The sequence below is a fragment of the Streptomyces sp. NPDC043861 genome, from assembly GCF_056435905.1.
The window spans coordinates 424,618-482,288 of the sequence record NZ_JBWKDP010000003.1 but is presented as its reverse complement, the minus strand read 5'-3'; the positions used below and the strand labels follow the sequence as shown (position 1 = coordinate 482,288).

Annotated in this window: 47 protein-coding genes (1 of these 47 running past the window's edge); 25 read left to right on the top strand and 22 right to left on the bottom strand. The window is 71.0% G+C overall.

Annotated elements, in window-relative coordinates; all coding sequences use genetic code 11:
* The 4 genes from AC068D_RS09795 to AC068D_RS09780 all read left to right on the top strand — a co-directional run.
* Positions 1 to 417, top strand: the 3' portion of a protein-coding gene (locus AC068D_RS09795; RefSeq protein WP_478822430.1) for an LLM class flavin-dependent oxidoreductase. 672 nt of this gene lie to the left of the window's left edge; only the last 417 of its 1,089 coding nucleotides appear in the window; its start codon lies beyond the left edge, outside the window; its stop codon occupies positions 415 to 417.
* A gap of 2 nt (positions 418 to 419) precedes the next feature.
* Positions 420 to 1,100: an FMN reductase gene (locus AC068D_RS09790; RefSeq protein ID WP_478822429.1), complete on the top strand. Its 681-nt coding sequence runs from the start codon at positions 420 to 422 to the stop codon at positions 1,098 to 1,100.
* Positions 1,101 to 1,178: 78 nt separating this feature from the next.
* Positions 1,179 to 1,616: a universal stress protein gene (locus tag AC068D_RS09785; RefSeq protein WP_478822428.1), complete on the top strand. Its 438-nt coding sequence runs from the start codon at positions 1,179 to 1,181 to the stop codon at positions 1,614 to 1,616.
* 139 nt (positions 1,617 to 1,755) lie between these two features.
* Positions 1,756 to 5,031 carry an AAA family ATPase gene (locus tag AC068D_RS09780; protein WP_478822427.1) on the top strand — a complete coding sequence of 1,092 codons (3,276 nt, stop codon included), beginning with the start codon at positions 1,756 to 1,758 and terminating at the stop codon, positions 5,029 to 5,031.
* Between the two features lie 147 nt (positions 5,032 to 5,178).
* Here AC068D_RS09780 and AC068D_RS09775 read toward each other — a convergent pair whose 3' ends face one another.
* From AC068D_RS09775 to AC068D_RS09755, 5 genes are all read right to left on the bottom strand, one after another.
* Positions 5,179 to 6,033, bottom strand: a complete 855-nt coding sequence (locus AC068D_RS09775) for an ABC transporter permease (RefSeq protein WP_478822426.1) — start codon at positions 6,031 to 6,033, stop codon at positions 5,179 to 5,181.
* Positions 6,030 to 7,031: an ATP-binding cassette domain-containing protein gene (locus AC068D_RS09770; protein WP_478822425.1), complete on the bottom strand. Its 1,002-nt coding sequence runs from the start codon at positions 7,029 to 7,031 to the stop codon at positions 6,030 to 6,032. Before AC068D_RS09770 ends, AC068D_RS09775 begins: the two co-directional genes overlap by 4 nt.
* Positions 7,032 to 7,092: 61 nt before the next feature.
* Positions 7,093 to 7,665: an NADPH-dependent FMN reductase gene (locus AC068D_RS09765; RefSeq protein WP_478822424.1), complete on the bottom strand. Its 573-nt coding sequence runs from the start codon at positions 7,663 to 7,665 to the stop codon at positions 7,093 to 7,095.
* A 138-nt stretch (positions 7,666 to 7,803) separates the two neighbouring features.
* Complete coding sequence (locus AC068D_RS09760) at positions 7,804 to 8,181, bottom strand: hypothetical protein (protein WP_478822423.1); 378 nt, start codon at positions 8,179 to 8,181, stop codon at positions 7,804 to 7,806.
* Positions 8,182 to 8,277: 96 nt separating this feature from the next.
* Positions 8,278 to 9,741 carry an aminotransferase-like domain-containing protein gene (locus AC068D_RS09755; RefSeq protein ID WP_478822422.1) on the bottom strand — a complete coding sequence of 488 codons (1,464 nt, stop codon included), beginning with the start codon at positions 9,739 to 9,741 and terminating at the stop codon, positions 8,278 to 8,280.
* Between the two features lie 82 nt (positions 9,742 to 9,823).
* On the opposite strand from AC068D_RS09755, the gene AC068D_RS09750 reads away from it, so the two are divergent.
* Both AC068D_RS09750 and AC068D_RS09745 read left to right on the top strand, forming a co-directional pair.
* Positions 9,824 to 10,615, top strand: coding sequence for an alpha/beta fold hydrolase (locus AC068D_RS09750; protein WP_478822421.1), 792 nt, complete (start codon positions 9,824 to 9,826; stop codon positions 10,613 to 10,615).
* Between the two features lie 42 nt (positions 10,616 to 10,657).
* A complete protein-coding gene (locus tag AC068D_RS09745; protein ID WP_478822420.1) occupies positions 10,658 to 11,098 on the top strand; it encodes a DUF7144 family membrane protein in 441 nt (146 codons plus the stop codon).
* 238 nt (positions 11,099 to 11,336) lie between these two features.
* Here AC068D_RS09745 and AC068D_RS09740 read toward each other — a convergent pair whose 3' ends face one another.
* Positions 11,337 to 11,885 carry a DUF6234 family protein gene (locus AC068D_RS09740; protein WP_478822419.1) on the bottom strand — a complete coding sequence of 183 codons (549 nt, stop codon included), beginning with the start codon at positions 11,883 to 11,885 and terminating at the stop codon, positions 11,337 to 11,339.
* 197 nt (positions 11,886 to 12,082) lie between these two features.
* On the bottom strand, positions 12,083 to 12,715 hold the full coding sequence (locus AC068D_RS09735) for an isochorismatase family protein (protein ID WP_478822418.1): 633 nt from the start codon (positions 12,713 to 12,715) through the stop codon (positions 12,083 to 12,085).
* Between the two features lie 155 nt (positions 12,716 to 12,870).
* Between AC068D_RS09735 and AC068D_RS09730 the strand changes: the two genes are divergently transcribed.
* Positions 12,871 to 13,848, top strand: a complete 978-nt coding sequence (locus tag AC068D_RS09730; RefSeq protein ID WP_478822417.1) for an ArsR/SmtB family transcription factor — start codon at positions 12,871 to 12,873, stop codon at positions 13,846 to 13,848.
* A 437-nt stretch (positions 13,849 to 14,285) separates the two neighbouring features.
* On the opposite strand, the gene AC068D_RS09725 is transcribed toward AC068D_RS09730, so the two are convergent.
* Positions 14,286 to 15,113, bottom strand: a complete 828-nt coding sequence (locus AC068D_RS09725) for an MBL fold metallo-hydrolase (protein WP_478822416.1) — start codon at positions 15,111 to 15,113, stop codon at positions 14,286 to 14,288.
* A gap of 210 nt (positions 15,114 to 15,323) precedes the next feature.
* Here AC068D_RS09725 and AC068D_RS09720 point away from each other — a divergent pair, with 210 nt between their 5' ends.
* From AC068D_RS09720 to AC068D_RS09705, 4 genes are all read left to right on the top strand, one after another.
* Complete coding sequence (locus AC068D_RS09720; RefSeq protein ID WP_478822415.1) at positions 15,324 to 16,082, top strand: TetR/AcrR family transcriptional regulator C-terminal domain-containing protein; 759 nt, start codon at positions 15,324 to 15,326, stop codon at positions 16,080 to 16,082.
* A gap of 75 nt (positions 16,083 to 16,157) precedes the next feature.
* Positions 16,158 to 16,601 (top strand): FxLYD domain-containing protein, encoded by a 444-nt coding sequence (locus AC068D_RS09715; RefSeq protein ID WP_478822414.1) that lies wholly within the window; start codon positions 16,158 to 16,160, stop codon positions 16,599 to 16,601.
* A gap of 462 nt (positions 16,602 to 17,063) precedes the next feature.
* On the top strand, positions 17,064 to 18,113 hold the full coding sequence (locus tag AC068D_RS09710; RefSeq protein WP_478822618.1) for an endonuclease/exonuclease/phosphatase family protein: 1,050 nt from the start codon (positions 17,064 to 17,066) through the stop codon (positions 18,111 to 18,113).
* A gap of 4 nt (positions 18,114 to 18,117) precedes the next feature.
* Positions 18,118 to 20,046 carry an FUSC family protein gene (locus AC068D_RS09705; RefSeq protein ID WP_478822413.1) on the top strand — a complete coding sequence of 643 codons (1,929 nt, stop codon included), beginning with the start codon at positions 18,118 to 18,120 and terminating at the stop codon, positions 20,044 to 20,046.
* Between the two features lie 343 nt (positions 20,047 to 20,389).
* On the opposite strand, the gene AC068D_RS09700 is transcribed toward AC068D_RS09705, so the two are convergent.
* Complete coding sequence (locus AC068D_RS09700; protein WP_478822412.1) at positions 20,390 to 20,896, bottom strand: RNA-binding S4 domain-containing protein; 507 nt, start codon at positions 20,894 to 20,896, stop codon at positions 20,390 to 20,392.
* A gap of 11 nt (positions 20,897 to 20,907) precedes the next feature.
* Here AC068D_RS09700 and AC068D_RS09695 point away from each other — a divergent pair, with 11 nt between their 5' ends.
* Together AC068D_RS09695 and AC068D_RS09690 are read left to right on the top strand one after the other, a co-directional pair.
* Entirely contained in the window at positions 20,908 to 22,383 is a 1,476-nt protein-coding gene (locus AC068D_RS09695) for an APC family permease (protein WP_478822411.1), read from the top strand.
* Between the two features lie 73 nt (positions 22,384 to 22,456).
* On the top strand, positions 22,457 to 23,434 hold the full coding sequence (locus AC068D_RS09690; RefSeq protein ID WP_478822617.1) for a hypothetical protein: 978 nt from the start codon (positions 22,457 to 22,459) through the stop codon (positions 23,432 to 23,434).
* Between the two features lie 103 nt (positions 23,435 to 23,537).
* Here the strand turns inward: AC068D_RS09690 and AC068D_RS09685 are convergent, their stop codons facing one another.
* Positions 23,538 to 25,583, bottom strand: a complete 2,046-nt coding sequence (locus AC068D_RS09685; protein WP_478822410.1) for a PhoX family protein — start codon at positions 25,581 to 25,583, stop codon at positions 23,538 to 23,540.
* Between the two features lie 270 nt (positions 25,584 to 25,853).
* Between AC068D_RS09685 and AC068D_RS09680 the strand changes: the two genes are divergently transcribed.
* Positions 25,854 to 27,890 (top strand): VWA domain-containing protein, encoded by a 2,037-nt coding sequence (locus AC068D_RS09680; RefSeq protein ID WP_478822409.1) that lies wholly within the window; start codon positions 25,854 to 25,856, stop codon positions 27,888 to 27,890.
* Here AC068D_RS09680 and AC068D_RS09675 read toward each other — a convergent pair.
* Positions 27,887 to 28,975 carry a sensor histidine kinase gene (locus AC068D_RS09675; protein ID WP_478822616.1) on the bottom strand — a complete coding sequence of 363 codons (1,089 nt, stop codon included), beginning with the start codon at positions 28,973 to 28,975 and terminating at the stop codon, positions 27,887 to 27,889. The genes AC068D_RS09680 and AC068D_RS09675 overlap by 4 nt on opposite strands.
* A 44-nt stretch (positions 28,976 to 29,019) precedes the next feature.
* Positions 29,020 to 29,676, bottom strand: coding sequence for a response regulator transcription factor (locus AC068D_RS09670; protein WP_478822408.1), 657 nt, complete (start codon positions 29,674 to 29,676; stop codon positions 29,020 to 29,022).
* A gap of 144 nt (positions 29,677 to 29,820) precedes the next feature.
* Here AC068D_RS09670 and metG point away from each other — a divergent pair, with 144 nt between their 5' ends.
* Positions 29,821 to 31,449 carry a methionine--tRNA ligase gene (metG, locus tag AC068D_RS09665; RefSeq protein ID WP_478822407.1) on the top strand — a complete coding sequence of 543 codons (1,629 nt, stop codon included), beginning with the start codon at positions 29,821 to 29,823 and terminating at the stop codon, positions 31,447 to 31,449.
* Between the two features lie 240 nt (positions 31,450 to 31,689).
* Here the strand turns inward: metG and AC068D_RS09660 are convergent, their stop codons facing one another.
* Positions 31,690 to 32,448 (bottom strand): L,D-transpeptidase family protein, encoded by a 759-nt coding sequence (locus AC068D_RS09660; protein WP_478822406.1) that lies wholly within the window; start codon positions 32,446 to 32,448, stop codon positions 31,690 to 31,692.
* 237 nt (positions 32,449 to 32,685) lie between these two features.
* Positions 32,686 to 34,458: an aspartate--tRNA ligase gene (aspS, locus tag AC068D_RS09655; protein WP_478822405.1), complete on the bottom strand. Its 1,773-nt coding sequence runs from the start codon at positions 34,456 to 34,458 to the stop codon at positions 32,686 to 32,688.
* Between the two features lie 181 nt (positions 34,459 to 34,639).
* Between aspS and AC068D_RS09650 the strand changes: the two genes are divergently transcribed.
* Positions 34,640 to 36,814, top strand: coding sequence for an ATP-binding SpoIIE family protein phosphatase (locus AC068D_RS09650; RefSeq protein WP_478822404.1), 2,175 nt, complete (start codon positions 34,640 to 34,642; stop codon positions 36,812 to 36,814).
* Here the strand turns inward: AC068D_RS09650 and AC068D_RS09645 are convergent.
* The 4 genes from AC068D_RS09645 to AC068D_RS09630 form a co-directional block, all read right to left on the bottom strand.
* Positions 36,727 to 37,854 carry an AI-2E family transporter gene (locus AC068D_RS09645; protein WP_478822403.1) on the bottom strand — a complete coding sequence of 376 codons (1,128 nt, stop codon included), beginning with the start codon at positions 37,852 to 37,854 and terminating at the stop codon, positions 36,727 to 36,729. The two genes, AC068D_RS09650 and AC068D_RS09645, sit on opposite strands and share 88 nt — an antisense overlap.
* Positions 37,855 to 38,232: 378 nt before the next feature.
* Positions 38,233 to 39,192: a pirin family protein gene (locus tag AC068D_RS09640; protein WP_478822402.1), complete on the bottom strand. Its 960-nt coding sequence runs from the start codon at positions 39,190 to 39,192 to the stop codon at positions 38,233 to 38,235.
* Between the two features lie 119 nt (positions 39,193 to 39,311).
* Complete coding sequence (locus AC068D_RS09635) at positions 39,312 to 39,815, bottom strand: SseB family protein (RefSeq protein WP_478822401.1); 504 nt, start codon at positions 39,813 to 39,815, stop codon at positions 39,312 to 39,314.
* Positions 39,816 to 40,127: 312 nt separating this feature from the next.
* Positions 40,128 to 41,075, bottom strand: a complete 948-nt coding sequence (locus tag AC068D_RS09630) for a helix-turn-helix domain-containing protein (RefSeq protein WP_478822400.1) — start codon at positions 41,073 to 41,075, stop codon at positions 40,128 to 40,130.
* Positions 41,076 to 41,481: 406 nt separating this feature from the next.
* On the opposite strand from AC068D_RS09630, the gene AC068D_RS09625 reads away from it, so the two are divergent.
* The 6 genes from AC068D_RS09625 to AC068D_RS09600 all read left to right on the top strand — a co-directional run bounded on the left by AC068D_RS09625 (position 41,482) and on the right by AC068D_RS09600 (position 49,081).
* A complete protein-coding gene (locus tag AC068D_RS09625) occupies positions 41,482 to 43,308 on the top strand; it encodes an acyl-CoA dehydrogenase (protein WP_478822615.1) in 1,827 nt (608 codons plus the stop codon).
* A 288-nt stretch (positions 43,309 to 43,596) separates the two neighbouring features.
* Positions 43,597 to 44,898 (top strand): M18 family aminopeptidase, encoded by a 1,302-nt coding sequence (locus tag AC068D_RS09620; RefSeq protein ID WP_478822399.1) that lies wholly within the window; start codon positions 43,597 to 43,599, stop codon positions 44,896 to 44,898.
* Positions 44,899 to 45,017: 119 nt separating this feature from the next.
* A complete protein-coding gene (locus AC068D_RS09615) occupies positions 45,018 to 46,604 on the top strand; it encodes a hypothetical protein (RefSeq protein WP_478822398.1) in 1,587 nt (528 codons plus the stop codon).
* Positions 46,605 to 46,743: 139 nt separating this feature from the next.
* Positions 46,744 to 48,366, top strand: a complete 1,623-nt coding sequence (locus AC068D_RS09610; RefSeq protein WP_478822397.1) for a hypothetical protein — start codon at positions 46,744 to 46,746, stop codon at positions 48,364 to 48,366.
* A 91-nt stretch (positions 48,367 to 48,457) separates the two neighbouring features.
* Complete coding sequence (locus tag AC068D_RS09605; protein WP_478822396.1) at positions 48,458 to 48,676, top strand: DUF6458 family protein; 219 nt, start codon at positions 48,458 to 48,460, stop codon at positions 48,674 to 48,676.
* Between the two features lie 36 nt (positions 48,677 to 48,712).
* A complete protein-coding gene (locus AC068D_RS09600) occupies positions 48,713 to 49,081 on the top strand; it encodes a hypothetical protein (protein WP_478822395.1) in 369 nt (122 codons plus the stop codon).
* A 428-nt stretch (positions 49,082 to 49,509) separates the two neighbouring features.
* Here AC068D_RS09600 and AC068D_RS09595 read toward each other — a convergent pair whose 3' ends face one another.
* Positions 49,510 to 51,312, bottom strand: a complete 1,803-nt coding sequence (locus AC068D_RS09595; RefSeq protein WP_478822394.1) for an NHL domain-containing thioredoxin family protein — start codon at positions 51,310 to 51,312, stop codon at positions 49,510 to 49,512.
* Positions 51,313 to 51,614: 302 nt separating this feature from the next.
* Here AC068D_RS09595 and AC068D_RS09590 point away from each other — a divergent pair, with 302 nt between their 5' ends.
* Positions 51,615 to 52,103 carry a hypothetical protein gene (locus tag AC068D_RS09590; protein ID WP_478822393.1) on the top strand — a complete coding sequence of 163 codons (489 nt, stop codon included), beginning with the start codon at positions 51,615 to 51,617 and terminating at the stop codon, positions 52,101 to 52,103.
* 466 nt (positions 52,104 to 52,569) lie between these two features.
* A complete protein-coding gene (locus tag AC068D_RS09585) occupies positions 52,570 to 53,484 on the top strand; it encodes a CAP domain-containing protein (RefSeq protein WP_478822392.1) in 915 nt (304 codons plus the stop codon).
* A gap of 149 nt (positions 53,485 to 53,633) precedes the next feature.
* Here the strand turns inward: AC068D_RS09585 and AC068D_RS09580 are convergent, their stop codons facing one another.
* Positions 53,634 to 54,449: a carbon-nitrogen family hydrolase gene (locus tag AC068D_RS09580; protein WP_478822391.1), complete on the bottom strand. Its 816-nt coding sequence runs from the start codon at positions 54,447 to 54,449 to the stop codon at positions 53,634 to 53,636.
* 166 nt (positions 54,450 to 54,615) lie between these two features.
* Between AC068D_RS09580 and AC068D_RS09575 the strand changes: the two genes are divergently transcribed.
* Complete coding sequence (locus AC068D_RS09575; protein ID WP_478822390.1) at positions 54,616 to 55,440, top strand: maleylpyruvate isomerase family mycothiol-dependent enzyme; 825 nt, start codon at positions 54,616 to 54,618, stop codon at positions 55,438 to 55,440.
* 265 nt (positions 55,441 to 55,705) lie between these two features.
* Here AC068D_RS09575 and AC068D_RS09570 read toward each other — a convergent pair whose 3' ends face one another.
* Entirely contained in the window at positions 55,706 to 57,007 is a 1,302-nt protein-coding gene (locus tag AC068D_RS09570; protein WP_478822389.1) for an MFS transporter, read from the bottom strand.
* Entirely contained in the window at positions 57,004 to 57,642 is a 639-nt protein-coding gene (locus AC068D_RS09565) for a GntR family transcriptional regulator (RefSeq protein WP_478822388.1), read from the bottom strand. Before AC068D_RS09565 ends, AC068D_RS09570 begins: the two co-directional genes overlap by 4 nt.
* Positions 57,643 to 57,671: the final 29 nt, after the last annotated feature.

Here is a 57,671-nt window from a genome sequence, read left to right as displayed (position 1 = left end):
CACGGCACCCCCGAGCAGGCGATCGTCGGCCTCGGCGGACAGGTCTTCATGCGCAGGAACTCGCAGGACGCGGTCGCGGAGTTCCGTCCCTACTTCGACAACGCGCCGGTCTACGGGCACGGGCCTTCCCTGGAGGAGTTCACCGAGCAGACACCGCTGACCGTCGGCTCCCCCCAGCAGGTCATCGACCGGACCCTGTCGTTCCGCGAGTCCGTCGGCGACTACCAGCGCCAGCTGTTCCTGATGGACCACGCCGGGCTGCCGCTGAGGACGGTGCTGGAGCAGCTCGACATCCTCGGCGAGGAGGTCGTCCCCGTCCTGCGCAAGGAGTTCGCGAACCTGCGGCCCGCAGGCGTCCCGGACGCCCCCCTGCACCCCGCCGTTGCCGCCCGCCGCACCACCGGCAAGGAGACCTGACCATGGAACAGCTGAAGCTCGTCGCCGTGTCGGCGGGGCTGAGCAGCCCCTCGTCCACCCGGCTGCTCGCCGACCGCCTCGCCGAGGCGGTCCAGGGCGGACTCGCCGAGCAGGACCGCAAGGTGGTGGTCGAGGTCGTCGAGCTGCGTGATCTGGCCGTGGCCATCGCCAACAACCTCGTGACCGGCTTTCCGCAGCCCGCGTCGGCCGCCGCGGTCGACGCGGTGACGGATGCGGACGGCGTGATCGCCGTGACACCGGTCTTCGCGGGCTCCTACAGCGGGTTGTTCAAGTCGTTCTTCGATCTGATGGATCCGCGGGCACTGACCGGAAAACCGGTCCTGATCGCCGCGACCGGCGGCACCGCCCGTCACTCGCTGGTGCTCGAGCACGCGCTGCGGCCGCTCTTCGCCCAGCTGCGGGCGCTGGTCGTGCCGACCGCCGTGTACGCGGCCCCGGAGGACTGGGGCTCGGGCGGTGACGAGTACACCGAGAGCCTCCGGACCCGGATCCGCCGGGCAGGCGGCGAGCTGGCCGGGCTGATGGCCGTGCCGCCCGCCCAAGGGGCCGGGACGGCCGGGAGCACCGGCAGCAGCGGGAACGAGCGGGACCGGGAGAACGAGCGGGAGGAGGACGGGATCCTGGCCTTCCAGCGGCAGCTCGCCGGTCTCGGACTCGACTGATCCGGTTTGCGCGGGGTCTGCCGTGGAGCTTCCGTGGAACTACGGATCCCAGGAGCCGGACCGGACCGGGAGGCACGCATGGGCAGGATCGTGGTCGGCGTGGACGGCTCGGACGGCTCGCTGGACGCCCTGGGCTGGGCCGCACGGCAGGCGCAGCTGACCGGTGCCTCTTTGGAGGCAGTGACCACCTGGGAGTATCCGGCGTCCGGCTGGGCCTCGATGGTGCCCGGCATCCCGGTGGAGCTCGACCCGGAGAGGCTGGCCAGGCAGATCCAGGACGAGTCGCTGGCACGTGTCCTGGGCACCGACGCCGCCTCCGCCGTCACCCGTACGGTCCTCGTCGGCAACCCGGCCGAGACCCTCCTGGACCGGGCCGAGGGCGCCTCGCTCCTGGTCGTCGGCGCACGCGGCCACAGCGGCTTCAGGGCGGCGATGCTGGGGTCGGTGGGGCTGCATGTGACCCAGCACTCGCCGTGCCCGGTGGTCGTGGTGCGCGGCACGGCCGGCGGGGAGTGAGCCCGGCCGGTACGCGGGCCGGGCGGCGGCCGTCCGAGGGAGGAGACCCCCCGCCCGCCGGGCGGGGACGACGGCTCCGCGCACCGGCCGTCACAGAACTCCGTACCGATTGTCGGTGCGCCCTCCTATGGTTCTCGGCATGAGCCCTGCACTCATCGGGCGCGAGCACCCCGCAGGCGTCCTCCGGACCGAGATCGGCCGGGCGACGGACAGCCACGGGGGCCTCGTGCTGGTCACCGGTGAGGCGGGCATCGGCAAGACGTCCCTGGTGACCGAGGCCGCGCACGAGGCGCGGCGGCTCGGTGCACTGGTGCTCGGCGGATCGTGCTGGGACTCGGACAGTGCACCCGGCTACTGGCCGTGGGTGCAGGTCGTGCGTGCGCTGCGGCGGGCGGCGGACGAGGAGGAGTGGACGGAAGCCGAGAAGGCGGCGGGCGGCCGGCTCGCCGTGCTGCTCGGCGAGGCGACCGGCGACGACGCCGACAAGGAACCCTTCGCGGTCTACGACGCGGTGACGACCGCGCTGGTCACCGTCTCGCAGCGGCGCCCCGTCATGGTCGTGCTCGACGATCTCCACTGGTCCGACCCGGCATCGCTGAAGCTGCTGGAATTCGCGGCGCAGCACGCCTGGTTCGAGCGGCTGCTGCTGGTCGGGACCTACCGGGACGTCGAGGTGGAGAGCCCGGACCATCCCCTGCAGTCCCTCATCCTGCCCCTCGCGGCCCGGGCGACGGCGACGGTGACGCTGACCGGGCTCGAGCGGGACGAGGTGGGCACGCTGATGGCGCTGACCGCGGGGCGCGAGCCGGAGCCACCGCTCGTGGACGAGGTGCACCGGCGCACCGGCGGCAACCCGTTCTTCGTCGAGCAGACCGCCAGGCTCTGGCACGGTGGCAGCCCGGTGACCGCGGTCGCGCCCGGGGTGCGGGAAGCGGTGCGCCGGCGGCTGGTCCTGCTGCCCCAGCCGGTCGGAGCACTGCTGATCACGGCCGCCGTGCTGGGCCGCGAGTTCCATCGGAAGGTGCTGGCCGTCGTGGCCGGGGAACCGGTGCCCCATGTGGACCGGTTGCTGGAGCGCGCGGTCACGGCACGGCTGGTGACGGTGCGCAAGGCTGGGCGGTTCGCGTTCGCCCACGACCTGGTCCGGGAAACGCTGTACGACGCGCTGGACGAAGCGGACGTCCGGCGGCGGCACGGCGCCGTCGTGCGGGCGCTGGACGACGCCCCGGACATCACGGGCGAGGTCATCCCCGCGGATCTTGCGCGGCACGCCTACCTCGCCGGTGCCGAGCTCCCGCCCGGGCGCCGTGCCGAGCTGCTGGCAGCAGCAGCCCGGGACGCCTCCGGGAGGCTGGCCACCGAGGAAGCCGTCGGGCACTACCGGCGGGCGCTGGAGGTCGCGGAGGCCGGTGCCGCGCCCGGGCGGGGGCCCGTCGCCCGCCACAAGTCACACGTTGACGCCGCGGACAGCGGTGCGGGCAGCGGGGACGGCGACGCGGGCGCGGGCAGCGGGGACGGCGGGGCGGCGGGACGCGCGGCGGCCGGATCGCAACGGCAGGCGGCCCTGATCGCGCTCGACCTCGGCGGCGAGCTGCACCACGCCGGCTCGGACGCCGAATCATGGGCGTCCTTCGACCGCGCCGCCGCTCTCGCGGATTCACTGGGCGACGCCGAACTGCTGGCGCGCGTCGCGATAACGCTGCACGCACACGGCTCCCTGACCGACGGACGGCGGCGGAAGCAGACCGCGGTGCGGCTGCGGGACGCCCACCGCGCACTGATCGGTGGTGGCGCGGACCCGGAGGGGCTCAGTCCCGAGCGGATCGCCCAGGAGCTCGCCGTGCGGTCCACCGCGCTGGCCCGGCAGGACGGGGACGACGAGGCCCTGGCGTTCTCGTTGTGGGCCAGGCACGACTCGATCTGGGGGCTCGGCACCTCGGAGGAACGGCTCAGGCTCACCGACGAGATGGCGGCCGTCGCTCAGCGCACGAAGAACAACGACATGGAATTCCACGCCATGTCGATGCGCTGGGTCACCCTGCTCGAACTGGACGATCCCCGCTACCTCGAGCAACTGCGCATCTCCCAGGCCGTCGGCGAACGGATGAAGCTGCGGCGCTACGAATTGGGCGTGGCTGTCGACAAATGCCTCGTCGCCGGGCTCACCGGCAGCTTCGAGGAAGCCGAGGACCTGTTGAGGGACGCCTGTCTCAGCGGTCATGAGCACACGCCGTTCGGCTTCATGGGCCTGCACATCGAATGGGGGCTGCGGCTGCTCCAGGGTCGCGTCCGTGAAGCGGAGGACGTCCTGGCCCGGCTGGACGCGTCCGGGCATCCGTATCCGGCGCTGCTGGAGGGCATCACGGCGGCCGAGCGCGGCGACCGTGCGCTGACGCTGCGTCTGCTGGCGGGACTGGAGGCCATGCCCGAACCGCTCCCCCGGGTGTTCACCCCGCTGGGGCTCCGGCTGCGGGCGCAGGCGGCGGCGCTCTCCGGCGACGAGGGGCGCATCGCGGCGGCGCGGGCCGCGTTCGAGCCGTACCGGGGACAGTGGGTCGTGTCCCTGTACGGCTGCGACATCAGCGGTCCCGTCGACCTCTGGCTCGGCCTGCTGGATGCGGCGGCGGGCCGCTGGACCGAGGCGGTCGACGAGCTGACGGCCGCCGTGGCATCCGCCGACCGCCTTCGTGCCCGGCCCTGGGCGCTGCGGGCGAGGGCCGCCCTGGGGGATGTGCTGCGCGCCCGCGGGTCCGGCGACGACCGGGTGCGGGCGGACGCACTGGCGCGGGAGGCGGCCCGGGCCTCGGAGGCCCTGGGCACCCGGCCGGCAAGGGAGGGAGTGCGCATCGAGGTGGCTCCTCCCCCGGGTCAGGGCGAGTTCCGGCGCGAAGGAGCCGTCTGGGTCCTGTCCTATCGCGGCCGGACCGTCCATGTTCCGGACGCGAAGGGCCTGCGCGATCTCGCCGTTCTCCTCGCCCGTCCCGGCACCGAGGTTCCCGCCGCACAGCTGCTCGAACCTGCGGCCGGTGAAGCCGCTGTCGCCGCCCGCCGGTTCGGCGGCGACCCCGTCCTCGACGAGGAGGCGAAGGCGCAGTACCGCCGCCGGCTGGAGCGCCTCGACGAAGAGATCGACCGTGCCACCGAATCGGGGGACACCGCCCGCGCCGCGGCGTACGACCACGAACGCGAAGCTCTGCTGCACGAGTTGCGTACCGCCGCCGGGCTCGGCGGCCGCACCCGCCGGCTCGGCGACGAGGCCGAACGTGCCCGCAAGACGGTCACGGCCCGCATCCGCGACACCCTTCGCAGGCTCGGCTCCCTGCATCCCGAACTCGCGGCCCATCTGAGGGAGTCGGTGTCCACGGGCTCCTTCTGCGCCTACCGCCCGGACCCGCCCTCCTCATGGCGCCTGTGACGCCGTGACCCCGGCGGCACCCCCGTCATGTCGTCCAACCGCTCATGGGGAGAGGGTGGTGGCGTCGGACTTCGCTGCCGGCCACGGCGGCCCGGCGGTCTGCGGCTCCCTCGAGGGGGCCGGGGTCCGCCGGGACGCAGCGGTCCGTCACTTGCGGTTGTAGAGACGCATGGTGACCGCACCGAAGACGGTCACCAGGACCGCCGCCCAGCCCAGCGTCCAGGCGATGTCCGCGGCCGGCCAGCCGCCCTCCATCAACTCCCGCACCGCTGTGGCGAGATGAGTGACGGGACTGTTGTTGACGAACGCCTGGAGCCAGCCGGGCATGGTCTTCGGGTCGACGAAGACATTGCTCAGGAAGGTCAGCGGGAAGATCACCATCATGCTGACGCCCATGACCGACTTCTCCGAGCGCAGCAGCAGCCCGAACATGGTCCAGATCCAGGAGAAGGCGAAGGAGAACAGCATCAACAGCGCGATGCCGAGCAGGATCCCGACCACACCGCCGTCCGGCCGGTAGCCGATGATCAGGCCGACGGCCAGCATCACCACCGAGGCGATGAAGTACCGGACGAGATCGCCCAGGAGATAGCCGACCATGGGGGCGGGCCGCCACATCGGCAGGGTGCGGAAGCGGTCGAAGACACCCTTCTCGATGTCGGTGTTGACCGCCACACCCGTGTACATCGTGATCATCACGACGCTCATCACGAGGATGCCCGGCAGCAGGAACTGGATGTATGCGTCGACCGACCCCGCCAGCGCCCCTCCGAAGAGGTAGGTGTACATCAGCACCATCATGACCGGGAAGGCGGTCACGTCGAAGAGCTGCTCCGGTACGTGCTTGATCTTGAGCATGGCCCGCCAGCCGAACGTGAGGGACGCGGAGAGTGCGCTCGGCCGCGGCGGACGTTCCCCGGCCACGAGCAGAGCCGCCAGGTCCTCGGCCTTGGGGGCGACGAATGTGAGGTCGTCGGTCTCCTTGGTGGCGACGGTGCTCATGCCACGGTCTCCTTCGTGTCCGCCACCACGGTGGCCTTCTTGTCCTTGTCGGTGAGGGCGAGGAAGACCTCGTCCAGGCTGGGCTGGCCCAGCGCGAAGTTGTCCACGGTGATGCCTGCCCTGGCCAGCTCGGACAGGGCCCGCGCCGCCTGCTCGGCGGCGCCCAGCTCGGTGCCGTGGCCGTTGACCCTGGCGGTGAGGGCGAGCGGGTCGGGGTCCGGCTGCACGGTCGCGTCGAGCGCGAGCGCGAGGACGCGCTCGGCTTCGGGGCGCTGGTCGGCGTGGCGCAGCCGCAGATGGACGGCACCGGACCCGACGGACGCCTTCAGCTCACCCTTGGTGCCCTCGGCGATGACCCTGCCGTGGTCGATGACGGCGATACGGGACGCCAGCTGGTCGGCCTCGTCCAGATACTGCGTGGTCAGCAGCACGGTCGTGCCCTGCGACACGACGGCTCGCACGATGTCCCAGACCTGGTTGCGGCTGCGCGGGTCGAGGCCGGTCGTCGGCTCGTCCAGGAACAGCAGGTCGGGGGTGTTGAGGATGGAGGCCGCGATGTCGATGCGCCGCCGCATACCGCCCGAGTAGTTCTTCACCTGGCGGTCGGCGGCGTCCGACAGCCCGAAGGCGTCCAGCAGCTGGGCGGCCCGCTCACGGGCGGCCGGCTTGCCGTGCCCGAGCAGCCGGGCGAGCAGGAGCAGATTCTCGGTGCCGGTCAGGTCCTCGTCCACCGAGGCGTACTGCCCGGTGAGACTGACCCTGCTCCGCACCGCGTCGGCGTCCGCCAGCACATCGTTGCCGAAGACCCGCGCCTCTCCGCCGTCCGGCCTGAGCAGGGTGGCCAGCATCTTCACCGTGGTCGTCTTGCCGGCGCCGTTCGGCCCGAGAAGGCCGTAGACGGTGCCTGCGGGCACGCGGAGATCGACGCCGTCGACCGCCCGGTTCTCACCGAACAGTTTCACCAGGCCGGTCGTCTCGATGGCCAGATCTGTACTCATCGTCGGTTCCTTCGGTTCCTTCGCACTGGCAGTAGGGGGGTCGGAGGGCGGGTCGGGTGGTCTAGGAGATGTACGGGCGGGTCGCGCGGGCCTCACGCAGGGCAAGACCCCACCAGCGGAGCTGGTCGAGCATCAGCCCCACCGCCCCGTCCTGGTCACTGTCGAACCGGTCCCGATCGCTGTCGATCCGGTCTTCCAGGAGGTTCAGACCGATCCCGTTGCGCAAACTCACCGCATGGAGCTCGGTGAAAACCGAACGCAGCTGCTCGACCGCATAGAGTCCGCCCGATCCGTGCCCGTAGCTCACGAAGGCGACCGGCTTCGCCCGCCACTCGTCGTAGGCGTAGTCGATGGCCTGCTTCAGCGAAGCCGGAAAGGACCGGTTGTACTCGGGGGTCACGACCACGAACGCGTCGGCCCGGGACACCTCGGCCGTGAACCTCCGGATCTGCGGGGTCGGGCGGTCGGGATACCGGGCGGGGAAGTCGAAGTCGATCAGGTCGACGACGGCCAGCTCCAGGTCCTCCCGTTCGGCCGCCCGCCCGGCGAACCAGCGCCCCACGGAGTCGCCGATGCGCCCTTCGCGCGTACTGCCGATGACGACCGCGACCCGCAGCGGCGGTACGTCCTGCATGAGGCGCCTCCCTTCCGCGGTCTCCGCCCCCCTCACCGGAAGGGCGCGAGACGGCACCGCGCGGCCGCCAGACCCGATCTGGCGGCCGCGCGGATGCCTGCGGAAGAGCGCGAGATCACTCCTCGTGCGTGACGGAGGTCATTCCTCGTGCGTGTAGAAGGCGTAGAAGGTGACGAGGAACGTGGCGACCGCGAGGGCCAGCGCCAGCGCCGTCACGGTGAGGATGCTGCGTCCGCTCAAGCTGTACAGATACCCGATGGAGATGCCCATCAGCACTGCGTACGCCGCCGCCCGCAGTTCGCGCGGCAGCGCCTCCTGGACGCGGCCGAGCAGGAAGCACAGTCCCGCCAGCACGATCCCGGAGACAAAGCCGATCACCAGCTGCCCGCCGACGGACTCCCCGGCCTCACGTGCCATGAAGGACGTGTAGAAGCCGTAGATCACTCCGATGGTGAGGGGCAGCGCCCACCCGAGAGAGCCGTGGTGCCGCGCCGGCACCGCCGCATGTGCAGCCATGGCCGTGCTCCTTCCGCTCCGTCCACTTCTCCATCCACCAGCGGACACCCGCACCATCGGCGTGGCAAGTGGATCAGGCGGATGTGTCGCGGTGGATCAGACGGGATCGGTGCGGTCGCCGGGATCACCGGCCTCGGTGGTGGCGGGCGCGGCAGGGTCGAGGGCCCGGCCGGCGGCGACGGAGACGGCGGAGGAGGAGGCGGAAGCGGAGGAAGTGGGGCGGACTGCCGGATCGTCGCATTCGCCCGACGCCAGGTCCGCCAGCGTCCCGAGCGCCCACGCCAGCTCTGCCGGCGACGGCGACGCCAGCCCGACCCTGACCGCGTCCGGCGCAGTGCCGGCGCCCACCGCGAATGCCCCTCCCGGCGTCACCGCGATCCCCCGCCCGGCCGCCGCCGCGACGAACGTCTCGGCGCGCCACGGAGCGGGCAGCCGCCACCAGATGTAGTACGTACGCGGGTCGGCCCCGAGGTCGAAGTGCCCCAGCCGGTCCCGTACCCGCGCATGGCGCTTCGCCGCGTCCGCACGCTTGGACTCGGCGACCGCTCCCACGACCCCGTCCTGTGACCAGCGCGTGGCCGCTGCGAGGGAGAACCGGGCGGCGGTCCAGGCACCCGACCGCAGCGCCGCCGTCAGCGTCTCCCGATGTCCCCGGGGCGCCACGAGATAGCCGACGGTCAGCCCCGGTGCGAGGCGTTTGGACAGGCTGTCCACCAGAACCGTCCGCTCAGGGGCATGGGCGGCGAGCGGGGCGGGGGCATCCGGCGCGAGAAAGGCCCAGGTCGTGTCCTCGATCGCGGTGAGTCCCAGCTCGTCGAGCACCGCGGCCAGTTCCGCCCGGCGAGCGGGCCCCGCCGTCACCGTCAGCGGGTTGTGCAGGGTCGGCTGTGCGTACACGGCGGACAGCGGCGCCGCACGATAGGCCTCGGCGAGCGCCTGCGGAGCCATGCCCTCCGCGTCGGTCGCGATCGGCACAAGACTCACGCCAAGCCGCTCCGCGATCGTCTTGACCAGCGGATACGTCAGGGACTCAACGCCGAGTCGGCCGCCGCGCGGCACAAGCGAGGAGATCGCGGCGGCGATCGCCTGGCGGCCGTTTCCGGCGAACATGATCCTGTCAGGATCGGGTGACCAGCCGCTCCTGGCGAGCACGCCGACAGCGGCGTGACGTGCCTCCTCCGTGCCGTCCGGGGCCACCGGGCGAGCCGCCTCCGCGAGCACATCGGGACGGGTCAGCGCCGCGAGCCCCGGCGCCAGCAGTTCGGACTGCCCGGGCGCCACCGGATAGTTGAGCTCCAGATTCACCGGCGCATCACCGACGCGCTCGGTCAGCGAGGGCCCGGGCAGCGGGGGCGCCGCCCGTACGAACGTCCCGCGCCCCACCTCGCCCACCACGAGGCCACGCCGCACGAGTTCGCCGTAGACGCGGATCGCCGTGGAGGGCGCGACCCGGCGCCGGCGGGCGTACATCCGCTGGGGCGGCAACCGGTCTCCCGGGCGCAGCCTGCCCTGCGCGATGTCCTTCGCGATGTCGTCGGCGAGCCGCCGGAAGTCCTGCATCCACCCTCCACGTGCCACAGGATTGCACCGAGAGCAAAGATCTTATTGCACCGAGTAGTTGGCCGCGCCTAGCCTCGTGGGCATGCCGTCCGCACTGATCCACAACCTGTCCGTCGGCTATGACGACGAGGGCACGGGACCGGCCCTGGTCCTCGTCCACGGCCATCCCTTCGACCGCTCGATGTGGGCTCCGCAGCTCGCCGCGTTCTCGTCCACGCACCGGGTCATCGCTCCCGACCTGCGCGGTTACGGAGCCTCCGCCGTCGTGCCGGGCATCACGCTCCTCGGCGATTTCGCCCTCGACCTGGCCGGGCTGCTCGATCTGCTCGGCGTGCGCCGATGCGTCCTCGCCGGCCTCTCCATGGGCGGCCAGATCGCCATGGAGTTCTACCGTCTCTTCCCCGAGCGGGTCGGCGGACTCGTCCTCGCCGACACCTTCCCGGCCGCCGAGACCGAGGAGGGCAGGGCGTCCCGCAACGCCATGGCGGACCGGCTTCTCGCAGAGGGTATGAGGGGGTACGCGGACGAAGTACGGGACGCGATGGTGGCGCCGTACAACACGGAGGCGTCGGAAGCGGTCCACCGGATGATGCTCGCCGCCCCGCCGGCGGGTGCGGCGGCCGCGCTGCGCGGCCGGGCGCGGCGCCCGGACTACCGCGAACTGCTCACTCGGGTCGAGGTCCCCGCACTGGTCGTCGTGGGACGCGACGACGCGTTCACACCGGTGGCAGACGCAGAGGCGATGCATGCGGCCCTGCCCGAATCGACACTGTGCGTGGTCGAGGGAGCGGCCCATATGCCGAATCTCGAGCGTCCCGCCGAGTTCAACGCGGCACTGCGGGCCTACCTCGCGGGCGTACCTCGAATGGCCTAACTGAAATGTCCGATATACCGCTGATCGCCGCATGCTGGCGCCATGAGCCAGAACACAGCACCGAACACGTCAACCCGCGGAACCGGACCGAACGGCGGTAGCGGCGGCTGGGCGGCCGGCGGCACCCTCTTCGCCGGTGTCCTGCTGACGGTGGTCGGCATCATCGACATCATCGAGGGCATCGCCGCCATCGCCGAGGACACGGTCTACACCCGCGTCGGCGGCTACATCTACTCCTTCAACCTCACGGGCTGGGGCTGGATCCACCTGATCCTGGGTGTCATCCTCGCCATCACGGGATGGGGGATCCTCAAGGACGCCGAGTGGGCACGGGTCACCGGTATCGCGCTGGCGTCGCTCAACATCATTGCCCAGTTCCTCTTCCTGCCCTACCAGCCGGTCTGGGCGATCTGCTCGATGGCCATCTCGATCTTCGTGATCTGGGCACTGGCGACCGAGAAGTCGCACGCCAGGGCCGTCTGACCGCAGCGGGGCAGCGTCCCCCGCATGCCCCTGGTCCCACCCGTCCTCCTCGCGCCCCCGCCCGGGTCCTGCACGGCCGAACCTCTCGGCCGGGCGGCCGTACGGCGGGGGTTCGAGGTGTCCGGCGCGGCACACGGGGGGCGGCCTCCCCTCCGGGCGCCCCTCGTCGGAACGGCGAGCCGGCAGGAGCCCCGTGTCCACGTGCCTCACGCATCGCCGGCGTCGGTCTCGAGATCGGTCAGCGCCCGCTGTCGGCACACTCATTGCTGTTCCCGCCACTGCGGCATTGGTGTGAGGTGCGGCCCGTCCCGTCCGGGGACGCCGGACTGTCGGGCTCACACAGCGTTCCCGCCACCGTCGGGCACGGCGGCAGCGGCGTCGGATGGGCGCGTTCGTACTCGCTGTGCCCGACCGCGACGGTGACGGCCAGGGAGAGCGCGGCGATGAGCAGTTGAAGCCCTCCTGAGTACGGCCGTGCCGAGCGCAGAAGGATGACGGCGATCACGAGGACGACCATGGTGAACCCGCCGAGCCAGAACACCGGTACCCAGTCCATGGGAGGCGGCGCCGTGGAAGGGGACTTGGAGTTCGCGTGCTCGCTCGAGCGGGCCCAGCCCCGGATCCCCAGGTTCAGGGCCAGCATCAGCGCCCCCAGGGTCTCGAGAAGGGGCAGGCCCAGCACCAGACAGCCGGCGGCGAGTGCGTCGTTGCGCGGCTCGGGGCCGCGTTGACCTTGTGGGCGGTCCTCCGGCGGTTGCGGAGTGGCGGAAAGGGAATCGAAAGGCATGAGCGTACGCTCCTGCCGACTTGGCGGGTCCGAACCGCTTTTCCCAAGCCGGTACCGAGTCGTGGCCACCTCCACACCCTTCCCGCGGCCAGGGGCCGGCCCGCTGGGAAGCGCGTGGTGAGCCCGGTCGAAGCACCGGTGCCGGTGTCCCGCATGCGGGACACCGGACGCGGCGTCCTCGCCCTCCCGGCCGTCGCCTACCGTCCGTAGGCCGCCGTCAGCTGTCCCACCAGGGTGGCGAACGGCATGTCGAGGGCGCCGTACACCGCCGGCGACTGCGGGTGGGCGTTGTCGGCCAGCATCTCGACAGCGAGAGTGGCGTAGTCGCTGACGATGACGCCGGCCTGCTGCAGGCGCAGCAGGCCGGTTTCGCGCTTGGCTGCGGAGAAGGTGCCGGAGGCATCGACGGCGACGTAGGCGGTGCGACCCGCGGCCGTCGCCGCGATGGCCGGGAAGGCTGCGCAGACCTCGAGGGAGACGCCGGCGATCAGGATCCTGTCGCGGCCGGTCTCCTCGATCGCCTCGCGGACGCGGTCGTCGTGCCAGGCATTCACCGTGCTTCGGTCGATCACCTCCAGCTTGTCCGGCAGGACGGCCCGGAGTTCGGGGATGAGCGGGCCCCACATGCTGTCGGCCGCGGTGGTGGTGACGACGACGGGTACGTCGAGGGCGAGGGCCGCCTCGGCGAGGGCGGTGACGTTGTGCTTCAGCTCGCCGACGCTGATGTCGCGGACGCCCGTGAACAGTCCGATCTGGTGGTCCACCAGCAGGAGAACGGCGTTGTCCGCGGTCAGCGGGGAGTGGAATCGGCTCGCGAGTGGGTTCTGCATGGTCATGTCCTTCGCTGTTGTGGTGGGCCGGTTCGGTCGCTGTCCCGTCGAGGCGGGGGACGGGAACGCGGACGGAAGGAGAAGGGGCGGGATGTGAGGACGGCCATGGCGACGATGGTTGACCAGCGGTCCGGCGACTCGTAAATGTTTCAGTCGTGGCTGAATCCTCGTACGCCCAATTCGACTTCACCTCCGTCGACCTCGCCCGGCTGAGGTTCGCGTTCTCCCCGGTGTTCGAGGCGGTGGCAAGCCTGCGAACGCTGCAGGATCCGGCCCGGCACGCGCTGCACCTGCCTTGGGTGCGGGCCGTGCGGCCCCGGCTCGCCGGTCTGGATCTGCGGCTGCTGTTCGCGCTCGTGCCCCTCGGCCCCTACTTCGTCGACTTCCTGACGCCGCCGCCCGCCGGCCCGCTGCCGGACGTCACCGCCGAACTGGAGATCGCCGCCGGGGCGGACCCGGACGAGGCCGCACGCGAGGCCGCGAGGCTCCCGGGGGCCGACTCCCCGCCCGTACGGGAGTTCCTCGCCGACCCGGCCGCCGGCGTGGCCCGAGCGGCGGCCGAGTTGCGCCTGTACTGGGACACGGCGCTGGAACCGTTCTGGCCGCGCGTACGCGGTCTGATCGAATCCGAAGTGCTGCGCCGGGCCAGGCAGCTGACCCGCGAGGGTGCCGGGGCGATGTTCAACGACCTGCACGCGAACATCACCTGGGACGACGGCCTCCTGCGCGTACGGACGGGCGCCTGGCGGCGCAGCGGGCCCCTCGACGGGGACGGCATGATCCTCGTACCGAGCGTCTTCCACTGGCCGGACACCGCCGTGATGGCGGAGCCGTACCAGCCCCTCCTGGTCTACCCCGCCCCCGGCGTGGCCACGGTCTGGTCCCAGGGGACCGTTCCCACCACCGAGGCGCTCAGCGCCCTCATCGGCAGCACCCGCGCCCGGATTCTGGTCACCCTCGCCGAGTCGGCGACCACGAGCATCCTGGCGCGCCGGCTGTCGATGGCACCGGGCGCGGTCAGTCAGCACCTCAAGGTGCTGTGCATGAGCGGCCTGGTGGCCCGCAACCGCAGCGGTCGTGAGGTCTTCTACGCGCGCTCCCCGCTGGGGGACTCGCTGTGCGCGGCGTCATGAGGGGTCGGCCCAGGAGGTCGCGGCCAGGACGCGGTCGGCTCTCGTACGGGAAGCGGGCGTGATCTGCGGTGACGAGGTCGCGGGCCGCTCGTCGGGCCGGGCACGGACGGGGATGCCGGAACGGTCCGGTGAGCTGGTGGGCCGGTCGAGCTTCATGGGCGGTTCGGGCGCCGGATTGCCCGTACCGAGCCGCGTGATCGGCGCGGGCGGGATCCGGGCGGCATCCGGGCGGCATCCGCGGGAGGCTGATCGCTCCGCCGGCGCGGAAGAACGGCGGGACGGTGGACGGGGAAGCCGGTCACGGGTGTCCTGACCGCGCCGGCGACTCGACCGCGTCAACGCGCTGATCGCGTCCTTGCCCGCGGCCGCAAGGGGCCGGGAGAGACCCCATGCACCGGACGCCGCGAGCTTCCCGGTAAACCCATCCGGTCACAGCACTAGTCGCCGTTCGCCAGCAAGTCGAACTCCTGCGCATCGTGGGACGAGAAGATACGGACCAGCCGCGGATGGGACCGGCGCAGCCGCATCAGCCGATCCAACTGGCTGAGCCGCAGCTCGTGGTCGTCGGCGACCATCCGCTGTGTGATCGCGAGCGGGCGCGGGCAACGGGGTCGGCGGAGGTCGACCTCGCCGTGGAAGAAGTAGGCGTCACCAGCGTGCAGCAGCCACCGGTCCGGCTCCTGGACGGCGACCGCGCTGTGGCCCCGGGTGTGGCCCGGCAGTGGCACCAGCAGGATGTCGGGGGACCGCAGCACCCGGGACGCGGGGAAGCCGAGCCAGTCCGAGTCGGCGGTGTCGTGGACGACCCAGTCGACGCCGTGCGCCCACTGGGCGGGGAGATAGCGGCTCGCCTCGAGCCGGGTGTCACGGCGCATGGCCGAGCGGTACTCGTCGGCCATCACATGCACCCGGGCGTGCGGGAATTCGGCGAGCCCGCCCGCGTGATCCAGGTCGAGATGGGTGAGGACGATGTCCTGGACGTCATAGGGGTCGTACCCCAGCGCCCGCACCTGATGGGCCGCCGTACGCGACAGATCGAGCTCGGGCCGCATCGTATGGCGGAACAGCGCGCCGAGCCTCCGGGGATCGGAGACCTCCGCCGCGCCCAGTCCCGTGTCCACGAGGACCAGGCCACTGCCGGTCGCAATCAGCAGACAGTGCGAGACGAGCGGTGCGCTGCCGAGGGGGCGCATGGGGGCGCAGTCAAGATGGTGAACCGTCAGGGAGGAGCGTCGCTGGGGAATGGGGGTGGTACGCACAGACATCTGTGCCTCCTGCTTCCAGGGGGAGACCCGGCTTGGGACCGGGCTGGGAGAGGATGGTGGTCGTGCTGATGTGAAGGGCCGGATCTCGCCTTGCCTCCACCGCAGTTGTGCCGCCACTTACACCGTAAGTACGAGACAGGAGAGAAGCACTTACGCTGTAAGCCGTCAAGCGTTACCGCGCGTAGCCACCCGAAAGAGGAGCCGTCACCCATGGCCCACGGATCGCGCCGCGAACTTCCCCGCCCTCGTGAGCCGTTGACCCGGGAGCGGATCGTCGAAGCCGCACTGCTGATCATCGACGAGGAGGGTGTGGACGGACTGTCCATGCGCCGGATCGCGGCACGACTCGGCGTGCAGGCGATGTCGCTGTACAACCATGTGCAGAGCAAGGCGGACATTCTCGACGGCGTCACCGAGTTCATCACCACGGACATGCGGATGCCCCGCCGGATGAGCGGCGGCTGGGAGGACGGCATCCGCTCCATCGCCCACGCCTTCCGACAGGCGGCACTGCGCCACCCGCGCGCGGGCGAACTGGTCCTGATGCGCCAGTTGTCGACGCCGACAGCGCTGGCTCCGGTGGACACGATGCTGGCGATGATGCTCGACCACGGCTTCGGCGAGGCGACGGCCGTGCACGCGCTGCGTCTCTTCGTCTCGTTCCAAGTCGGCTCGTTGCTGCGCGAGTTCCACACGTCGCCGTCCTCTGCCGACCATGACGGCTCGGCGGTGGAACAGACCAGGACCGCATACTTCGCGGGCTCCGGCTTCCCGGCGGTGGAGAAGGTCGCCCCGATCCTCGCCGTGAACGACCACGAGGCGGAGTTCGCATTCGGCGTCGAGCTCCTGATCGACGCCCTGCGGGGGCTCGCGCCGGTCCACGGGCCCGCGGACGGCTCCGGTCCCGCTGACGGCCGGCAGCCCCGGACATCGCTGCCCGTCCCCGCGCCACGCCACGGCCCCTCGTAGGCCCGGCCCCTCGCAGGCCCCGTCACGCATGCGCCCGAGTGGCCGAACGCGTCACTCGGGCGCAGGCTGGGGCGTATGAGACAGGCTTGTGGCAATCGCTGCGCCCGCAACGCCTTCATTGCCGCCGCGCTCATCGCAGCGGCGCTCACCGGGTGTTCGGACAACGGCGAGACACCGGAGTCGCTGGCGTCGAAGGCGAGCGAGGCCATCGCGTCCGCGACGGCGAAGGTGTCCGACATCAAGGGCGCGATCAACGCCAAGGGGGACGTGAAGGCGGGCCCCACCACGATCAAGGACGGCAAGGCCGTCGCCGAGATCACCGTGACCAACAGCTCCGGCAGCACCGCGGACTACACGATCCAGGTCAGCTACAAGGATGCCGACGGCAACCTCCTCGACGCCACCGTGCTCTCGATCAACGATGTCCCCGCGGGCGGCTCGAAGACGGGCGAGGCACGCAGCAACCGCGATCTGTCAGGCACTCCGAAGGCCGAGATCGGCCAGGCGGTACGGCACTGACCGCCCGCCGTGCCACCCCTCACCTCGCCGGTCGGGGGCGGGCCGGGACCGGGGCCGACACGGCCCGGACCGGTGCACAACGGACCAGTGCCGAACCGACCGGCACCGACCGGCATGAGCGACCGACACGAGGGCGACCGACACGACGGGGAACGCGCCCGCACCACGGCTGGGGCCTTTCGTCCGGATCGGGCTGGATCGGTGAGCGGGGTCCGGTGCGTGCGATCGCAAGGCGGAGGACGGAGCCCGCGCGGAGCGTGGTCGACCGACGACAACGCGGCGGGCGTGCGTGCCGGACCCCGCGAGCCCGGCAAGATCCGAACGAGAGGCCCTGGCACCGCTGAGCCCCGCCCGCGCGCCCGCCCGGTGACGCCCGCCCCGCACCCGACCGCGCAGGGCCCGCCCCCGTCGGCGGCGGGTGACGCAGGCGAACTCTTTGGCGCCTCTGTCCGTTTGACTGGCATGGAGCCCGAGCGCAGCCCCCGCAGCGGGGCACCCCGGTGCGCGGACGCCCCGGGCGCGGCCACCGCCCCTCCTGCCCCCGGACCGCATCGCTCGCCCTGGCGGCGGGGCGCCGCGTGGGCCGCCGGGCTGCTGCTCGGCGGGGCCGCCGTGGTCGTCGGCTGCCGGGCCACCGACACGGACGCGTACACACCCGTGACCCAGCTCCTCGCGTTTCTGCCCTGGCTGCTGGTCCCCGCGGGGCTCGGCCTCCTGCTCGCCCTGTTCGCCCGGCATCGCGTGCTCATCGTCTGCGCCCTCGTCGTCCTGGCAGTGACGGGCTGGTACACGCAGCCGTACGGTTCCGGGTCGACGCACACGCGCGGCCCCGTCGTCGCCCAACTCCGGGTGCTCACGTCAAACGTGGAGTTCGGGCAGGCCACACCGGACCTCATCGACGCCGTGCGGCGCGAGAAGCCGGATCTGGTGTTCGTGCAGGAATGCGACCACGCCTGCGCCGAAGCGCTCCGCGTCCGGATTCCGAGCACGGACTATCCGTACCGTCGCATTGTCGAGGGAGAACTCGCCGCGGGTTCCGCGATCCTTTCGGTGCACCCTCTCACCCGCGGCACCGCCGGCATCCCGGGCGAGCTGGCCATGCCGGGGGCCGACGCGCGCATCGGCGGCCGCTCGGTCCGCCTCCAGCTCGCGCATCCGCTGCCGCCCGTCCCCGGCGGGACCGGGTCATGGCGCGAGGAGCTCGGCCGGGTGCGGGCGTACGCGGCCGCGAGCAGGGGAACGCCCACCATCCTCGCGGGAGACTTCAACGCCAGCCAGGACCACGCCGCCTTCCGGGGCATCCTCGACGCGGGAGCCCTGCACGACAGCGCACGCGTCGCCGGTGCGTCCCGCACGCCGACCTGGCCCGCGGCCGGTCCCGGCCCGCTCGGCGCACAGATCGACCACGTGCTGGTCAGCGGCGACTTCGGCGTCACCGGTGCCCGGTTCCTCGATTTCGCCGGCACCGACCACCGCGCCCTGCTCGTCGGCCTCGAACTGCACAGCGGGTGACGCCATGGCGACGGAACAGCGACGGCTCTCACCACCCACCTGGCTGCTCAGGAGCCTGCGCCCACAGCCCGCCCCCATCCCCTGGCCCGCCGTGGCCCGCTCGTCCATCGCGCTCTCCGCCCCGCTCGCGGTCGGCTTCGCCATCCACCAGCCGGTCTACGGAGCACTGGTGTCAATGGGGGCGCTCTCCGGCGTCATCAGCGACACCGCCGACGCCTACCGGTTGCGGATCGTCAATATCGCGGTCCCGCAGCTCTTCGGGGCCGTCGGCGTCACGTTCGGCACGCTCGTGTACGGCGAAGGCTGGGTCGCCGTCGGGGTGCTCACCCTGGTCGCGCTCGTCTCGGGCATGATCTCGTCGATCGGCGCAGTCGCCTCCGTGTCGGGGCTGCTGCTCCTGCTCAACGCGGTGGTCGGTGCCGGGCTCGAGATGCCCAGCCCCTGGTGGAAGCCGGCGCTGCTGCTCGGCCTCGGCGGCATGTTCGTCCTCTTCCTCGCGCTCCTCGGCTGGCCGCTGCGCGGCGGTGTGCCGGAGCGGTCGGCGGTGGCCCGCACCTACCGCGCCGTCGCCGATCTGCTCGCGGCGGCGAGCAGCGACAGCTACGGCGAACGCCGCCAGGCGGTCACCGCGTCGCTCAACACCTCCTACGACCTGGTCCTCTCCCGCCGCACCCGCGACCACGGCCGTAATCCGTCCCTGGTGCGGCTGGTCGCTCAGCTCAACGTGCTGATCCCCGTCGTGGAGGCGGCCCCCGTCGCCCATCTGCGGGGCCGCCCGCTGCCCGACGCGATCCCCGCCGCGGTGCGGACCCTCGCGGACGCCGTCGAGGAGGGCCGCACCGGCGACCCGGTCCTCGACCTGCCGCCGCCCCGTACCCCGTCCGAACGTGCCGTCGACGACGCCGTGCGTCACGCGGCCGTCGTCGTCCACGAGGCCGACCCCGACCCCTACAACGTCGACGACCGTCTGGGCCGCCCCGCTGCCCTGGGCATCCGGGTGCGCCGCACCGCCCGCGAGATGCTCCTCTCCGAGGCATCCTGGCGCTACGGCCTGCGGCTCGCCCTCTGCATCGGCATCGCCCAGGCCCTCGTCTCACTGGTCGAACTGGACCGCTCGTACTGGGTCGCGCTCACCGTCACCTTCGTCCTCAAACCGGACTTCGGCTCGGTGTTCTCCCGGGCGGTACTGCGCGCGGTGGGGACGGTGGCCGGGCTGGTGCTGGCCGCTGCCGTTCTCGCCGAGGTGCCTCGCGGCTGGTGGGACGTCCCCGTCATGATGGTGCTCGCAGCACTCATCCCCGCCTTCACGGCCAAGGGGTACGCCTTCCAGACCGCGGCGATCACCCCGGTCATCCTGCTGCTCTCCGACCTGCTGAACCGGCTGGGCACCGCCCTGCTCCTGCCACGCTTCGTCGACAGCCTGATCGGATGCGCGATCGCGCTGGTCGCGGGCTATCTCCTCTGGCCGGAGAGCTGGCGCTCCCGCATCGGCGACCGACTCGCGGACGCCGTGGAGGACGCGGCGCACTACGTGGAGCTGTCCTTCGGTGGTGACCAGGGGGTACGGGTGCGGTCGCGTCGCCGCCTGTACCGGGATCTGTCGGCCGTGCGCTCCGAGTTCCAGCGGGCGCTCACCGAGCCGCCCCCGACCGGCGCCCGTGCCGCCGCCTGGTGGCCCCTCGTCGTCGCCGTCGAGCGCATCGCCGACGCGACGACAGCCGCCCGGGTCCGTGTGACGCACGGTGCCGCGCCGCCCGCACCGGACGAGGTCGCCGCCGTGGTCGGCCATCTCCACGGGCTCGCGGACGGCATCCGCTCCAGCGAAGAGCTCGTCGAGGTTCGGGCCGACCTGGCGGGCGACGAGAAGAGCGTCTTCGCGCCCCTGCGCCGGGAAGTGGCAGCGGCCCGCGCGATCGCGTCCCCACGCCGCTGAACGCCGCGGAGGAGAGGGACCGCCCCGTCGGCCGGGGCGGTCCGGTGCCGGGCACGCACACCGCGGTCCGTCCGGGGCGCCCGAGGACCGGCTCCTGCGTCAGCCGTCCCGCGCCCGAGGCCGGACACCGGCCCGACCGGTGCCGGGCACGCACACCGCGGCCGCCGGGCCCGGACTCGGACTCGGACTCGGACTCGGTGCGAAGCCCCCGGTACCCGGCGTCCGGTTCCGCCCGGGGCGCGTCCTCACCGTGCTCCGCCGAAGTCGCCCCGATCGTCCCGTACTGCGGGGTCGCACCGAAGAGGTGCCGGCCGATCCGCGAAGTTGCGTCGGCCGATCCGCCTCAGGAACGCCCGTGCAACCGGTCCAGGTCACGCCGTTCGCGCTTGGTCGGGCGGCCCGCGCCCCGGTCCCGTACTCCTGTCGGCGCCACGAATTCGCGCGGCGGGGGCGGCGGACTGTTGTCCACGTAGCACTGCACCGCCGCCGGAGCGCCGACGCGCTTGCGGATGATGCGCGAGACGACCACGATCCGCTCCCGGCCGGCATGGAACAACCGGATCTCGTCGCCGGTCCTCACCGTGTGCGCGGGCTTGACCCGCTCGCCGTTCACACGGACATGACCGCCGCGGCAGGCCGTCGCCGCCTGGGATCGGGTCTTGGTGAGCCGTACGGACCAGATCCAGCTGTCGACCCGTACGGTCCCGTCCGTCGTCCCTACGGTCCCTTCGTCATCCGCCATACCACCGAGAGTACGGGGGGCGACTACGATGCGCTCCGTCTCCCGTTGCGGAGTAAGTGCTTCAGCTCGGCGGACGACCCTGATCCATCGCCATATGCCCTGCCACACAAGGACATTCGATGAGCAGCAACTCCAGCAGAGGGCTCCAGCCCAATGTCCTCGGTACGTTCGACACGATCGTGATGGCGGTCGCGGGCAGCGCCCCCGCGTACTCCCTCGCCGCCACCACCGCCGTTCTGACCGGGGCCGTCGGCCTGGCGAGTCCCGCCGCGCTGCTCTATTGCGCGATACCCATGCTCGGCATCGTCCTCGCGTTCAGCCGCCTCGGGCGGATCGACGTCAACGCGGGAGCCAGCTACTCGTGGGTGGGCCGCACCCTCCACCCCTTCCTGGGCTTCCTCTCCGGCTGGGCTCTGGTCGTCTCCGCGACGATCTTCATGGTGGCCGGCTCGCTGCCGGCCGGTGCGATGACCCTCGCGCTCTTCGACACGGGCCTCGCCGAAGACACCGCGCTCGCCACGGCGGTCGGCGCCGGATGGTTCCTGATCATGCTGGGGGTCGTCCTCGGCGGCGCCCGGCTGACCGTGCGCGCCCAGCTGCTGATGTCCGGCGTCGAGCTCGCCCTGCTGGTGCTCTTCCTCGTCGCGGCACTGCTGCACAACGGCTCCGCCCACGCCTTCGACTGGTCGTGGCTGGGCTTCGGCCACTTCGACGGGGCGACCGGTTTCGCGTCGGGGGCGCTGATCGCCGCCTTCTACTACTGGGGCTGGGACGTCACCAGCAACCTCAGCGAGGAGACCCGCGACAGCCGCAGGACCGCCGGACTCGCCGCCCTCGTCGGCGTCGGCATCGTCTTCCTGCTCTTCGAAGCGTTCACGATCGCGGTCAACATCATCCTCAGCTCCGGGCAGATCCAGGCCGGAAGCGGCAATGCCCTGGGGGTGCTGGGCGACGAGATCTGGCCCGGCGTCGGCGGAAAGCTCCTGATCATCGCCGTGCTGCTGTCCACCGTCGCCACACTGGAGACCACCCTCATCCAGGTCACGCGCTCACTCTTCGCGATGGGGCGCGACCGTACGATGCCCACCGCGCTCGGCACGGTGCACCCCCGCTGGAACACCCCCTGGGTGGCCATCACCGTCGTGGGCGCGGTCGCTCTCGCGATGTTCGTGGCCGCGACGGCACTCGGCACGGTGGGCGACATCCTCTCGGACGCGGTCAGCGCCATCTCCCTCCAGATCGCGGTGTACTACGGCCTCGCCGGGCTCGCCGCCGTCGTCGCGTACCGCAAGATGCTGCTGACGTCCGCGCGGAACTTCCTCCTCGGTGGTCTGTGGCCGCTGCTCGGCTCCGCGTTCATGTTCTGGACCTTCTTCGCCTCGCTCGGCGAACTGAGCGCCGCCGCGGTCGCGATCGGCCTGGGCGGACTGGCCGCGGGCCTGGTGCCGATGCTCTGGTACTGGCGGCGGGGGAGCACGTACTACCGTCCCGCGAAGCTCGACGCGGTCCGCGCGATCGAGGCCGAAGAGCCCTATGCGGGTTCCGCGTCGGGCCGACCCGGCGCCGCCGGCGACGCCCTGGCCACGGATTTCTGACCTCCCGCACGCAGCAGGCAGACCTCCCCCTACGCCCTGCGGCGTGGGCACCCCCCAGAAAGCAGGCACCCCCATGGCCGCCGCCCGCCGCCGCTTCGAGCCCGTATTCGACCCCGACTCCGGGGACCGCGCGCTCACCGAGGCGCGTCATGACATCGTGATCGGCCGCTGGCAGGGGGTCCGGGACCTGCTGCACTCCACCGGCAACGACCACCCCCGGCGCACGTACCGGATCAGGCTGCTCTCGCACGCCGCAGCCGGTTCGTCGGCGGTCGAGTCCTGGCGGGCGGCCGAACCCGACAACCCGGACGCGGCCGTCCTGCGCGCCGCCACCGAGGTGGTTCGGGTCTTCGACCGGGCCATCGCGGCGGGCCGGGGCACCGCGGTCGAACGCGGCCGGGTCGATGTCGCGGTGATGGCCTGTCTCGGCGCGGCGGAGGCGGCGCCCGCCGATCCGATGCCCTGGGTGTCGCTGCTGACGGTGGCCAGGCTGTACGAGGGCGGCGTGGGACGACGCGAACTGCGCGGCTGGTGGGAGGAGTTGCGACGCCGCGACCCGGACAACATCGAGGGCCATGTGCAGTTGCTGCGCTACTGGTCGGCGCGCTGGCACGGTACACACGGCGCGATGTACGACGTCGCACGCGACGCCGCGGGCGCGGCGCCTCCCGGGTCACCGCTGCCGGTGCTGGTGCAGATCGCACGGGTGGAGGAGTTCCGGTACGTGGCCGAAGGCGCCCTGGGCGGCCGGGGCCGGGCCGGAGGCTCGGCCCCGGACTTCGGCCAGCACTGGAAACACGAGCTGGCGGTCTCGGAGGTCCGGCGGACCTGGGAGCGGTGGATCGGTGGCCGCGGCAGCGGGCAGGTGCTGCCGGAGGAGATCCAGGAGCTCAACTACCTCACACACGCAGCCTGTTACTCCGGTGAGCTGGAGCTTGCCCGTGGGCTGTTCGGAATGCTGGGCACCCGGGCGGCGCGGGTGCCGTGGTCCTACACGGGAGACCCCGCGGAGCAGTTCATCCGCTTCCGCAGGGCGACGGGCCTGGACTAGAGCCCCCTCCCCATGGGCCGGCGGGAGCGGCCGGCCCATGGGGTTCTCAGGGGTCTTCCGCGGTCCATCCGCGGGTGTCGCGGGTGTCTTCCGTCCCCGCGGATCAGACGCCGATGTCGCGGCCGTCCTTGCGGAACACGGCGACGACCGACGGGCGGACGAGCCTGCCCGGTCCGTCCGGCCACACCGACGCGGGCTTCTCGACGCTCGCGCCGTCGATCTCACCGGGGTGCTGGACGGCGACGACGACCCGGCGGTCCTGGATGATCGGACCGCAGGTCTCGGCCCCCTTCGGAACGGTGAGGAACTGCTTCAGCTCCCCGCGCCGCTCGCCCTGCGTCGCGACGCCGAACAGACCGTCGTGCGAGCCGAGCTGGGAACCGTCCGTGGAGATCCACAGGTTGCCGTGCGGGTCGAAGGCCACGTTGTCCGGGCAGGAGATGGGGCTGACGGTGTCCTTCGGGTAGCCCGCGAAATACGTGGCCGGGTCCTCGGGGTCACCCGCGACCAGGAAGAGGCGCCACGCGAAGCCGTCGCTCGACGGGTCGTCCCAGTGCTCGGCGAGCTCCAGGACCTGACCGTGCTTGTTGAGGTTGCGCGGGTTGGCCTCGTCCGCGCCCGCCTTGCCCGGCTTTCCACGGTCGGTGTTGTTGGTGAGGGCGATGTACACACGGCCGGTGCGGGGGCTCGGCTCGACGTCCTCGGGGCGGTCCATCTTGGTGGCGCCGACCTTGTCACCGGCCAGGCGGGTGAAGACGTACACCTCCTCGGCGGTCATGCCCTCGACATGCGAGACATCGCCCGTGGCCAGCGGGATCCACACGCCCGAACCGTCGAACTCGCCGTCGTTCGGGAGCTTGCCGGTGCCGTCGATCTCGGAGGGGCTGTCACCGGTGAGCTTGGCGACGTACAGGGTGCCCTCGTCGAGCAGGGTGAGGTTGTGCTCGCGGGCGGCCCGCGAGTTGCCCTTCTTCATCCGCTTCGACGAGACGAACTTGTAGAAGTAGTCGAAGCGTTCGTCGTCGCCCATGTAGACGACCGGGCGGCCGTCACGGGTCAGGCGCGGCTGGGCGGCCTCGTGCTTGAAGCGGCCGAGTGCGGTGCGCTTGCGGGGAGTGGAGTCGGGGTCGTACGGGTCGAGCTCGACGACCCAGCCGAAGCGGTGCGACTCGTTGGGCTCCTGGGCCACGTCGAAGCGCTTGTCGAACCGCTCCCACTTGCGCTCGGTGGCGGCGCTGCCGATGCCGTAGCGCTTGTCGGCCGCGCTGGAGCCGTTGGCGAAGTACTGGTTGAAGTTCTCCTCGCCGTGGAGCGTGGTGCCCCAGGGAGTGGTGCCGCCGGCACAGTTGTTGAGTGTGCCGAGGACCTTCGTGCCGGTCGGGTCGGCGGAGGTCTTCAGCAGGTCGCTGCCCGCGGCGGGGCCGGTGAGCCTGAACTCGGAGGTGGCCGTCAGACGACGGTTCAGCCAGTGCCGGGTGACGGGCGTGAGCTTGCCGCTCTTCCGCTCCTCCTGGACGACGACGACGGAGAGACCATGGGCCGCCCAGGCGATCTCGGCCTGCTCCCGGGTCGGGTTGGCGGGGTCGTAGCCCTTGAACATCAGGACTTCGTCCGTGTACTCGTGGTTGGCCACGAGGATCTGGCGGCCGTACTCGTGCAGCGGCAGCAGGCTGAGGAAGTCGTTGTTGTAGCCGAACTGCCCGGCCTGCGCCTTGGCTGTCTGCCGGTCGGCGTCGAAGGCGGGGGCGCCGCGCAGGATGGGCTCGCCCCAGCGGATGACGACGTTCTGGGTGTAGCCGGCGGGGACCGTCACCTGGTCGGCCGTGTTGGGCTCGACGGGGGTGAAGCGGAGACCGCGCGCGCCGGAACCGGAACCGGAACCGGCGTGGCCGTGGTCGGTCGCCGCCTCCGCCGCCGGGGCGTTCTGCGCGACGACGGCGCCGCCCGCAGCGGCGGCGACCGTGACGACGGCGGCGGCACGCATCATGGAGCGGCGGGAAAGGGCACTGGCGATGATGTCGCCCGCGTACTCGTTGTCGCTGGTGTTCGGTACCTCGTGGAAGCAGGCGTCACCACAGCGGTAACGGCAGGTGAGAGCGGACCGTCCACCCGCGTGGTTCGCGCTCAGCAGCGGCAGCAGTTTGCGCACTTCTTCCCCATCCCCTTCGGCGCACCCCGCGCCGACATCGTGTCGGAATATGTCCCGCCGCGACGGTAGGGGCACATGTGTGCAATGCGGCAGCGGGCAGGTGAACGCGGGATGAATGCGGCCCGACCGGGGTGGTCTTGACACCGGAGGGGGTTGCCGAGATGCGGAACGGGCGGCCGCTAACCTTACGTGTCCGCCGTGGCCAGGGATGCGGGGCTTGCCGCGCCTGGACCGGACAGATCGCACCCGATTACGCGAAAGGCCTCGCCCATGGGCATTCGGAGCTTGCTGCGCAAGGTGTTTGGACGCGAGCGTACGGAGCCGTCGTCCACGGCCCCGACGACGACCCCGACCGCCCCCGCCGTCCCGCCCCAGGCCGAGGCCCCTTCCGGGCCCGGCTCGGAACGCGCGGAAGACCTGGTGGCGGCGGCTTTCGACAAGCCGGTGCCACGGGCGACGATCCCGTCGGCGCGGACGACGTCGGATCCGGCTGACGCCGCCGACTCCACCGCGCCCGCTCATGCGGCCGGTGATGCGGCTGAGCAGGACACCGGGGAGGAGACCGCGCCCGCCGGGGCCGAGGCGGTTGCCGCAGGCGCCACCGTGGCACCCGAGGCGGGGACGGAGCATGCCGTCACCGTGGACGAGGCCACCGCCCTGTCCACGGTCACGCAGCTGGAGCCCGCACCCGCCGCGGGCGAGGAGGCCACCGCATCGCCCGGCGAACCGGCCGGGGCCGACCGGCCGGGCGCAGCCACCGCTGACACCGCTGACACCGCCGGCGGCGAGGCCGCGGACGCCCGCGTCGCCGACGAGGCCACGGACGGCGCCACTGCGGAGACCGAGCCCGCGCAGTCCACCGCGAGCACCGCGGAAGCCCCCGTCGCCGACGTGGCGACCGATTCCGCCGCCCCTGCCGTGGTGATCCCCGCGCAGGATGCCGGGGACTCGAAGACGAACGGCGGGCGGGCCGCCGATGTCGCCTCCGCCGAGGCGGAGACCACGCCGGCCGAGGCCGAGGAGCACATCGCCGCCCCGGCCGCGCGGATTCCCGCCCAGGAGACCCCGGAGCCCAAGCCGGCCGACACCGCCGAGGCGACGGCCGAGCAGCCTCCCGCCGACCGCGCTGCGGAGCCGGAGCCGGAGCCGGAGCCGGAGACCACGGCACCCGACGCACCCGAGGCCGTGGAAGCGTCATCTGCCGCGACCGCCGGAACGGAGCAGACCAGCTCCGCTCAGGCCGGGGCCGCGGAACCCGTTTCCGCAGCTGCCGGGGGCGACGAGCCGGAGCCCGCGGCGGCCGACGCCGCGACGGCGGAAGGCGACGCGACGGCGGAAGGCGACGCGACGGCGGAAGGCGACGCGACGGCGGAAGGCGACGCGACGGCGGAAGGCGACGCGACGGCGGAAGGCGACGCGGACGACGAGCCCCTGGCTGCCACCGACGAGGCTCCTGCGGCCGACCCCGCACAGCAGGCCCCGGAACCGGCATCCGCCGGGACGGAGCCGAGCGCGACGGCCGAAGCCGCACCCGCCGAACCCGCACCGGCCGCGGCCCCCGAAGCCGGGGCCGACGCCGCGGAGGCCCCCGAGGAGACCGACTCCGCCGCCGGAAAGCCCGCCCTCTCCCTCGCGCGCGTCAAGGCACGTGCCGCCGGACTGGTCGGCGCGTACAAGGCCGCAGGCGCCGTGTTCAAGGACGCCGGGGCGGCCGGGGCACGGGCCAGGGTGTACCTGGTGCTCGACCGGTCGGGGTCGATGCGGCCGTACTACAAGGACGGCAGCGCGCAGCAGCTCGGCGAGCAGGTGCTCGCGCTCGCCGCGCACCTGGACGAGGCCGCGACCGTCCACCTCGTGTTCTTCTCCACGGACATCGACGGCACCGGGGAGCTGACGCTCACCGACCACGAGGGCCGTGTGGACGAACTCCACGCCGGTCTCGGCCACATGGGCCGGACCAGCTACCACCGTGCGGTCGAGCAGGTCATGGAGCACTACGGGAAGTCCGGCGGCGACGGCCCGGCCCTCGTCGTCTTCCAGACCGACGGTGCCCCGGACGCCAAGCAGCCCGCCAGGCAGGCCCTCGCGGACGCGTCCGCCAAGCCGGTCTTCTGGCAGTTCGTGGCGTTCGGCGACACCGAGGCCAAGGGCTTCGACTTCCTCCGCAAGCTCGACGCGGACGACACCGTGGAGAACGCCGCGTTCTTCCACGCCGGTCCCGACCCCCGCGAGCTCACGGACGAGGAGCTCTACCAGGGGCTGCTCGGCAGGTTCCCGGGGTGGCTGAACGGCCGCCTCAAGGGTTAGACCACGCCACCGGGTCCGGAGGGCAGGCTCACGCGCACCACGAGCCCGCCGTCCGGACCCGGTTCCGCGGACACCGTCCCGCCGTGCGCCACGGCGATCGACTGCACGATGGAGAGCCCCAGCCCCGCCCCCGGCCCCATCCGGTCGCGCCCCTCTCCTCGCCGGAACGGTTCGAACAGACCCGGGATGTCCGCCGCGTCGACCGGGGGGCCGCTGTTGGCGACCACCAGGTCGCTTCCCTCGGCCCGTACGTCCACCGTCCCGCCCGGCACGTTGTACGCCACCGCGTTGGCCAGGAGGTTCCGCACCAGCTGCGCCAGCAGGAGCCGGTTTCCGCGTACGACGGCCGCGGGGGACCCCACCACCTCGGCCGGGACCCCGCACCTCCCGCACTCCTCGCGCACGACATCCCCGAGGCGGACATCCTCGCGCTGCTCCAGGCCCCGCTCGCTGCGCGCCAGCACCAGCAGGCCCTCGATCAGCCGCTCACTGCGCCGGTTGCTGTCGAGCAGCAGCTCCTTCGTCCGGGCGATCTCCTCTGCGGACGCGGACTCGTCCAGACCCACCTGGATCGCCGTCCGCTGCGTCGCCAGCGGCGTGCGCAGCTCGTGCGAGGCGTTCGCGATGAACCTGCGCCGGCTGTCGAACGCCGCCTCCAGCCGCGCCAGGAGCTCGTCGATCGTGTCGCCGAGCTCCTTGAGCTCGTCGTCGGGCCCGCGCACGGCGATCCTCCCCCAGGCTCCGCCCGGGGGGTCTCCCACCAGCGTGTGCTCCGACAGCCGCCGTGCCTGCGCGGTCATCTCATGCACGGGACGCAGCACACGCCCAGCGGTCCACCACCCGACCACCACCGCGCATGCCGCAGTCCCCAGCAGCGCGAAGGCCGACCAGATCAGCATCTGCTCGAACGCCGCGTCCCGAACGTCGTCCGCCAGGCGCACGACGGTGATCTCGCGCACCGGCAGCGCGGATCCCGTCCGCTCGGCCATGGCCGTCGTCCCGTCCTCCGTACCGGCGCGGGACAGCAGGTTCACGGTCCCGAGCAGACAGCCTCCGAGGACCAGGAAGGCGGCGCCGTAGACCATCGCGATGCGCGTACGAATGGTGGACCCGGGTCCGAGGTACGACGTCACAGCACGTACCCCACGCCCTGCACCGTCCGGATCAGCGCCGGCTCACCCAGCTTCCCGCGCAGCTTGCTCATGCACACCCGCACCGCCCCGGTGAACGGGTCGGCGTGCACGTCCCACGCCCGCTCCAGGAGCTCCTCCGCCGAGACCGCGGCCCCGTCCGCCTCCAGCAGGATCTGCAGCACCGTGAACTCCTTCGGCGACAGCTCGAGGTCCCTTCCGTCCCGCTCCGCGGTCCTGCGCACCGTGTCGAGCCGCAGCCCGTACCGCTCCAGCAGCGGCGGCAGTGGCGGCCTTGCGCTGCGCCGCCGCAGCGCACGCACCCGCGACACCAGCTCGGGGAACTCGAACGGTTTGGCCAGATAGTCGTCCGCCCCCAGGTCGAGTCCCTCGACCCGGTCCTCCATGGACGCTGCGGCGGTCAGCATCAGGATGCGGGTACGGGACGCGGAGGCGACCAGGTCACGCGCGACATCGTCCCCGTGCACCCGGGGCAGGTCGCGGTCGAGGACGACGACGTCGTAGTCGTGCAGTCCCAGATGCGCGAGGGCGGTGTCACCGCTGTGGACCGTGTCGACGGCGAAGCCGGCCCGCCGCAGCCCCGTGGCGACCAGCTCCGCCAGCGCCTCCTCGTCCTCGGCGACCAGTATCCGCATGCCCTCTTCCCCTCGTCGGATCCGCGCCCCCTGCACCCCAGGACGGAAGTTCTACCGGACCGGATGTTTCCGGAACGTCTCCGGCCACGGGCCCGCCGTTTATGCGTGTGAGTCGATCTTCAGAGGGCCGATAGGATTTCGACCATGGCGGCCACTGGATCCGAGAAGCAGGGGACGAGCGAAGGCGTGCGCGCCTTCTACGTATCGACCCCCATTTACTACGTCAACGACGCTCCTCACCTGGGCCACGCCTACACGACCGTCGCAGGCGACGTGCTCACGCGCTGGCACCGTCAGCGCGGCGAGAAGGTGTGGTACCTCACCGGCACGGACGAGCACGGTCAGAAGATCATGCGCACCGCGGAGGCGAACGGCGTCACCCCGCAGGAGTGGTGCGACAAGCTCGTGGAGGAGTCCTGGAAGCCTCTCTGGGAGCACCTGGAGATCGCGAACGACGACTTCATCCGCACGACGGAGAGGCGTCACACCGACCGCGTCCAGGAATTCGTCCAGGACCTGTACGACAAGGGCGAGATCTACAAGGGCGGGTACGAAGGCCCGTACTGCGTGGGCTGTGAGGAGTACAAGCTCCCCGGCGATCTGATCGACGGCGAGGGCGAGTACGCCGGGCAGAAGCTGTGCCCCGTGCACAAGAAGCCGGTGGAGATCCTCAAGGAGGAGAACTACTTCTTCAAGCTCAGCGAGTACGGCCCGAAACTGCTGGAGTTCTACGAGTCGAACCCGGGCTTCATCCAGCCCGAGTCCGCCCGCAACGAGGTCGTGAACTTCGTCAAGCAGGGCATGCAGGACCTGTCGATCTCCCGGTCAACGTTCGACTGGGGCGTCAAGGTGCCCTGGGACGAGAAGCACGTCATCTATGTGTGGATCGACGCCCTGCTGAACTACGCCACCGCGGTCGGATACAACGAGAACCCGGCGAAGTTCGAGGAGACCTTCCCGGCGAACGTGCATCTGATCGGCAAGGACATCCTCCGCTTCCACGCCATCATCTGGCCCGCGATGCTGATGGCTCAGGGCCTTCCGTTGCCCGGCAGGATCGCGGCCAACGGCTGGCTGATGGTCGGCGGCGAGAAGATGTCGAAGTCGAACCTGACGGGCATCAAGCCGCAGGATCTGACCTCGCACTTCGGCGTGGACGCCTACCGCTGGTACTTCCTGCGCGCGATCGCCTTCGGCCAGGACGGCTCGTTCTCGTGGGAGGACTTCACCGCCCGCTACACGAGCGAGCTCGCCAACGACTACGGCAACCTGGCCTCGCGTGTCGCCGCGATGGTCGGCAAGTACTTCGGTGGCGCGCTGCCGGAGGCGACCGCGAGCGGCGAGGCCGAGAAGGCCGTCCAGGAGGGCCTGGCGAAGGCCGTGACCGAGGCCGACCGGAAGATCGGCGAGGAGCTGGACTTCCAGGGCGGCATCCTGGCGATCTTCGACTTCGTCAAGCAGGTCAACGGCTACATCACGGAGCAGGAGCCGTGGAAGGTCGCCAAGGACGAGTCCGATGAGGGCAGGGCCCGTCTCGCGACCATCCTGTACACGGCGGCCGAGTCCCTGCGGGCCGTGGCGGTGCTGCTGAACGCGGTCATGCCGGACACCTCGCAGAAGCTGTGGGACTCGCTGGGCGCCGAGGTCGCGCTCGGTGCCCTGGCGGACCAGCGCGTCCAGGACGCGGCCGACTGGGGCAGGCTCCCGGTCGGCTCGACGGTGACGAAGGGCGCGGTGCTGTTCCCGCGTCTGGAGGAGAAGCCCGCGCAGTAGTCGGCGGCGCAGCCCTGTTGGACGGGCGAGGGCCCGGGAACCGGCGTGGTTCCCGGGCCCTTTCGCACATCTGCGCCCGGTGCGTCGGCCGCCTCGATCCCGACGGCACAGGCACGTCGTGCCCCGCGCCCACGGCCGGGACGACGGCCGCAGGAACCTCACCCACACCCCACCGTCACCGCACACGTCCCGGCGGGACGGGTGGGGACGGGCAGGACCGGCAGGACTGCTCGTGCCCTGTCAGCGCGCCAGCGCCTCCGCGTCCCCCATCACCACCACCGGCTCCCGGTCCGGGTCCAGCCATCGGAGCAGCTCCCGCATCCGCTCCTCCGTCAGCGACACACACGCCTGAGTGGGCCCCTCGTGGTCGACGTGGAGCCAGACCCCACCGCCCCGGTCCCAGCCCATGGGCCTGCTGTAGTCGTCATAGAGCGGGGACACACCGGCCAGACGGTTGTAGTTGATGGCAACGACATAGTCGAACGAGCCCTCGAGCGGCTCCCCGAGGAAGCCCCTGCCACTGGCCGTGAACAGAGAGGTCTCGTGGTACGGAAGCCGCGTACCCGGATCGGGCAGCCTGCCGCCCGCGTCGGTGAGCCCGAAGACCCCGATCGGCGACCGTCTGTCCCCGGCCCAGTGCTCGTCGGTCCAGCCGTTCAGGCCGTTGTGGGCACGCCACCGCCCGGAAACGGCCTGCCAGCCCTTCACCCGGTCGCGCTCGTACAGAACGGCCGTGGAGCGGCTGGAGTCGGGGCCCTCCCCGGTCACCACGACGGCCTGCGAGGTGTCGGCCGGAATGAGGTCGAGGGTCTTGGCACCGAGTCCCGGGATCGCCGACGGCCCGGCCGCCTCCCCGGAGGCCCTTCCCAGGCTGCTCTGCGGACCCGGCTGGGCCGGTCCCGGGCCCGGGGGTGACTGCGAGGGCTTCGCACAGCCCCCGACCAGCAGTCCTGCGGCCAGCAGCGGCGCAGCTGCCCTGGTCAGTACGGTGCTGAGCACGACGCGGTGTCCTCTCGTGGTCCGGCACCGGTGGTACGCCACCGGCACACCCGCCCTCCCTTCCCTTTCCGGGGCGTGTGGCCGCGGGCCGGACGGTGCGAACGACTCGTAAGGGGCCACGGATTACGCGAGAACGCGTAAGGGGCCCGGAACCTTTCGGTTCCGGGCCCCTCACGACGGTTCAGCGGGCGGACCGTCCTGCCGGTCGCACGGCGACGCGGCGGATCGGCCGCCGGATCACTCGCCCGACTTCGCCGGGGGCTTGCGCAGCGCGATGTTCAGCTCGCGCAGCCGCGCTTCCTCGACCTCGGCCGGCGCGCCCATCAGCAGGTCCTGTGCGTTCTGGTTGAGCGGGAAGGCGATCGTCTCGCGGATGTTCGGCTCGTCGGCCAGGAGCATCACGATGCGGTCGACACCCGGGGCGATGCCGCCGTGCGGCGGGGCGCCGTACTGGAAGGCACGGAGCATGCCGGAGAACTCGCGCTCCACGGTCTCCCGGTCGTAGCCCGCGATCTCGAAGGCCTTGAACATGATCTCGGGCTCGTGGTTCCGGATGGCGCCGGAGGACAGCTCGACACCGTTGCAGACGATGTCGTACTGCCAGCCGAGGATGTCCAGCGGGTCCTGGGTCTCCAGGGCCTCCAGACCGCCCTGCGGCATGGAGAACGGGTTGTGCGAGAAGTCGATCCGGTTGGTGTCCGGGTCCTTCTCGAACATCGGGAAGTCGACGATCCAGCAGAAGCGGAAGACGTTGTCCTCGAAGTGCCCGGACCGGCGCGCGGCCTCGACCCGCACCGCGCCCATGATCTTGGACACCTCGTCGAACTCGCCGGCGCCGAAGAACACCGCGTGGCCCGGCGCCAGGCCGAGGCGCTCGGTGAGGACCTTGACGTTCTCCTCGGTGAGGAACTTGGCGATCGGGCCGGAAAGGGCGCCGTCGTCGCCGACGCGCACCCAGGCGAGGCCCTTGGCACCCTGCTCGATCGCGTACTCACCGAGCTGGTCGAAGAACTTCCGCGGCTGGTCCTGGACGCCCGGAACCGGCAGCGCGCGGACGTGCTTGCCCGCGAATGCCTTGAACTCGGAGCCCTCGAAGACGTCGGTGATGTCGACGAGCTCCAGCTGGGCGCGCAGGTCCGGCTTGTCGGAGCCGTACTTCATCTCCGCCTCGCGGAACGGGATCCGCGGGAAGGGGGAGGTGACGTGGCGGCCGCCGCCGAACTCCTCGAAGAGCTCGGTCATGAGCTGCTCGATCGGCTGGAAGACGTCCTCCTGCTCGACGAAGCTCATCTCGACGTCGAGCTGGTAGAACTCACCGGGCGAGCGGTCCGCACGGGCGTCCTCGTCGCGGAAGCAGGGCGCGATCTGGAAGTAGCGGTCGAAGCCCGCGATCATCAGCAGCTGCTTGAACTGCTGCGGGGCCTGCGGCAGTGCGTAGAACTTGCCCGGGTTCAGCCGGGACGGCACCAGGAAGTCACGGGCGCCCTCGGGGGAGGTCGCGGTGAGGATGGGGGTGGCCATCTCGTTGAAACCGAGGGCCGTCATCTTGTGCCGGATCGCGGAGATCACCGCGGTGCGCAGCATGATGTTGCGGTGCATGCGCTCACGGCGCAGGTCGAGGAAGCGGTACTCCAGACGCCGCTCCTCGTTGACACCGTCGTCCGTGTTGATCGTGAAGGGCACCTGGGCGGAGGCGCCGAGCACCTCGACCTCGGTGACCTCGATCTCGACCTCGCCGGTCGGGAGCTCGGGGTTGACGTTCTCGGTGCCACGGGCGGAGACCTTGCCGTCGATGCGGACGACGCTCTCCTTGCTGATGTGGCTGAGCGCCTCGTTCGCAGGGGTGCCCGGGCGGGCGACCAGCTGCACCAGACCGTAGTGGTCGCGGAGATCGATGAAGAGGATGCCGCCCAGGTCTCGGCGATTGTGCAGCCAGCCGCTCAACCGGACGTCGGTTCCGACGTCAGAGGCGCGGAGCTCGCCGCAGGTGTGGGACCTGTACCGATGCATCGTCGTTCATCCAGTCTTCGTCGCAATGGAGATGTGGGCAGACCCACCCAGGTTACCGTCCGGCCCGGTGTCCCCTTTCCGTACGGTGCGCGGGCCACCGCGGAGCCCGGCCCGCGGCCAGGACCGGTGCCCCGCAGCGGTCGGCAGGTGAACGAGCACGGGACACGAATACAGTAGGAAAATGCGCACCGAGGACGTCCTGGCCGCTATCGCGACCGGCCTGTGGCGCTGGGACAACGCATCCGGGACCGTCTCCCTCGACGCCGAGGCCGCCCGGCTGCTCGGGCTGTCCGCCGAAGCCGGCACCTACTCCGTGGCCAACGTGCGCTCCCGTTTCCACCCGGTCGACTGGAACGAGGTCTACGGCGTCGTGAACGTCGCGGTCACCGAGGGCACCGTCGCCGAGGCCCGGCTGCGAATCGTGGACGAGGAGGGCCGGGTGCTGCGCATCGTGCGCAGTCGTTGCAAGCCGGTCATCGAGGGCGGCGACTACATGCTGACCGGCACGCTCCAGGAGGTCGCCGAAGTACCGCCCGGGACGAGCTCCGCGCGCACTCCCGTCACCGGCGACTGGCGCCGCTCCCGCGAGGCGTTCCTGCTGGACGCGGGCCGGGCGCTGGCCGAGGCCCGGTCCACCGCGGAGGTGCTGAGGGTCGCCGCTTCGCTGTCGATGCCCGGCTTCTCGCCGGACGGACTCGCCGTCTTCGGAATCGAGGGCGACCGGCTGAAGGTCCTCGGCCAGCACGGATACGACCCGGTCGAGGGCGGACCCTTCGCCGACATGCCGCTGGACACCGAGTATCCGGCCGCCGAGGTCATCCGTACCGGCCGGGCGCTCTACATACCGTCGCGCGGCGAGTACCGGCGCCGCTATCCGCTCGTCTGGCCGGTCATCGAGCGCTTCGGCAGGCAGTCATGGGCCTTCGTGCCGCTGGTCGTCGCCGGCCGCACCATGGGCTCGTGGATGGCGGCCTTCAGCCATCCCGTCGCCTTCACCCCCGACGAGCGGTCGGTGCTGACCACGGTCGCGCGGATGCTGGCCCAGGCCCTCGCCCGGGCCGGTGTCGCCGACAACGGGCGGGAGCCGTCGCGCGGACTGCAGCGCTCGATGATGCCCTCGCTGGGTCCCGCGATTCCCGGGATGTCGGTGGCGGCGCGGTATGTGCCGACCGGTGGCGGGCTGCAGGTGGGCGGCGACTGGTACGACCTGATCCCCCTGCCGACCGGCCGGATCGCGCTGGTCATCGGTGACGTCCAGGGCCATGACGTACGGGCCGCGGGGCTGATGGGGCAGCTGCGGATCGCGTTGCGCGCCTACGCCGCCGAGGGGCACCGTCCCGATGCCGTGCTCGCCCGCACCTCGCGCTTCCTGGTCGGGCTGCACGAGTACACGGAGAGCGAGGCGTACGACGACGGCGACCGGGTCGGGACGGTCACCTGGCCGCGCTTCGCCACCTGTCTCTACCTGGAGTGCGATCCGGCGACCGGCACCATCGACATCGCACGCGCCGGGCACCCCGACCCCGCGGTCCGGCTGACCGACGGGACGGTCATCACGCCCTCCACCGAGGGCGGACTGCCTCTCGGCATCGACCCGGACGCCGGCTATCCGACCACCAGAATGGTGCTCGGGCCCGGCGAGACGATCATGATGTGCACGGACGGCCTGCTGGAGACGGGCGGGCACGACCTGGAGAGCGGCTGGGAGCGGATCCGGGCCGTGCTGGAGGAGCACCGCGACGAGGACGACTCCCTCGAGAAGCTCGCCGACACGCTCGTGCAGGCCGTGCACGGGCCCTCCTCGCACTACACGACCGGCCGGCTCACCGACCGGCGCGAGGACGACATCGCGGTGCTGCTGCTGTCCCGGCACGGCAGGCCGCTCCGCCGTGCCCCGCGCCGGACCGTCCTCGCCGTCGCCCAGGCCGAGCCCGAGCGGATCGCGATCGCCCGGCAGCATCTGCGTGATCTGCTGCACGACTGGGCGGACACGGAGCAGATCGACTCGGCGGTGCTGATGATCTCCGAGATGCTCACGAACGTGCTCGTCCACACCGACTGCGACGCGCTGATGGTGGCGGAGGCAGCGGGGGAGCACGGGAGCAGGCGGCTGCGGGTGGAGGTCTCGGACGCAGGCGACGAGCTGCCGCACCTGCGGCGGCCCGGCGAGCTGGCGTCGTCCGGACGCGGTCTGGTGCTGATGGACATGCTCGCGGACGTCTGGGGCGTGGAACCGCGGGGCGAGGGCAAGTCGATCTGGTTCGAGCTCTACGAGCCGGGTCCGGGTGCGCCGGGGGACGACGTTCCGGAGACCGTCCCGGCGGGGCCGTCGGTGGGATCGCCGACGGGCTCGTAGCGCCCCCGCAGCACTCCGATCACCCCGAACGCAGCAGCGGTCAGCGGCACGGCCAGCAGCATCCCGAGGATCCCGGCGATACCCGCTCCTGCCGTGATCGCCAGCATGACGACCGCCGGGTGCATCTGGACGGTCCGGCTCTGGATCATCGGCTGCAGTACGTGTCCTTCCAGCACCTGTACGGCCAGGACCACTCCCAGCGCCCAGAGCGCGATCACGAACCCCCGGTCGGCGAGCGCGACGAGCACGGCGAGCGCGCCGGAGATGAACGCACCCAGATACGGGATGTACGCGAAGACGAACACGAGCGCCCCGAGCCCGACCGCGCCCGGCACTCGCAGGATCAGCAGGCCGACGGTGATGCAGATGGCATCGATCAGTGCGATGAACGTCGTCCCCCGCATGAAGCCCTCGACCGCGACGAACGCCCTGCGGCCCATCGCCTCCAGAAGGTCGCCCGTGTCACCTGGGGCGAGGGTGCGCAGGGCTCCGACCGCACGGTCGGAGTCGCGGAGGAAGAAGAAGATCAGCAGCAGGGCCAGCACGGCGATGGCGATCATCTCGCCGACGACACTGAGCCCCGAGATGACACCGGAGGCCGCTGTTCCGCCGAACTTCGACAGCAGGTCCTTGGAGTTCGTCGCCAGGTCGTCGAGCGACGTCCCCGCGGCCCCGAAGTGCTTCGCGAGATCCCGGGCGGCCTGCCGGAGCGAGGACACGATCTGGTCGCCGCTGTCGATCAGCGCGTTGACCACGACGTACATCGCACCGCCGACGACGAGGAGCACGGCGGCGCAGGTGAGGCCCGCGGCCAGCGACCGCTGGACCTTCATCGAGACCAGCCGGCGGTACAGGGGTCCGAGCAGTGCCGTACCGAGCACGGCGAGCAGCACAGGTGTGACGGCCGTCTTGAAGACGATGATCAGCCAGATGCCCACGGCGGCGACCCCGGCCACCAGGAGCAGGACCAGGCACCAGGCGGCGAGGCGTCTGACCGGCCGGGGAAGAAGGGCCTGTGTCGACCCTGACTGTGGCTGCACACCACCCAGCCGACCACGGCGCGGACGAACCGTCCCGCCCACCGGGCCCAGGCGGGTGACACCCCATCAGCTTCCCCGGCATCCGCGTCGCTGCCCTGCGGAACCGTCGGACCATGCGGAATGCATGCCGGGGCAGAGCTGTCGTGCGAGCTGCCGGGGGGCGGCGAGCCGCTCGTGCTGGTGCACGGCAGCCCGACGGACCACGACGCCCTGGGGGCCGTCGTCCCGGGACTCGCGGAGACGTGCCGGACGGTGGTGCACGCCCGCCGGGGTCACAGCCGCGGTGAGCGGACTCCGGGCCCGCCCCGGCAGGCGTCCTCGGGGTTCGGTGACCGTCCGGCCCAGGCAGGCACATCCGGGTCCGGGCCGCGGGGGTCGTCACATGCCGTGCACCGCGGGAACGGTGCCGAGGCGGCCCTTCTGGAAGTCCTCGAAGGCCTGCTGGAGCTCTTCGCGGGTGTTCATGACGAAGGGACCGTAGTGCGCCATCGGCTCGCGGATGGGCCGGCCGCCCAGCAGCACGATCTCCAGGTCACCGGTGTGCGAACCGTTCTGCTTGTCGTCCGCCCGCACGGTCAGCGAGCCGCCTTCACCGAACACCGCGGTCTGGCCCATGTGGATCGGGCGGCGGTCGGTGCCGACCGCGCCCCGCCCGGCCAGGACGTACGCGAGACCGTTGAAGTCCTCGCGCCACGGCAGGGTGATCTGCGCACCGGGGCGCAGGGTCGCGTGGATCATCGTGATCGGGGTGTGGGTGATGCCCGGCCCCTGGTGGCCGTCGAGCTCACCGGCGATGACGCGCAGCAGCGCGCCGCCGTCCGGAGACGTCAGCAGCTGGACCTGGCCGCCCCGGATGTCCTGGTAGCGCGGGTCCATCATCTTGTCGGCGGCCGGGAGGTTGACCCAGAGCTGGAGCCCGTGGAACAGCCCGCCGGACATGACGAGCGACTCCGGCGGAGCCTCGATGTGCAGCAGTCCGGAGCCGGCGGTCATCCACTGGGTGTCACCGTTCTGGATGGTGCCGCCGCCGCCGTTGCTGTCCTGGTGCACAAACGTTCCGTCAATCATGTACGTGACGGTCTCGAAGCCACGGTGCGGATGCCAGGGCGTGCCCTTGGGCTCACCGGCTCCGTAGTCCACCTCGCCCATCTGATCCATCATGATGAACGGGTCGAGGTACTTGTAGTTGATCCCGGCGAAGGCGCGGCGTACCGGGAAGCCCTCACCCTCGAAACCGCTCGGCGCCGTGGTCACGGCGAGCACGGGACGCGCGACGGCATCCGCGGCAGCGGTGACGCGCGGCAGGGCGAGCAGGTTCTCGACAGTCACTGCAGGCATGGGGCGACCTCCTTGTGCGAACAGTTTAGTTGAATACTGAACTTCTCGCCAGCCCCAACGCAGAACGCCCGGGAGGAATTCCTCCCGGGCGTTCACCGCGCCGCCTCCGCTCCGCCGCGTCAGCCGTACATGCGACGCATGGCGAAGTCGACCATCTGCTCCACGGCCTTGGCGTCGAACACCATCCGGTGATCGCCCTCCATGTCCAGGACGAATCCGTACCCGGTCGGCAGCAGATCGATCACCTCCGCGCCGGTGATCACGAAGTACTTCGACTCCTTGCCCGCGTACCGTCGCAGCTCCTTGAGCGAGGTGAACATCGGGATCACCGGCTGCTGGGTGTTGTGCAGCGCCAGGAACCCGGGGTTGTCCCCACGCGGGCAGTACACCTTGGACGTCGCGAAGATCTGCTGGAAGTCCTCGGCCGACAACGACCCCGTCGTGAACGCCCGCACCGCATCGGCGAGCGACGGCGGCGACGGCTCGGGGTACAGCGGCTGCCCGCCGTATCCGGCGGCATGCTCACCGTAACCGCCACCCGGCATACCGACACCGGACATCGGCTGCTGCGGCGGTGCGCCGTAGTGCTGCTGAGCGCCAGGGGTCTGGTCGTAGCCGTACATGGGCGCAAGCCTACCGAGCCGCCGCCGCCCCCGGGCCGGGCCGCCCGGTCCGGCTCAGGACGTGAGACGCCCCGCGCAGCGCGCCGCCCCTTCGGTACGAGCGAACCCGACCGCCGGTGCCGGTCCCGCCGGTGCGGTGAACCGGATCGGCCGGGGCCATGGAGGCGATCACCGCCCCGGCATCCGCCGCACCGGCGCCCGTGGACACCTCGGCGGTGAGGATCCGCACACGCTCCGCCCGCCCTGCCGGCGCCCGCGCTGTTCATCCCTCGGCGGCGGCGGACGGCCGGCCGGCCCGGGCGGGCCACGGGCTCACCCGTCAGGGCGCGGCCCCGGGCGGGTGCTTCGCCCGGGTTCGAGTGCGCAGTCCCGGGCCAGGAGGTACGCGAGCTGGGTCCTGCTCCTGCTGCCGTACGCGTCCGACGCCTTCTTGATGTGGTTGGCCACCGTGCGGGTACTCATCCCCAGGCGGGCGGCGATGGCCGCGTCGGTGTGCCCCTGGACCATCAGGCGCAGGACCGCGAGGCGCTTTTCGTCCGTCAGCGGCGCCGGCCGCCCGTCGGGCGCGGCGAAGTCGATGGCCTCGGCGCGTTCCCAGACATGGTCGAAGACGTCGGCGAGGAAGCCCGCGATTCCCGGGTGCTCGATCAGCAGAGCATGCTGACTGCGCTCGTAGCGCCGGTCGGGGACGAGGGCGACCGACCGGTCGTAAATGATCATCCGCTCGAAGAGTTCGCCGATGGTGCGGAACTCGCTGCCGCGCGCATGCATCTCCGCCATGAAGTCGAGCATCACCCCGTGCGTGCGTGCGGTGTGCTGGTAGAGCGAGCGGTGCCGTACGCCTCGGGCGAGCATGTCGTGCATCTCCGCCCGCACGGCATCGAGGGTCTCCGGACGCCGGGAGACGCCCGGCTGGGCGGCCTGGAGCTCGTGTCGGCAGGAATCGTTCAGCTTGCGCAAGGCCGCCCTGATCACGCCGTTGCCCCGGAGCAACGACACCGGCGCGGCGGCCTGTTGCTGCTCCTGGTACAGAGTCTCCACCGGTGCGAAGGCATCGTGGACGGCCAGGAGCCGCCGGCGGGCGTCCAGGACCTCCTGCTCGATCGGCAGGGAGAGCTGGTGCGCCGCGATGCCCGGCGGCACGGGGACGAAGACATCCGGGTCGTCACCGTGGGGGCGCACCAACGCCAGGTCCAGCAGGCATGGTGGCACCGGGCCGGCAATCACACCGGCCGCGACCGCCGTTCGATAGGCGTCCAAGCCCGGAGGGCACAGTCCGGTCGGCTCGTTGTGCACTGTTTTGCCATCAATTCTGCACACAGATACCCCCTGCGGTTTTCTGCATGGCCAGATCATGCAATGCGGGATCGCTGTCCCCGGCGGAGATCGGCCGCCAGTCTTGACCAGGACCTCGCGGCAGGCGACGCGGGGCCACGGCGAATGGCGCGGCCGCCGCACGGGGGTCGGCAGCACGCGCCGCCGTACCGGGGCGGGCGGAAGCGATCCGCCCACCCCGGCCCAGCCCCGGCGCATGCGGGACGCGTCACAGATGTCCGGTAGGGGTTGCTTCTTATTACCGACGGGTAGCATCATCGGGACTACCAACTGGTAGATGTGTGTACTGACGTACGAGGAACCCCTCCCGATCCCTTACGGAGCCGTCGCCATGGGGCACTACAAGTCGAATCTCCGCGACATCGAGTTCAACCTCTTCGAGGTGCTCGGCCGCGACAAGCTGTACGGCACCGGCCCGTTCGCGGAGATGGACGTCGAGACCGCCAAGAGCATCCTGGACGAGATCGCCCGCCTCGCGGAGAACGACCTCGCCGAGTCCTTCGTGGACGCCGACCGCAACCCGCCGGTCTTCGACCCCGAGACCAACACCGCGCCGGTCCCCGCGAGCTTCAAGAAGAGCTACAAGGCCTTCATGGACTCCGAGTACTGGCGTCTCGGCCTGCCCGAGGAGATCGGCGGCACCACCGCTCCGCGCTCCCTGGTCTGGTCCTACGCCGAGCTGCTCCTGGGCTCGAACCCCGCGATATGGATGTACTCCTCGGGTCCGGCCTTCGCCGGGATCCTCTTCGAGGAGGGCAACGAGGCGCAGAAGAAGGTCGCCCAGATCGCGGTCGAGAAGCAGTGGGGCTCCACGATGGTCCTCACCGAGCCGGACGCCGGCTCGGACGTCGGTGCCGGCCGCACCAAGGCCGTCGAGCAGGAGGACGGCTCCTGGCACATCGAGGGTGTGAAGCGCTTCATCACGTCCGGTGAGCACGACATGGAGGAGAACATCCTCCACTACGTGCTGGCGCGCCCCGAGGGCCACGGCCCCGGCACCAAGGGCCTGTCCCTCTTCCTCGTGCCGAAGTTCCACTTCGACTGGGAGACCGGCGAGCTCGGCGAGCGCAACGGTGTCTACGCGACGAACGTCGAGCACAAGATGGGCCTCAAGGCGTCCAACACCTGTGAGATGACGTTCGGCGACCAGCACCCGGCCAAGGGCTGGCTGATCGGCGACAAGCACGACGGCATCCGCCAGATGTTCATGATCATCGAGTTCGCCCGCATGATGGTCGGCACGAAGGCGATCTCCACCCTGTCCACGGGCTACCTGAACGCGCTGGAGTACGCCAAGGAGCGCGTCCAGGGTTCCGACCTGTCGCAGTTCATGGACAAGTCCGCGCCCAAGGTCACCATCACCAACCACCCCGACGTGCGCCGCTCGCTCATGACGCAGAAGGCGTACGCGGAGGGCATGCGCTCCCTCGTCCTCTACACCGCCGCGGTGCAGGACGAGATCGCGATCAAGGAGGCCGCGGGCGAGGACGCCAAGACCCTGCACGGCCTGAACGACCTGCTGCTGCCGATCGTGAAGGGCTACGGCTCCGAGAAGGCGTACGAGCAGCTGGCCCAGTCGCTGCAGATCTTCGGCGGCTCCGGGTACCTGCAGGAGTACCCGATCGAGCAGTACATCCGCGACGCCAAGATCGACACCCTCTACGAGGGCACCACGGCCATCCAGGGCCAGGACTTCTTCTTCCGGAAGATCGTCCGCGACCAGGGCGCCTCGCTGAACCTGCTGGCCGAGGAGATCAAGAAGTTCCTCGCGGTCGGCACCGGCGGCGACGAGCTGTCGGGCGCGCGTGACGCGCTCGCCAAGGCCGCCGTCGACCTGGAGGGGATCGTCGGCCGGATGCTGACCGACCTCACCGCCACCGGCGAGGACGTCAAGAACATCTACAAGGTCGGCCTCAACACCACCCGCCTGCTGCTGGCCTCCGGCGATGTCGTCGTCGGCTACCTGCTGCTGCGCGGTGCGGCCGTCGCCGCCGAGAAGCTCCCGACCGCGTCCGCCAAGGACAAGGCCTTCTACCAGGGCAAGATCGCCGCGGCGAAGTTCTTCGCCGCGAACGTCCTGCCGGGCGTCTCGCTCGCCCGCGAGATCGCCGAGGGCATCGACAACGAGCTGATGGAGCTGGACGAGGCCGCCTTCTAGGGTCTTTCGTTTGGATCGGGCCGGATCGGTGAGCGGGGTCCGGTGCGTGCGATCGCAAGGCGGAGGAGGGAGCCCACGCGCAGCGTGGGCGACCGACGACAACGCGGCGGGCGTGCGTACCGGGGCACGCGAGCCCGGCACGATCCGAACGAGAGGCCCCAGGCCGGTCCACGCACCGCCCGGTGCCGCCACCCGATTCCTCCGGGTGGCGGCACCGTCGTTTCCCCGGTGCCCGCAAGCCTCGGCCGAGATCGACCGGTTCCGGACGGCCCACATAGGCTGGGCGATATGAGCAGCAGTGAACCAGCCCCCTTCGACCGCGGGCACACCGACGACCTCATGTCCTTCCTCGCGGCGTCCCCGTCGCCGTACCACGCCGTGGCGAACGCCGCCGCGCGGCTCGAGAAGGCCGGCTTCCGGCAGGTCGAGGAGACCGACACCTGGGACGGGGCGAGCGGCGGCAAGTACGTGCTGCGCGGCGGCGCGATCATCGCCTGGTACGTCCCCGAGGGCGCGGCGCCGCACACCCCGTTCCGGATCGTCGGCGCCCACACCGACTCCCCCAATCTGCGGGTCAAGCCCCAGCCCGACATGGGCGCGCAGGGCTGGCGGCAGGTGGCCGTCGAGATCTACGGCGGGCCGTTGCTCAACTCCTGGCTCGACCGCGACCTCGGTCTGGCGGGCCGGCTCTCCCTGCGTGACGGCACGACCCGGCTGGTGAACATCGACCGCCCGTTGCTGCGCGTACCCCAACTGGCCATCCATCTGGACCGCTCGATCCACGAGAAGGGGCTGCAGCTCGACAAGCAGAGACATATGCAGCCCATCTGGGGCCTGGGCAGCACCGTCGACGACGGCGACCTCATCGCCTTCCTGGAGGAGGAATCCGGGCTCTCCGCCGGGGACGTCACCGGCTGGGACCTGATGACCCACGCACTGGAGGCACCCGCCTATCTCGGCCGCGACCGCGAACTCGTCGCCGGGCCCCGGATGGACAACCTGCTGTCCGTGCACTCGGCGACGGCGGCGCTCGCCGCCGTGTCCGGTCACGAAGCCCTGCCGTACATCCCGGTGCTCGCCGCATTCGACCACGAGGAGAACGGCTCCCAGGCGGACACCGGTGCGGACGGGCCGCTGCTCGGGTCGGTCCTGGAACGCTCGGTGTTCGCCAGGGGCGGTACGTACGAGGACCGCGCCCGTGCTTTCGCCGGCACCGTCTGTCTCTCCTCCGACACCGGCCACGCCGTGCACCCCAACTACGCGGAGCGGCACGACCCGACGCACCACCCGCGCGTCAACGGCGGCCCGATCCTCAAGGTCAACGTGAACCAGCGGTACGCGACGGACGGCAGCGGCCGGGCCGTCTTCGCAGCGGCGTGCGAGCGCGCCGGGGTTCCGTGGCAGACGTTCGTCTCCAGCAACGCCATGCCGTGCGGCACGACGATCGGCCCGATCACCGCTGCGCGTCACGGAATCAGGACCGTCGACATCGGGGTCGCGATTCTCTCGATGCACAGCGCCCGTGAACTCTGCGGAGCGGACGATCCCCATCTTCTGGCGAACGCATTGGTGGCATTCCTCACTGCCTGATCAATGGGTTGGTGACGCGCCCTGGCCCCGATTAGGATCGAGGCCAGGGCGCGCCTCATGGACCACATTCTTTTCTTCTCATCTCGCGCGCCCCATGAATCGTCCGGGGGGACGCACACGTGAAGCGCAGCCTTTCCTTTGCCCTGTCCACGTCCGTGGTACTGGGCGTACTCGCGGTGCCGGGCACCGCTTTCGCCGCAGCGGGGCCGACCGCCCGCGAAGTCGGCGGCCACGACCGTCGGTTGGGCCATCTGTTCATCGACGAACTCGCGGCGGACAGCGAGATCACCGATGTCACCGCCGTGGTCCACAGGCAGGGCGACGACATGGCCCTGGAGACGGTCCACGACTTCCAACTCGCCTCGGGCGACCGGAAGAAGGGCGACTGGCTCACCGAGGGCGAGGTCCGTCTCGAGGCCGCCGGCACCTACGCCGTCGACCTGGTCGTCAAGGAGGCCGACGGCGACGAGACGACCCTCAGGAACGCCGGCACCTATGACTACCGGGCCAAGAAGTACTTCGAGGAATTCGGTGTCGACCGGCCGCAGCCGACCGTCGACGACATGAAGGTCACCGCGAGCGGACGGCTCGTCGAGTGGCAGCCGGTCACGCACGAGCGCAAGCCCGCGGCCGGCGAATCCATCCGGCTGCACACGTCCACCGACGTCACCGACGTGGACTACGTCAAAACCGATGCGGACGGCCGCTTCTCCGACTGGTTCATCGCCGAGGGCCGGCCCGTGCCGGTGTACGGGGTCGCCTGGAACGTCAGGACCGAGACGGTGACGGTGGCCCCCAAGGCCCTCCCGGCCAGGGTCACCCTCGACAAGAGCGCCTTCAGCGGCACGTACGGTGCGCCGGTCACGGTCACCGGCAAGGTCGAGTACCAGCTGGACGGAGTCTGGAAGCCCGCCGAGTACGCCGACGCGGACATCACCGACGCGGCCGGGCACTTCGCGGGCAGCGGCTGGACCAGCAAGGACGGGACCTTCAGCGCCGAGGTCAAGATCCCCTTCGCGGGCGAACAGCTTCGGCTGACCGTCAGCAACGACGGCTGGTTCGCCAACAAGCCCGTCGCGCCACTGACTTTCCGCACCACGGGCGTCAGCTCCATCAGCCGGTTCACGATCGACCTCGGCTCCGACTCCAGGCTGACGGCGTCGGGGACCCTGACGGTCGACGGAACTCCGCGCCCGCTGAACACGATCGACATCCAGACCTCCAAGAACGGCAAGGACGGCTGGAAGAAGCTCAGGTCGCTGAAGCTCCAGGACACCTGGGGTTACTTCCGCGAGGACGTTCCCGCGCCTCCGACCGGCTACTACCGCGCGGTGTACCACGGTTCGCCGAACGTCCGGGGTGTCGTGAGCCCCGTCCTGTACGCAGGCCGCGCCGAGACCCGTATCAAGGACTTCAAGGTCTCGCCGACGGTGAAGAAGGGCCGCTCGGTCGTCGTCTCCGGCACCCTGCTGCACCGCACTCCGAGCTGGAAGGCGTACGGGAACAAGAAGGTGATGGTCTTCTTCACGCCCAAGGGCAGGCCCAAGGAGTCGTACCTGATGGGCGAGGTGAAGTCCGCGGCCAACGGCACGTTCAAGGGGAGCTTCAAGGAGCGGGGTGACGGCAGCGTCTTCGCCCTGCACATCGACGTGGACGACAAGCACCTGATGAATGCGAAGGTCACGGGCAACGTCGACGTGAAGTAACGCTTCTCCTTTCAGGAGAATCACTGATGTGCGACGCGCGTCGGCCCCCTACAATGCGGAGGTTGGCGCGCGTCGCTCTTTTCTCATCTTCTTCACTGTTCACGCGCGCCCCTCATTCTTCTTGTCCGGGGGGACAGATTTGAACCGCAGACTTTGCACAGCCCTGTGCACTTCCGTCGTACTGGGCTCTCTCGCGGTGCCGGGCACCGCGATGGCTGCCGAGGCGCCGACCGTCAAGGACGCCCGCGACCACTGGCAGCAGCACGGCCGTCTGTTCATCGACGACCTCAGCACCGACAGCGACGTCACCAAGGTCGAAGCCGTGCTCCACCCGAAGGGTTCGGACGAGGTGACGGCCACCGTCACCGGCTTCGAACTCCTCCAGGGCAGCGGCCGCACCGGCGACTGGCTCACCAAGGACGAGGTGAAGCTCCCCGCCGCCGGCCAGTACGACATCGACGTCGTCGTCGACGAGGCCGACGGCGATCACACGGTCGTCGAGGACGCGGGTACCTACGACTACACCGCGAAGCCGGTCTTCGAGTTCGCGGTGGGCAACGCGAACCCGAACCTCGAGAACCCCGTGGTGACGCGCTCCGGGCGTCTCGGCCAGTGGCAGCCCGTCACTCACGAGGTGACACCGATGGCCGGGGCCGAGGTGACCCTCAACTACGAGACCGTCACGGACGAGGTCGTCACCGACGCCGAGGGCAGGTTCGCCGACTCTTTCCGGCCGGGCGATTCGGGACACATGGGTTCCGAGGGCTGGGTCTACGCCGAGTACCAGGCTCCCGGCGCCCACGCGCCGGTCGGCTCCCCCTGGACCCGGGTGACCGTCACCAAGCTGCCCAACCGCATCGTCCTCGACAAGTCGACCTTCCGCGAGAAGTTCGGCAAGGCCATCACCATCAGCGGACGTGCCGAGTACAAGGCGTCCAACGGCGATTGGAAGCCGGCATCCGGCGTGCCGGTCGAGTTCGACGACCCGGACGACAGCTCCTGGACCGGGGAGACCGCCGCCACGTCGGGCACCGACGGCCGGTTCACCTTCAGGACGCCGATGCCCGCCCACACCAGCAAGTACCAGGTGAAGTTCGCCCGGAACATGTGGGTGAACGACAAGACCGGCGGCGTCAAGCCGGTCTACGACACCATCGGCGTCAGCAGCATCGCCGACTTCACCACCTCGCTCGACAAGTTCGGCAAGCTCAGCTTCAGCGGCGATCTCAGCGTCGCCGGACGGCCCCAGCCGCACCGCAACGTCGTCGTGCAGTGGTCCAAGAACGGCCGGGACGGCTGGGTGACGGCGAAGACCGTCAGGGTGAACATCTACGGCAGGTTCACCGGCTCGTTCTACGCGCCGCCGACCGGCTACTACCGGGCCGTCTACTCCGGCGCCACCGGCACGGTGCAGGGCACCATCAGCAGCGTGCGGTACACCGCCCGCGCCGAGACCCGGATCAAGGACTTCAACGCCTCCCCCGAGCCGGTCCGCAAGGGCGGCACCATCACGGTCCGGGGCACCCTGCTGCACCGCACCCCGAGCTGGCAGGCCTACGGCAACAAGCCGGTCCTGATCATCTTCAAGCCCAAGGGCGACAAGCAGTGGTACCTCATGACCGAGGTGAAATCGAAGGCGAACGGAACGTTCACGAAGAGCTTCCGGGCACCCGGTGACGGCACCTGGGCCGCCATCCACCTCTACCCGAACGACAAGCACCTCGCGTCGCAGAGCACCGAGGACTACGTCGACGTGAGGTAGACCGTCCCGTCCGCCGGTCATCGGCGAGCACGCATGGCTGTTCGGGGTGGGGGTACCCGAACAGCCACGCTGCTTTCAGGAGGCGGAAATCATGGGTCTGGGAGGCTGCATCCTGCTCATCGGGGCAGGCGCGATTCTCACCTTCGCGACCGACTGGCAGACCGAGAGCGTCAATCTCGATCTGGTCGGGCTGATCATGATGGCGGTCGGCATCATCGGAGTCGCCGTGTTCACCAGCATCGCAAGGCGGCGCAGGGCGGTCGTGGCGCCGATGGCGCCGACGGTCGTAGACGAGGAGCACCGCCGCTAACATCCGGGAAACACCGCCCCTGCCACGGTGTTGACCATGGTTCTGACGGGACGGACGGACCTGGTGCGCCACCAGGGCCCGTCGCACGGCAAACTGACCACCGTCCTCATGGCAGGGGCACTGCTGGTGACGGCACTCGTCGCTCTCGTGGTGTGGAAGTACAACGACCGCCCGCCGTGGGGCGACGACGTGGCCTACGAAGGCGGATACATCCACGGCACCCGCATTCGCCAGTACGACGTCTCGGGCGAGCGGACGAAGGACCTGCTGAACGGCGGATGTGCCCGGGCCGAGGCCGACGGAATCGGCGGCCGCAGAGCCACCCACAGCCGAAGGCTGTGGGTGGCCGGCTGTCTCGACGGCGCGGCGGGCCGGCCGTCGACGCACCAGGGCCTGATCCGCTAGTGCTGTGACCGGACAGGTTTGCCGGGAAGCCCGCGGCGTCCGGTGCATGAGGGCTCCCCCGGCCCCCCGGGGCCGCGGGCATGGAGTCTCCCCCGGCCCCCCGGGGCCGCGGGCATGGGGTCTCCCCCGGCCCCCCGGGGCCGCGGGGACGTATCGCAAGGCCGGTGGGAGTGCTCCCCCTGGCTCCGCCGGGGGTACCCCCACCGGCCGGAGGCCGGGGGAGATCACCCTCGCACTGGATGCACTCGGGTGATACGACAACGCAGCGTGCGGGCGCCTCCCGGCGAAGCCAGGGGGAGCGCCGTGCAGGGCGTCGCGAGCCGGTGAGCCCATCCGGTCACAGCACTGGGCCCCGGCCTGACGCAACGGGGACGTGGACCGGTGGGGTCCCGGCCGTCCGGCCCGCCGCGGTGCCCGGCAGGAGGGCGTCAGGCGTCCATCCCTGCGAGCACCAGCGCCAGACGGGCGGAGCCGTCCGCCGTCACCCGTACCGGAACACCCCAGTCCTGCTGGTGCACATGGCAGGCCGGGTACTCGTTCTCCGGATCGTCGTCGCACGACGCGGCCATCGCCGACACATGCAGCACACCGTCGGCCACCGCGGGGTTGAGATCCAGCTCGCGGAAGAGATCGGTACCGGCGCCCTCGCCCCCGGTCAGCAGTTCCGGCGGGGTCGAGGAAACGAGCAGCCGGGTGGAGGGGCCGTACCGGGTGTCGAGCTTCTGCCCGGCCGGGGCCTGGAAGACCACGTCCAGCCGCAGCCTCCCCGGCGCGACCTCGGTGGCCTCGCGCTGGGTGCGGTGGGCGACGGCCTCGACCCGGACCGCCTCCTCGGGCAGCCGCAGCCGCGTCAGCCGGTGCCGGGCCGACTCCACGACCACGATGTCGTCCTCGGCCAGTACGGCGGCGGAGGGCTCGCGCAGATCGGTGGCGACGGTGGTCACCTCGCCGGTCGCCGGGTCGTAGCGGCGCAGTGCGTGGTTGTACGTGTCGCTGATCGCGACCGAGCCGTCGGGCAGCGCGGTGACGCCGAGCGGATGCTGGAGCAGCGCCTGGCCGGCGGCTCCGTCACGGTGCCCGAAGTCGAACAGCCCGGTGCCGACGGCGGTGTGGACGGTTCCCTCGGTGTCGATCCAGCGCAGCGCGGAGGTCTCCGAGTCGGCGATCCACAGCCGATCGTCGGCGGCGGCGAGCCCGGACGGCTGCGCGAACCACGCCTCGTCCGCCCGGCCGTCGACCAGCCCCTCGTTGGTCGTCCCGGCAGCCACCTCGACCGTCCCGGCCGCGGGGTCGTACGTCCAGAGCTGATGGACGCCCGCCATCGCGATCCACACCTTGCCCTGCCACCAGGCCACGTCCCACGGTGACGACAGATCCACCTCGAGGGCCTGCCCCGACGTCGGCGACCCCTGCCACCACTGTCGCCCGGTCCCGGCCACCCGCTCGATCACACCGGTAGCGGGGTCGTACGTGCGCAGCGCATGGTTCACGGTGTCCGCGACGATCACCTTTCCGGACGGCAGCAGCGCGAGCCCCTGCGGCTCCCGGAACTCCCCGTCCCCGATCCTGCGCACAACGGTCTCGCCGTCCGGCTCCAACTCGACGAGCTGATGCCGGGTCGAGTCGGACACCAGGAAGTTCCCGGAAGGAAGCAGCACGGCCTTTCCGGGGAACCGCAGATCCGTCGCGACCGGCTCCGGCGCCACATACGGCCCGTCCCCGCGCCGCAGCGTCCCCTTGGCCTCGTGTTCGGCCTCGAGCTCCTCGACCAGCCGCTCGATGGCATGGGCATGCCCCTCACCGGCGTGCTGGGCGACGACATACCCTTCGGGGTCGATCACGACCAGCGTCGGCCATGCCCGCACCGCGTACTGCTTCCACGTCGCGAGCTCGGGGTCGTCCAGGACGGGGTGGTGCACCTCGTACCGCTCGACGGCATCGACGACGGCCCGGTGCTCGGCCTCGTGCACGAACTTCGGCGAGTGCACACCGATGATCACCAGGGTGTCGCGGTGCTTCTCCTCGAGCTCGCGGAGCTCGTCCAGGACATGCAGACAGTTGATGCAACAAAATGTCCAGAAATCAACAACAACGCACTTACCTCGCAGGTCAGCGAGCGCGAGTTCCTTGCCTCCGGTGTTGAGCCAGCCGCCTTTGCCGATCAGCTCGGGGGCACGGACACGGGCACGGCGGCGGGGCGCGGGGGTGGGCGCCGGGGCGGCATCGTTCATGCTTCAAGCTTGCCATCCGGGTATGAACGACGGATCACACGCGTACGGCAAGGCCACGACAGGGGGAGCGACGGTTGGCCACGGACGGGAACGACACGACTGCCGGAGAGACGGAGCGGCCGGTACAGGTGTTCAGCGCGCTTCCGGAGCGTACGGAAGATCGGCGGGAGCAGTTCTCCAGGTGCCTCGCAGACGCGGTCCGGTTCCTCGGGCTCGACGTCCCGCAAAGGCCGGAGCCCACTGCTGGACGAACCTGGGAGCACCAGGTTCGGGCGGCACTGCGTGAAGCCTGCCGCCAAGGCATGAGCGTTTCCGAGGACTCCTTCGACGCGCTGGTCAGGGCCGCTGTCCACGACCCCGACCCCAGCTTCAACCGCCAGTTCGTCGAGCCGGCGCTGAACGCGTTCGGGCAGAGGCGCGTCGAAGCCGCGCTGCTCGGATACCTGCGGACGGGGACGGACGCTGAGCGGGCGGGGGCCGCGCGGGCCTGGTACTGGTCGGCCCTCCCCCTGCGGATGCCTCTCGTGCGGGCGGAGAATCCCGGCGCCACCGACCGGGCGGAGCCCGATGACGGCTCGGTCTCGTCGGTCGAGTGGCGTGAAGCCGCGCTGCGCGAGTTCGTGAGCAACGAGCACCTGGACGTCCGCAGGTGCATCCTCCCGGGACTGCCGCTTCGGAAGTCGGTCTACCCGCCGGAGCTGCACGACCTGGTGGACGCGGCGGTAGCGATAGCCCGGTCCCATCCGGACGAGTACATCCGCCACCGCGTGGAACACCAGGTCGGCGACTGACACCTTCACCGCGGTGAGCCGTGGACCTCACAGGGCACTACATGATCGCTTCACGGCGCCGCTCCTCGTGTCGTCCGGGTGTCGGCCACGCCAGGAACGGCAGAGCTGCAACTCCCGTGGAACTGCACGCAGTTGCACGGCCATCACCGGAGTGCCTGAACGGCGCTCGTGATCAGCGCTCGTGATCGGCGCGCGGCCTTCGCTGCGCCGTGCCGGCCGGTTACGTGAACGTGGCCGTGTACGCGGCAACCTCGCTGGGCCGGGCACGGACGCGTGCACGTGCCGCCATGCCTTCATCCGACCGTGCCGCCGGGTGACGCATTCCGCCGTGGGGTACCTCGGCTCCCGGCAGGGCGCCCCGTCGGCAACGCAAGGAATCAGGTGGCCGAAAACTGTTATCCAGTGGCCTGGTGCCCGCTCTCCCGTGTGCCGGACAGACCGGCGTTCGTATGAGAGCGGGGCTCCGATGCAGCACAGCGACGATCGCCTCCGGTACCTGGAGAGCCTGGAGACCGGGGCCGACCGGTTCCTGCCGGGCGGGCGGGGCAGGCGGCGGGCCACGAGCAGGGCGCGGCACGGGCGGCCCCGGCAGCCGGGATTCCGGCCGGGTGGCGCGGCACCGGTGGCCGTGGGCGCCGCGGCGGCCGCAGTGCTCGTGGGCGGGATCTTCGCACTGAGCGGGTCGGGAGAGGACGCCACCGTCGCGGGGGACGCATCGACATCCGTGCAGCAGCTGCCGGTGGAAACGGGCAGCGGCCTGGCGCCGGGGGCGGCTCTCTCGGGGTTCATACCGCCGGCAGCGCCGGGGGCCGTGCCGACCGGCTCGGCATCGCCGGCTCCGGCCGGAACGGAGGACTCCTCGCGGAATCCCGCTGACGGCACCGGGCACGCCACGGCGCCCCGCGCCACCACTCCCACCGGGCGGAAGACGCGGACCGCGCTGCCCACACCCGAGCGGACGAAGCAGCGGGGCGGCACGGGGGCCACGGGTGCGGCGGCACGTCTCGCCGATCGGATCGTCGAGCTGGTGAACACCGAGCGGACGAAGGCGGGTTGCGGCCCGCTGCGCGTGGACGCGCAGGTGCAGGCCGCGGCGCAGGCGCACGCCGACGACATGGCCGCCCGGAACTACTACGAGCACGCGAGCCCCGAGGGACGGCACGCCGACGACCGCATGCGCACCGCGGGCTACCCGGCCGGCAAGTGGGGCGAGAACCTCCACCGCGGGCCCGACGATCCCGCGACGGCGATGCGCGACTGGATGAACAGCCCCAGTCACCGGGACAACATCCTGGACTGCGGGTTCGACGACTTCGGTATCGGCGTGAACCTCGACGCCAACGGCCCCTGGTGGGTGCAGAACTTCGGCGCCCGGAGCTGACGGGCTCCCGGGTGCACCGCAGTTCGGCATCGTGGGGGCTCAAAGTGCCCGCGGCACCGGCGAGTCGGCCGGTCCTGTCCGCGCAGCGGGCCGCGGCCGGGGCGAGTGCGATCCGCCCGGGTCGTCGCGGTCCGGCAGCCGCGACGCGCTCAGCGCGGTGCCGGGAGCCCGAGCACACGGTCCTTGAGGGCCGGAAACTGCTCGCGGGTCGTGGCGACCTTCGCCGGGTCGAGTTCCACGGTGAGGATCTCCTCGTCCGCACCCGCCTCCGCAAGCACCTCGCCCCAGGGGTCGACGACGATGCTGTGCCCGGCCTGCGGGACGTCCGCATGGGTGCCTGCGCAGCCGACGGCGAGCACATACGCCTGGTTCTCCACGGCGCGGGCCCGGGCGAGCAGGGTCCAGTGGGAGCGCCGCCGTTCGGGCCAGCCGGCGGGGACGACCAGGACGTCGGCGCCCGCGTCGACGAGTCCGCGGAAGAGCTCGGGGAAGCGAAGGTCGTAGCAGGTGGCGAGGCCGAGAGTGGTGTCGGGCAGCGGAACGGTGACCAGTTCGTCGCCCGCGGCCATCATCACCGCCTCGCCCTGGTCGAAGCCGAATCGGTGGATCTTGCGGTAGACGGCGGCGAGCTCCCCGGCGGGGGAGAAGACGAGCGACGTGTTGTAGAGGGCGCCGGGCTGCGTGGCGGAGCCACTGCCGGGTGCGGCGCGCTCGACGACGGAGCCCGCGTGCAGCCAGACGCCCGCATCGGCGGCGGCCTTGGCCATCGCCTCGTACGTGGGGCCGTTGAGCGGCTCCGCCTCGGCCTCGAAGAGCTCGTAGGCGAAGGCCCCGACGTGCCACAGCTCGGGCAGGACGACCAGGTCCGCGCCGGACTGTTCGCGTACCAGGGACGCGACGCGCTGTCGGCGTGAATCGACGGATTCGTCCGGGTCTACTGCGATCTGAATGAGCGAGGCGCGCACACTACCACCGTCCTGGCATTCGAGCCGTCAACACGGGCCTACGATCGTCACACGAAAGCACTGCCGGGGTGCCCAAGGGCAGCGTACTGTTCTCTCCCGGGGGCCGCCCCCAGGACCCCCGGCCACTGCCCAGCACCCAGCCCGCGCACAACCGCCGAGGGGTTCCGTGACCGTCCATCCCAGTCTCCAGACCTACGCCGACGCCTGGACCCACTCCGTTGAAGCGATATCCGAGCTGGTGCAGCCGCTCGTGGAGGGGGAGTGGAACCGCGCAACTCCGTGCCCCGGGTGGTCGGTGCGCGACATCGTGTCGCACATCATCGGCATGGAGTGCGAGATGCTCGGTGACCCACGGCCGATCCATACGCTGCCCCGCGATCTCTACCATGTGCGCAGCGAGTTCGCGCGCTACATGGAGATGCAGGTCGATGTGCGCCGGCACCACACCGCGCCCGAGATGACGGCCGAGCTCGAGTACACGATCATCCGCCGCAACCGCCAGCTGCGGAACGAGAACCGCGCGCCCGACACCATGGTCCGCGCCCCGCTCGGCGCCGAACAGACGCTTGAACTGGCATACCGGATGCGGGCGTTCGACGTCTGGCTGCACGAGCAGGATCTCCGTGTCACGTTCGGCAGGCCCGGCAATCTCGACTCCCCCGGCGCACTTGTCGCCCGTGACAACTTCCTGGCCGTCCTTCCCCGGGTCGTCGCCAAGGACGCGGGTGCCCCGCCGAACTCGGCGGTCGTCTTCGATGTCAGCGGACCCGTGGAGTTCCTGCGGACCGTGCGTGTCGACGCGGACGGGCGCGGCACGATCGACGGCTCTCCCTCGCTGGGGCCTACGGCGACCTTGTCGCTGGACTGGGAGACGTACGTACGGCTTGCCGCCGGGCGGGTCAGGCCTCCGGCCGTCGCCGACCGGATCAAGGTCGACGGCGACGCGGATCTGGCGGCGGTGATCCTGGACCGCTTCGCCGTCACGCCCTAGGTCTTTCGTTTGGATCGGGCTGGATCGGTGAGCGGGGTCCGGTGCGTGCGATCGCAGGGCGACTGACGACAGCGCTGCGAGCGTGCCGGGGCACGCGAGCCCGGCAAGATCCAAACGAGAGCCCCTGGTGCTGTGACCGGGCGGGCGGGGCCGTCCCCAGGGCCCCGCAACCGGGCTCCCGCACCGCCGGGAAGCTCCGTGCCCGCGCTGCAGCACCCGCCGGTCACACCGGTACGAGCGGCGTGTGCAGCCGGGTTCACGCCGGTCACGCCGGTACGTGCACGGCCTCCACCCGGCTCGCCACGAGCCGTTCCCGCTCCCGCCGCGCCGTGCGTGCACGCAGCCGCAGGATCTGGACAACCCCGAGCGCCTGCAGGACGAAGACGGATGTGAACGCGATCCGGTAGTTGTCGCCGGTCGCGTCCAGCAGCAGCCCCACTGCGAGCAGCGTGGTCATCGAGGCCGTGAATCCGCCCATGTTGACGATGCCGGATGCCGTGCCCTGCCGCCGGGGCGGGTTCGCCGGCCGCGCGAAGTCGAAGCCGATCATCGAGGCCGGTCCGCAGGCGCCGAGCACCGTGCAGAGAGTGATCAGCAGCCACATCGGGGCGTGTTCACCGGGATACGCGAGGGTGGCGCCCCAGAGCAGCGCGGTCGCCCCGACGGTACCGAGTGCGAGTGGCGCCCTGGCCGCGTGGTGCCGGGCGATGATCTGCCCGTACACCAGGCCCACGACCATATTGGCGACCACCACCAGTGTCAGCAGTTCACCGGCGGTCTCCCGGGACCGGCCCTGGGCCTCGACGAGGAACGGCATCCCCCACAGCAGCAGGAACACCATGGCGGGGAACTGCGTGGTGAAGTGCACCCACATACCGAGCCGGGTGCCGGGCTCGCTCCACGACTCGGCGATCTGCCTCCGGACATAGGCGGCCCCGGTGTGCGGGGCCGGGGCCGGCTCGTACCCAGGAGGGTGGTCCTTCAGGAAGAGCAGCAGCAGGACGAGGACCACCACGCCTGCCCCCGCGCTGCCCGCGAATGTCGCGGTCCAGCCGAGACCGTGCAGCAGCCGGGAGACAAGGATGGTCGAGATGAGATTGCCCGCCATGCCGAACAGCGCGGCCACCTGGGCTATGAGCGGCCCCCGCCTGGCCGGGAACCACCGGGAGCCCAGGCGCAGCACGCTGATGAAGGTCATGGCGTCGCCGCAGCCGAGCAGTGCGCGGGAGGCGAGGGCCATGCCGTACGAGGGGGAGAGCGCGAAGCCCAGCTGTCCGGCCGTGAACAGGACGACGCCCAGGGTGAGGACCCTCTTGGTACCGAGCCGGTCGACCAACAGGCCGACGGGTATCTGCATGCCCGCGTACACCAGCAGCTGGAGTATGGAGAAGGTCGAGAGGGCGGAGGCATTGACGTCGAAGCGGTCGGCCGCATCGAGTCCGGCAACGCCCAGCGAGGTCCGGAAGATGACGGCGACGAAGTAGACGGAGACACCGATGCCCCAGACCGCGTAGGCGCGGCGGCCGCCGGGTGGATCTCCGGGCAACGACAGCGCGGTCGCGCTCATCGCTCCTCACCCCGCGCCAGCACCTTGACCCAGGACAGGTGCTGGTGCACGCAACCCGCGGCACGCTCGGTGTCACCGGCCCTGATGGCCTCGAGCATCTCGGTGTGCTCGGTGATGTTCTTGGTGATGCGTTCCGGCTGCGCGTGCATCAGGGCGACGCCCATGCGCAGCTGACGGTCACGGAGCTGGTCGTAGAGGCGGGAGAGAATCTCGTTCCCGGCGTTGCGCACGATCTCCGCGTGGAAGCAGCGGTCGGTGGCGGCGACGGCGGCGAGGTCGCCGTCCGCTGCATTCCGCTTCTGCCGGTCCACGAGTTCCTGCAGCCGCTCGACGAGCCCCGCCGGAGCGGGGACGGCCTTGCGGACGGCGAACTCCTCGACCAGCAAGCGGGTTTCGATGACGTCGGATATCTCCTGCGCGGAGACGGCGAGCACGAGTGCGCCCTTCTTCGGATAGAGCTTGAGCAGCCCTTCCATCTCCAGCTTGAGCAGCGCCTCGCGCACGGGGGTGCGGGACACTCCGACGGCCTCGGCGAGCTCACCTTCGGTGAGAAGTGTGCCGCCCTCGTAACGTCGGTCGAGTACCGCCCGTTTGATGTGGGTGTAGACACGTTCGGCGGCGGGTGCGGCTGACATGCGCACAGCTTAGATACAAGAGGGGTACA

Bases quoted from the DNA above. Each gene is read 5' to 3' on its own strand.
- AC068D_RS09790 (WP_478822429.1), top strand. From the start codon at position 420: ATGGAACAGCTGAAGCTCGTCGCCGTGTCGGCGGGGCTGAGCAGCCCC.
- AC068D_RS09785 (WP_478822428.1), top strand. From the start codon at position 1,179: ATGGGCAGGATCGTGGTCGGCGTGGACGGCTCGGACGGCTCGCTGGAC.
- AC068D_RS09780 (WP_478822427.1), top strand. From the start codon at position 1,756: ATGAGCCCTGCACTCATCGGGCGCGAGCACCCCGCAGGCGTCCTCCGG.
- AC068D_RS09775 (WP_478822426.1), bottom strand. From the start codon at position 6,033: ATGAGCACCGTCGCCACCAAGGAGACCGACGACCTCACATTCGTCGCC.
- AC068D_RS09770 (WP_478822425.1), bottom strand. From the start codon at position 7,031: ATGAGTACAGATCTGGCCATCGAGACGACCGGCCTGGTGAAACTGTTC.
- AC068D_RS09765 (WP_478822424.1), bottom strand. From the start codon at position 7,665: ATGCAGGACGTACCGCCGCTGCGGGTCGCGGTCGTCATCGGCAGTACG.
- AC068D_RS09760 (WP_478822423.1), bottom strand. From the start codon at position 8,181: ATGGCTGCACATGCGGCGGTGCCGGCGCGGCACCACGGCTCTCTCGGG.
- AC068D_RS09755 (WP_478822422.1), bottom strand. From the start codon at position 9,741: ATGCAGGACTTCCGGCGGCTCGCCGACGACATCGCGAAGGACATCGCG.
- AC068D_RS09750 (WP_478822421.1), top strand. From the start codon at position 9,824: ATGCCGTCCGCACTGATCCACAACCTGTCCGTCGGCTATGACGACGAG.
- AC068D_RS09745 (WP_478822420.1), top strand. From the start codon at position 10,658: ATGAGCCAGAACACAGCACCGAACACGTCAACCCGCGGAACCGGACCG.
- AC068D_RS09740 (WP_478822419.1), bottom strand. From the start codon at position 11,885: ATGCCTTTCGATTCCCTTTCCGCCACTCCGCAACCGCCGGAGGACCGC.
- AC068D_RS09735 (WP_478822418.1), bottom strand. From the start codon at position 12,715: ATGCAGAACCCACTCGCGAGCCGATTCCACTCCCCGCTGACCGCGGAC.
- AC068D_RS09725 (WP_478822416.1), bottom strand. From the start codon at position 15,113: ATGTCTGTGCGTACCACCCCCATTCCCCAGCGACGCTCCTCCCTGACG.
- AC068D_RS09720 (WP_478822415.1), top strand. From the start codon at position 15,324: ATGGCCCACGGATCGCGCCGCGAACTTCCCCGCCCTCGTGAGCCGTTG.
- AC068D_RS09715 (WP_478822414.1), top strand. From the start codon at position 16,158: ATGAGACAGGCTTGTGGCAATCGCTGCGCCCGCAACGCCTTCATTGCC.
- AC068D_RS09710 (WP_478822618.1), top strand. From the start codon at position 17,064: ATGGAGCCCGAGCGCAGCCCCCGCAGCGGGGCACCCCGGTGCGCGGAC.
- AC068D_RS09705 (WP_478822413.1), top strand. From the start codon at position 18,118: ATGGCGACGGAACAGCGACGGCTCTCACCACCCACCTGGCTGCTCAGG.
- AC068D_RS09695 (WP_478822411.1), top strand. From the start codon at position 20,908: ATGAGCAGCAACTCCAGCAGAGGGCTCCAGCCCAATGTCCTCGGTACG.
- AC068D_RS09690 (WP_478822617.1), top strand. From the start codon at position 22,457: ATGGCCGCCGCCCGCCGCCGCTTCGAGCCCGTATTCGACCCCGACTCC.
- AC068D_RS09680 (WP_478822409.1), top strand. From the start codon at position 25,854: ATGGGCATTCGGAGCTTGCTGCGCAAGGTGTTTGGACGCGAGCGTACG.
- AC068D_RS09675 (WP_478822616.1), bottom strand. From the start codon at position 28,975: ATGGTCTACGGCGCCGCCTTCCTGGTCCTCGGAGGCTGTCTGCTCGGG.
- AC068D_RS09670 (WP_478822408.1), bottom strand. From the start codon at position 29,676: ATGCGGATACTGGTCGCCGAGGACGAGGAGGCGCTGGCGGAGCTGGTC.
- metG (WP_478822407.1), top strand. From the start codon at position 29,821: ATGGCGGCCACTGGATCCGAGAAGCAGGGGACGAGCGAAGGCGTGCGC.
- aspS (WP_478822405.1), bottom strand. From the start codon at position 34,458: ATGCATCGGTACAGGTCCCACACCTGCGGCGAGCTCCGCGCCTCTGAC.
- AC068D_RS09650 (WP_478822404.1), top strand. From the start codon at position 34,640: ATGCGCACCGAGGACGTCCTGGCCGCTATCGCGACCGGCCTGTGGCGC.
- AC068D_RS09640 (WP_478822402.1), bottom strand. From the start codon at position 39,192: ATGCCTGCAGTGACTGTCGAGAACCTGCTCGCCCTGCCGCGCGTCACC.
- AC068D_RS09635 (WP_478822401.1), bottom strand. From the start codon at position 39,815: ATGTACGGCTACGACCAGACCCCTGGCGCTCAGCAGCACTACGGCGCA.
- AC068D_RS09625 (WP_478822615.1), top strand. From the start codon at position 41,482: ATGGGGCACTACAAGTCGAATCTCCGCGACATCGAGTTCAACCTCTTC.
- AC068D_RS09620 (WP_478822399.1), top strand. From the start codon at position 43,597: ATGAGCAGCAGTGAACCAGCCCCCTTCGACCGCGGGCACACCGACGAC.
- AC068D_RS09605 (WP_478822396.1), top strand. From the start codon at position 48,458: ATGGGTCTGGGAGGCTGCATCCTGCTCATCGGGGCAGGCGCGATTCTC.
- AC068D_RS09600 (WP_478822395.1), top strand. From the start codon at position 48,713: ATGGTTCTGACGGGACGGACGGACCTGGTGCGCCACCAGGGCCCGTCG.
- AC068D_RS09595 (WP_478822394.1), bottom strand. From the start codon at position 51,312: ATGAACGATGCCGCCCCGGCGCCCACCCCCGCGCCCCGCCGCCGTGCC.
- AC068D_RS09590 (WP_478822393.1), top strand. From the start codon at position 51,615: ATGAGCGTTTCCGAGGACTCCTTCGACGCGCTGGTCAGGGCCGCTGTC.
- AC068D_RS09585 (WP_478822392.1), top strand. From the start codon at position 52,570: ATGCAGCACAGCGACGATCGCCTCCGGTACCTGGAGAGCCTGGAGACC.
- AC068D_RS09570 (WP_478822389.1), bottom strand. From the start codon at position 57,007: ATGAGCGCGACCGCGCTGTCGTTGCCCGGAGATCCACCCGGCGGCCGC.
- AC068D_RS09565 (WP_478822388.1), bottom strand. From the start codon at position 57,642: ATGTCAGCCGCACCCGCCGCCGAACGTGTCTACACCCACATCAAACGG.